The sequence below is a fragment of the Pseudomonas sp. UBA2684 genome (assembly GCA_002354655.1).
Classification (GTDB): Bacteria; Pseudomonadota; Gammaproteobacteria; order Pseudomonadales; family Pseudomonadaceae; genus Aquipseudomonas.
The window spans coordinates 1-55943 of the sequence record DELY01000015.1 but is presented as its reverse complement, the minus strand read 5'-3'; the positions used below and the strand labels follow the sequence as shown (position 1 = coordinate 55943).

General features: G+C 61.1%; 51 protein-coding genes, 3 tRNA genes and 2 pseudogenes (1 of these 56 running past the window's edge). 38 read left to right on the top strand and 18 right to left on the bottom strand.

The features are described from left to right. Positions 1 to 1063, bottom strand: partial view of a M48 family metalloprotease gene (locus B3M58_RS06810; RefSeq protein ID WP_296217829.1) — the 5' portion only. It extends 371 nt beyond the left edge of the window; only the first 1063 of its 1434 coding nucleotides appear in the window; the start codon lies at positions 1061 to 1063; its stop codon lies off the left edge, out of view. Between the two features lie 267 nt (positions 1064 to 1330). Between B3M58_RS06810 and B3M58_RS06805 the strand changes: the two genes are divergently transcribed. Then, the gene (locus tag B3M58_RS06805; RefSeq protein ID WP_296217827.1) at positions 1331 to 1582 is read left to right on the top strand and encodes a sulfurtransferase TusA family protein; all 252 of its coding nucleotides are present in this window, start codon (positions 1331 to 1333) and stop codon (positions 1580 to 1582) included. A gap of 48 nt (positions 1583 to 1630) precedes the next feature. Continuing rightward, the gene (locus B3M58_RS06800; protein ID WP_296217826.1) at positions 1631 to 2698 is read left to right on the top strand and encodes an AI-2E family transporter; all 1068 of its coding nucleotides are present in this window, start codon (positions 1631 to 1633) and stop codon (positions 2696 to 2698) included. A gap of 57 nt (positions 2699 to 2755) precedes the next feature. Here the strand turns inward: B3M58_RS06800 and B3M58_RS06795 are convergent, their stop codons facing one another. Together B3M58_RS06795 and B3M58_RS06790 are read right to left on the bottom strand one after the other, a co-directional pair. Then, positions 2756 to 3229, bottom strand: coding sequence for a peroxiredoxin (locus tag B3M58_RS06795; RefSeq protein ID WP_296217825.1), 474 nt, complete (start codon positions 3227 to 3229; stop codon positions 2756 to 2758). A gap of 10 nt (positions 3230 to 3239) precedes the next feature. Further along, a complete protein-coding gene (locus B3M58_RS06790; protein ID WP_296217824.1) occupies positions 3240 to 3800 on the bottom strand; it encodes a glycine cleavage system protein R in 561 nt (186 codons plus the stop codon). A 226-nt stretch (positions 3801 to 4026) separates the two neighbouring features. Here B3M58_RS06790 and dapA point away from each other — a divergent pair, with 226 nt between their 5' ends. The 4 genes from dapA (at position 4027) to B3M58_RS06770 (ending at position 7467) form a co-directional block, all read left to right on the top strand. Further along, positions 4027 to 4905 carry a 4-hydroxy-tetrahydrodipicolinate synthase gene (dapA, locus tag B3M58_RS06785; RefSeq protein ID WP_296217823.1) on the top strand — a complete coding sequence of 293 codons (879 nt, stop codon included), beginning with the start codon at positions 4027 to 4029 and terminating at the stop codon, positions 4903 to 4905. A gap of 17 nt (positions 4906 to 4922) precedes the next feature. Further along, entirely contained in the window at positions 4923 to 6041 is a 1119-nt protein-coding gene (bamC, locus tag B3M58_RS06780) for an outer membrane protein assembly factor BamC (RefSeq protein ID WP_296217821.1), read from the top strand. A 212-nt stretch (positions 6042 to 6253) separates the two neighbouring features. After that, a complete protein-coding gene (locus tag B3M58_RS06775; RefSeq protein WP_296217819.1) occupies positions 6254 to 7123 on the top strand; it encodes a phosphoribosylaminoimidazolesuccinocarboxamide synthase in 870 nt (289 codons plus the stop codon). Between the two features lie 254 nt (positions 7124 to 7377). Beyond that, positions 7378 to 7467: transfer RNA gene (locus tag B3M58_RS06770), tRNA-Ser, on the top strand. Between the two features lie 250 nt (positions 7468 to 7717). Here B3M58_RS06770 and B3M58_RS06765 read toward each other — a convergent pair. The 3 genes from B3M58_RS06765 to B3M58_RS06755 are packed head-to-tail and all read right to left on the bottom strand — an operon-like array spanning position 7718 to position 10909. Next, the gene (locus tag B3M58_RS06765; protein ID WP_296217818.1) at positions 7718 to 8065 is read right to left on the bottom strand and encodes a YdbL family protein; all 348 of its coding nucleotides are present in this window, start codon (positions 8063 to 8065) and stop codon (positions 7718 to 7720) included. Between the two features lie 11 nt (positions 8066 to 8076). Continuing rightward, positions 8077 to 8268 carry a YnbE family lipoprotein gene (locus B3M58_RS06760; protein WP_296217817.1) on the bottom strand — a complete coding sequence of 64 codons (192 nt, stop codon included), beginning with the start codon at positions 8266 to 8268 and terminating at the stop codon, positions 8077 to 8079. A 28-nt stretch (positions 8269 to 8296) separates the two neighbouring features. Next, positions 8297 to 10909 (bottom strand): YdbH domain-containing protein, encoded by a 2613-nt coding sequence (locus B3M58_RS06755; protein WP_296217815.1) that lies wholly within the window; start codon positions 10907 to 10909, stop codon positions 8297 to 8299. Between the two features lie 143 nt (positions 10910 to 11052). Between B3M58_RS06755 and B3M58_RS06750 the strand changes: the two genes are divergently transcribed. The 4 genes from B3M58_RS06750 (at position 11053) to rmuC (ending at position 14849) form a co-directional block, all read left to right on the top strand. Continuing rightward, positions 11053 to 11421 carry an MbcA/ParS/Xre antitoxin family protein gene (locus tag B3M58_RS06750; protein ID WP_296217813.1) on the top strand — a complete coding sequence of 123 codons (369 nt, stop codon included), beginning with the start codon at positions 11053 to 11055 and terminating at the stop codon, positions 11419 to 11421. 102 nt (positions 11422 to 11523) lie between these two features. Next, a complete protein-coding gene (locus tag B3M58_RS06745) occupies positions 11524 to 12276 on the top strand; it encodes an RES family NAD+ phosphorylase (protein ID WP_296217811.1) in 753 nt (250 codons plus the stop codon). 622 nt (positions 12277 to 12898) lie between these two features. Continuing rightward, a complete protein-coding gene (locus B3M58_RS06740) occupies positions 12899 to 13306 on the top strand; it encodes a tetratricopeptide repeat protein (RefSeq protein ID WP_296217809.1) in 408 nt (135 codons plus the stop codon). Positions 13307 to 13484: 178 nt separating this feature from the next. Further along, the gene (gene rmuC / locus B3M58_RS06735) at positions 13485 to 14849 is read left to right on the top strand and encodes a DNA recombination protein RmuC (protein WP_296217858.1); all 1365 of its coding nucleotides are present in this window, start codon (positions 13485 to 13487) and stop codon (positions 14847 to 14849) included. Between the two features lie 92 nt (positions 14850 to 14941). Here rmuC and B3M58_RS06730 read toward each other — a convergent pair whose 3' ends face one another. Both B3M58_RS06730 and B3M58_RS06725 read right to left on the bottom strand, forming a co-directional pair. Next, the gene (locus B3M58_RS06730) at positions 14942 to 15832 is read right to left on the bottom strand and encodes a metal-dependent hydrolase (protein ID WP_296217807.1); all 891 of its coding nucleotides are present in this window, start codon (positions 15830 to 15832) and stop codon (positions 14942 to 14944) included. A gap of 14 nt (positions 15833 to 15846) precedes the next feature. Continuing rightward, positions 15847 to 16791, bottom strand: a complete 945-nt coding sequence (locus B3M58_RS06725; protein ID WP_296217806.1) for an alpha/beta fold hydrolase — start codon at positions 16789 to 16791, stop codon at positions 15847 to 15849. Positions 16792 to 17578: 787 nt separating this feature from the next. Between B3M58_RS06725 and B3M58_RS06720 the strand changes: the two genes are divergently transcribed. The 6 genes from B3M58_RS06720 (at position 17579) to B3M58_RS06695 (ending at position 23252) form a co-directional block, all read left to right on the top strand. Next, a complete protein-coding gene (locus B3M58_RS06720; protein WP_296217805.1) occupies positions 17579 to 18043 on the top strand; it encodes a hypothetical protein in 465 nt (154 codons plus the stop codon). A 30-nt stretch (positions 18044 to 18073) separates the two neighbouring features. Next, the gene (locus tag B3M58_RS06715) at positions 18074 to 18229 is read left to right on the top strand and encodes a hypothetical protein (RefSeq protein WP_296217803.1); all 156 of its coding nucleotides are present in this window, start codon (positions 18074 to 18076) and stop codon (positions 18227 to 18229) included. A 543-nt stretch (positions 18230 to 18772) separates the two neighbouring features. Beyond that, entirely contained in the window at positions 18773 to 19627 is an 855-nt protein-coding gene (locus tag B3M58_RS06710; protein ID WP_296217802.1) for a DUF6502 family protein, read from the top strand. Positions 19628 to 19845: 218 nt separating this feature from the next. Beyond that, the gene (locus tag B3M58_RS06705) at positions 19846 to 21054 is read left to right on the top strand and encodes a DUF5666 domain-containing protein (RefSeq protein WP_414704057.1); all 1209 of its coding nucleotides are present in this window, start codon (positions 19846 to 19848) and stop codon (positions 21052 to 21054) included. A 169-nt stretch (positions 21055 to 21223) separates the two neighbouring features. Next, complete coding sequence (locus B3M58_RS06700; protein WP_296217800.1) at positions 21224 to 21976, top strand: hypothetical protein; 753 nt, start codon at positions 21224 to 21226, stop codon at positions 21974 to 21976. 460 nt (positions 21977 to 22436) lie between these two features. Continuing rightward, on the top strand, positions 22437 to 23252 hold the full coding sequence (locus B3M58_RS06695; RefSeq protein WP_296217799.1) for a MerR family transcriptional regulator: 816 nt from the start codon (positions 22437 to 22439) through the stop codon (positions 23250 to 23252). An 85-nt stretch (positions 23253 to 23337) separates the two neighbouring features. Here B3M58_RS06695 and B3M58_RS06690 read toward each other — a convergent pair whose 3' ends face one another. After that, positions 23338 to 26814, bottom strand: a complete 3477-nt coding sequence (locus tag B3M58_RS06690) for a hybrid sensor histidine kinase/response regulator (protein ID WP_296217798.1) — start codon at positions 26812 to 26814, stop codon at positions 23338 to 23340. 250 nt (positions 26815 to 27064) lie between these two features. Here B3M58_RS06690 and B3M58_RS06685 point away from each other — a divergent pair, with 250 nt between their 5' ends. The 5 genes and pseudogenes from B3M58_RS06685 to B3M58_RS06665 all read left to right on the top strand — a co-directional run bounded on the left by B3M58_RS06685 (position 27065) and on the right by B3M58_RS06665 (position 31304). Beyond that, positions 27065 to 27634 carry a GNAT family N-acetyltransferase gene (locus tag B3M58_RS06685; protein WP_296217797.1) on the top strand — a complete coding sequence of 190 codons (570 nt, stop codon included), beginning with the start codon at positions 27065 to 27067 and terminating at the stop codon, positions 27632 to 27634. A gap of 3 nt (positions 27635 to 27637) precedes the next feature. Continuing rightward, positions 27638 to 27868: pseudogene (locus tag B3M58_RS06680) on the top strand (AraC family ligand binding domain-containing protein); the annotation flags it as partial. 329 nt (positions 27869 to 28197) lie between these two features. Beyond that, complete coding sequence (locus B3M58_RS06675; RefSeq protein ID WP_296217796.1) at positions 28198 to 28911, top strand: AzlC family ABC transporter permease; 714 nt, start codon at positions 28198 to 28200, stop codon at positions 28909 to 28911. Further along, positions 28911 to 29240: an AzlD domain-containing protein gene (locus tag B3M58_RS06670; RefSeq protein ID WP_296217795.1), complete on the top strand. Its 330-nt coding sequence runs from the start codon at positions 28911 to 28913 to the stop codon at positions 29238 to 29240. The genes B3M58_RS06675 and B3M58_RS06670 overlap by 1 nt, the downstream gene beginning before the upstream one ends. A 189-nt stretch (positions 29241 to 29429) precedes the next feature. After that, the gene (locus B3M58_RS06665; protein ID WP_296217793.1) at positions 29430 to 31304 is read left to right on the top strand and encodes an MFS transporter; all 1875 of its coding nucleotides are present in this window, start codon (positions 29430 to 29432) and stop codon (positions 31302 to 31304) included. 52 nt (positions 31305 to 31356) lie between these two features. On the opposite strand, the gene sugE is transcribed toward B3M58_RS06665, so the two are convergent. The 3 genes from sugE to rdgC all read right to left on the bottom strand — a co-directional run bounded on the left by sugE (position 31357) and on the right by rdgC (position 33764). Further along, the gene (gene sugE / locus B3M58_RS06660) at positions 31357 to 31671 is read right to left on the bottom strand and encodes a quaternary ammonium compound efflux SMR transporter SugE (RefSeq protein ID WP_296217790.1); all 315 of its coding nucleotides are present in this window, start codon (positions 31669 to 31671) and stop codon (positions 31357 to 31359) included. Between the two features lie 146 nt (positions 31672 to 31817). After that, positions 31818 to 32765, bottom strand: a complete 948-nt coding sequence (locus B3M58_RS06655; protein WP_296217789.1) for a bile acid:sodium symporter family protein — start codon at positions 32763 to 32765, stop codon at positions 31818 to 31820. 78 nt (positions 32766 to 32843) lie between these two features. Beyond that, positions 32844 to 33764 (bottom strand): recombination-associated protein RdgC, encoded by a 921-nt coding sequence (gene rdgC / locus B3M58_RS06650; protein WP_296217787.1) that lies wholly within the window; start codon positions 33762 to 33764, stop codon positions 32844 to 32846. A gap of 318 nt (positions 33765 to 34082) precedes the next feature. On the opposite strand from rdgC, the gene B3M58_RS06645 reads away from it, so the two are divergent. The 7 genes from B3M58_RS06645 (at position 34083) to B3M58_RS06615 (ending at position 37891) form a co-directional block, all read left to right on the top strand. Then, positions 34083 to 34158: transfer RNA gene (locus tag B3M58_RS06645), tRNA-Val, on the top strand. A 22-nt stretch (positions 34159 to 34180) separates the two neighbouring features. Continuing rightward, positions 34181 to 34257: transfer RNA gene (locus B3M58_RS06640), tRNA-Asp, on the top strand. 450 nt (positions 34258 to 34707) lie between these two features. Then, positions 34708 to 35433, top strand: a complete 726-nt coding sequence (locus B3M58_RS06635) for an FKBP-type peptidyl-prolyl cis-trans isomerase (RefSeq protein WP_296217786.1) — start codon at positions 34708 to 34710, stop codon at positions 35431 to 35433. Positions 35434 to 35800: 367 nt separating this feature from the next. Next, positions 35801 to 36250, top strand: coding sequence for a YkvA family protein (locus B3M58_RS06630; RefSeq protein ID WP_296217785.1), 450 nt, complete (start codon positions 35801 to 35803; stop codon positions 36248 to 36250). Positions 36251 to 36746: 496 nt separating this feature from the next. Further along, the gene (locus B3M58_RS06625) at positions 36747 to 37061 is read left to right on the top strand and encodes a helix-turn-helix domain-containing protein (protein WP_296217784.1); all 315 of its coding nucleotides are present in this window, start codon (positions 36747 to 36749) and stop codon (positions 37059 to 37061) included. Continuing rightward, positions 37058 to 37423 (top strand): hypothetical protein, encoded by a 366-nt coding sequence (locus B3M58_RS06620; RefSeq protein WP_296217783.1) that lies wholly within the window; start codon positions 37058 to 37060, stop codon positions 37421 to 37423. Before B3M58_RS06625 ends, B3M58_RS06620 begins: the two co-directional genes overlap by 4 nt. Further along, a complete protein-coding gene (locus B3M58_RS06615) occupies positions 37424 to 37891 on the top strand; it encodes a tetratricopeptide repeat protein (RefSeq protein ID WP_296217782.1) in 468 nt (155 codons plus the stop codon). 79 nt (positions 37892 to 37970) lie between these two features. Here B3M58_RS06615 and B3M58_RS06610 read toward each other — a convergent pair whose 3' ends face one another. Then, entirely contained in the window at positions 37971 to 39746 is a 1776-nt protein-coding gene (locus tag B3M58_RS06610; RefSeq protein ID WP_296217781.1) for a bifunctional diguanylate cyclase/phosphodiesterase, read from the bottom strand. Positions 39747 to 39844: 98 nt separating this feature from the next. Then, positions 39845 to 41926 carry a carboxy terminal-processing peptidase gene (locus B3M58_RS06605; RefSeq protein ID WP_296217780.1) on the bottom strand — a complete coding sequence of 694 codons (2082 nt, stop codon included), beginning with the start codon at positions 41924 to 41926 and terminating at the stop codon, positions 39845 to 39847. A gap of 127 nt (positions 41927 to 42053) precedes the next feature. On the opposite strand from B3M58_RS06605, the gene B3M58_RS06600 reads away from it, so the two are divergent. The 4 genes from B3M58_RS06600 (at position 42054) to B3M58_RS06585 (ending at position 46736) form a co-directional block, all read left to right on the top strand. Then, complete coding sequence (locus B3M58_RS06600; RefSeq protein WP_296217779.1) at positions 42054 to 43016, top strand: NAD(P)H-quinone oxidoreductase; 963 nt, start codon at positions 42054 to 42056, stop codon at positions 43014 to 43016. A 292-nt stretch (positions 43017 to 43308) separates the two neighbouring features. Further along, positions 43309 to 43872: an alkyl hydroperoxide reductase subunit C gene (ahpC, locus tag B3M58_RS06595; protein WP_296217778.1), complete on the top strand. Its 564-nt coding sequence runs from the start codon at positions 43309 to 43311 to the stop codon at positions 43870 to 43872. 300 nt (positions 43873 to 44172) lie between these two features. Next, the gene (gene ahpF / locus B3M58_RS06590; protein ID WP_296217777.1) at positions 44173 to 45729 is read left to right on the top strand and encodes an alkyl hydroperoxide reductase subunit F; all 1557 of its coding nucleotides are present in this window, start codon (positions 44173 to 44175) and stop codon (positions 45727 to 45729) included. Between the two features lie 212 nt (positions 45730 to 45941). Further along, positions 45942 to 46736 carry an SDR family NAD(P)-dependent oxidoreductase gene (locus B3M58_RS06585; protein ID WP_296217776.1) on the top strand — a complete coding sequence of 265 codons (795 nt, stop codon included), beginning with the start codon at positions 45942 to 45944 and terminating at the stop codon, positions 46734 to 46736. A gap of 135 nt (positions 46737 to 46871) precedes the next feature. Here B3M58_RS06585 and B3M58_RS06580 read toward each other — a convergent pair whose 3' ends face one another. Together B3M58_RS06580 and B3M58_RS06575 are read right to left on the bottom strand one after the other, a co-directional pair. Continuing rightward, positions 46872 to 47435, bottom strand: coding sequence for a TetR/AcrR family transcriptional regulator (locus B3M58_RS06580; RefSeq protein ID WP_296217775.1), 564 nt, complete (start codon positions 47433 to 47435; stop codon positions 46872 to 46874). A gap of 78 nt (positions 47436 to 47513) precedes the next feature. Continuing rightward, positions 47514 to 48053, bottom strand: coding sequence for a PaaI family thioesterase (locus B3M58_RS06575; RefSeq protein ID WP_296217774.1), 540 nt, complete (start codon positions 48051 to 48053; stop codon positions 47514 to 47516). Positions 48054 to 48184: 131 nt separating this feature from the next. Here B3M58_RS06575 and B3M58_RS06570 point away from each other — a divergent pair, with 131 nt between their 5' ends. Together B3M58_RS06570 and lpdA are read left to right on the top strand one after the other, a co-directional pair. After that, positions 48185 to 49405, top strand: coding sequence for an MFS transporter (locus B3M58_RS06570; RefSeq protein ID WP_296217773.1), 1221 nt, complete (start codon positions 48185 to 48187; stop codon positions 49403 to 49405). 18 nt (positions 49406 to 49423) lie between these two features. Then, the gene (gene lpdA / locus B3M58_RS06565) at positions 49424 to 50824 is read left to right on the top strand and encodes a dihydrolipoyl dehydrogenase (RefSeq protein ID WP_296217772.1); all 1401 of its coding nucleotides are present in this window, start codon (positions 49424 to 49426) and stop codon (positions 50822 to 50824) included. A gap of 42 nt (positions 50825 to 50866) precedes the next feature. Here the strand turns inward: lpdA and B3M58_RS06560 are convergent. Together B3M58_RS06560 and B3M58_RS06555 are read right to left on the bottom strand one after the other, a co-directional pair. After that, positions 50867 to 51034: pseudogene (locus B3M58_RS06560) on the bottom strand (FKBP-type peptidyl-prolyl cis-trans isomerase); the annotation flags it as partial. A gap of 77 nt (positions 51035 to 51111) precedes the next feature. After that, positions 51112 to 51456, bottom strand: a complete 345-nt coding sequence (locus B3M58_RS06555; RefSeq protein ID WP_296217771.1) for a hypothetical protein — start codon at positions 51454 to 51456, stop codon at positions 51112 to 51114. 792 nt (positions 51457 to 52248) lie between these two features. Here B3M58_RS06555 and B3M58_RS06550 point away from each other — a divergent pair. The 4 genes from B3M58_RS06550 to B3M58_RS06535 all read left to right on the top strand — a co-directional run. Beyond that, a complete protein-coding gene (locus B3M58_RS06550; RefSeq protein WP_296217770.1) occupies positions 52249 to 52734 on the top strand; it encodes a hypothetical protein in 486 nt (161 codons plus the stop codon). A gap of 335 nt (positions 52735 to 53069) precedes the next feature. Continuing rightward, on the top strand, positions 53070 to 54383 hold the full coding sequence (locus B3M58_RS06545) for a hypothetical protein (protein WP_296217769.1): 1314 nt from the start codon (positions 53070 to 53072) through the stop codon (positions 54381 to 54383). Between the two features lie 819 nt (positions 54384 to 55202). Then, complete coding sequence (locus B3M58_RS06540; RefSeq protein ID WP_296217768.1) at positions 55203 to 55490, top strand: hypothetical protein; 288 nt, start codon at positions 55203 to 55205, stop codon at positions 55488 to 55490. Between the two features lie 155 nt (positions 55491 to 55645). Beyond that, positions 55646 to 55943, top strand: a 298-nt coding sequence (locus tag B3M58_RS06535; RefSeq protein ID WP_296217767.1) for a recombinase family protein, incomplete at its 3' end; no start/stop codon positions are given.

Here is a 55943-nt window from a genome sequence, read left to right as displayed (position 1 = left end):
GGCTCTGGGCATCCGGCAGGCGGCTTGAGGCCATGTCCAGTTCGACCTGCGCCAGGTTGTAGACGACATCGTCGGGCGCTTTTTCCAGCAAGGGTTGCAGGCTCTCGCGGGCTTGTTTGAGTTGACCGCTTTTGATCTGCGCCAATGCCAGGCCATAGCGTGCAGCCTCAAGCTTGGGGTTTTCATCGAGCATTGAGCGGAAGCGTTTGGCGGCCAAGCCTGGCGTGTCTTCGTAGAGCAACTGCACGCGTGCGCGCATCAATTGGTAGCGTACGCTGTCGGTAATCCCCCCCGCGCTGTATTGCTCGGCGCGGTTGCGCGTATCGGCGATCCGCGACTCGGACACCGGGTGCGTCAGCAGGAACTCCGGTGGCATGCGGTCATAGCGGTATTGGCGCATCAAACGCTCGAACATGCTCGGCATGGCGCGCGGGTCGTAGCCGGCTTTTTCCAGGTTGACCAAGCCAATGCGGTCGGCTTCCTGTTCGTTTTGCCGGGAGAAGCGCCGCTGTTCTTGAATCGCGGCGGCTTGGGTTGTGGCAATCGCGGCGATCCCTGCATCGCCGGCGCCGGCTGCCGCGGCAATGATCCCGGCGAGCATGGCGGCCATCATGGGCAATTGCATGCGCTGTTGGGCTTCCAGGCCGCGGGCGAAGTGGCGTTGTGACAAATGCGCGAGTTCGTGGGCCATTACCGAGGCGTATTCGGCCTCGGTCTGCGCGTAGAGGAATAGGCCGCCGTTGACCCCGATGATCCCGCCGGGTGCGGCAAAGGCGTTGATTTGCGGGCTGTTGAGCAGCACGAACTCCAGGCGCCGGTCTTGTACTTGGCTGGTTTCGCCAAGTCGATACACGCTGGTTTCGACAAAGTCCTTGAGCTGTGGATCGGACAGCTGATCGACCTGGCCGCGTACCAGGCTGAGCCAGGCGCGACCGAGTTGGTGCTCTTGCTGTGGCGAAACGATCGCCGAGCTGGCGTCGCCGAGTGACGGCAGGTCGCTCGCTATGCTGGGCTGGGCGAGCAGGCAGGCGAGCGTCAACAGGGTAGGGCGCAGAACATTCATGCACAGGGCTCTTGGTGTACGAAGCCGTTACTGTAGCCGGGCAAGCGCTTGCCTGGCCAGGGTTGTGGCGCCTTGGGTATCCTAAGGGCCTGTGTGGTTAGTTCAATTAGTCAATTTCGGCGCCCGCGGCCCTGATACGGCGTTGGCGCTCCTCGCCATAGCCCGCTATGACTCGTCGCGCCGCCTTGTCTCAGAACCTCGGCCATCCGAACTTGAGTTAACCAACTAAGCGTACAGGCCACTAGGGGCAGATTCAGGAGAGATTGAATGAGCGATACGCACGAGTGGAGTGGGGCCTGTGATGCCGAGGTGGATGCCTGTGGGTTGAATTGTCCGCTGCCGTTGCTCAAGGCCAAGCTGGAGTTGAACCGTCTGGCCAGCGGCGCGGTGCTGAAGGTTACGGCGACAGATGCGGGCTCGCAGCGTGATTTTCGCGCGTTCGCGACGTTGGCCGGGCATAGTTTGCTGCGTGAAGAGGTGGACGCGGGTGTCTACCGTTATTGGTTGCGCAAAGCCTGAGGTGGTCTCGGGTGGGATTTTGCTGTGGTCCTGAATTAAGGAATGTCGATGCTTAAGGTGCTACGCGAGTGGCTGCACCGTTATTTTTCGGATGAGCAGGCCGTGGTATTGGCGGTGCTGCTAATTGTCGGTTTCGCGGCGGTTCTTACGCTCGGCGGTATGCTGGCGCCGGTGCTAACGGGGCTGGTGCTGGCGTTTCTGATGCAAGGCCTGGTGAATGCGCTGGAGCGCTTGCGGTTACCGCAGATCGCTGCGGTGTGGTTGGTATTTGCCCTGTTCGTCGGGGCGCTGGCGCTGTGCCTGCTGGTGTTGATGCCCTTGCTCTGGCAGCAACTGAGTAACTTGTTCAACGAGTTGCCGCGCATGCTGGGCGAATGGCAATCGGTATTTCTATTGCTGCCGGAGCGCTATCCGAACCTGATCACCGATCAACAGGTGTTGCAGGCTATCGAATCGGCTCGCGGTGAGGCCGGCAAGTTCGGCCAGTGGGCACTGTCCTTCTCGCTGTCCAGCTTGCCGGTGCTGGTCGGCATCATGATCTATCTGGTGCTGGTGCCGATTTTGGTGTTCTTTTTCCTCAAGGATCGCGAACTGATCAGCCAGTGGTTTCGCAGTTATCTACCGCGTGAGCGGGCCCTGATCAGCCAGGTTGCCGAGGAAATGAACCTGCAGATCGCCAACTACATTCGCGGCAAGGTGATCGAGATCATTATCTGCGGGGTGATTACCTATATCGCCTTCGCTGCGCTGGGCCTCAATTATGCGGCGCTGCTGGCCTTGTTGGTGGGCTTGTCCGTGGTAGTGCCTTATATCGGCGCGGTGGTGGTGACCGTGCCAGTGGCGTTGATTGGCCTGTTCCAGTGGGGCTTCAGCGACCAGTTTCTCTATCTGATGGTGGTGTATGGGGTGATCCAGGCATTGGACGGTAACGTGCTGGTGCCGCTGCTGTTCTCCGAGGCGGTGAACTTGCATCCGGTGGCGATCATCTGCGCGGTCTTGCTGTTCGGCGGGCTGTGGGGCTTTTGGGGGGGGGTTTTCGCCATTCCGCTGGCCACCTTGTTCAAGGCGTTGCTGGTTGCCTGGCCGCGCACCGAGCCGCTGCCGCCAAGCGTTTAAGCACTAACAAGGTGGCGATGAGCTGGCGTTACGTGTGGGTGCGTAGCTCAGGCAGTTTTAGGCGTTGTGCAGCGCCTGTGCTGCCGCCAGTACCGCCTCGACATGGCCTGGAACTTTCACGCCGCGCCATTCCTGGCGCAGTACGCCGTTTTTGTCGATGAGGAAGGTGCTGCGGTCTACGCCCAGGTATTCCTTGCCGTAGAGTTTCTTCAGTTTGATCACATCGAACAGTTGGCAGAGCGCCTCGTCCTTGTCGGAGATCAGTTCGAAGGGAAACGCTTGCTTGCACTTGAAGTTCTCGTGCGACTTCAGGCCATCGCGGGATACGCCGAACACCAAGGTATTGGCCGCCTGGAATGCCGGGTAGTGATCGCGAAAACCCTGGCCCTCGGTGGTGCAGCCCGGGGTGCTGTCCTTCGGGTAGAAGTAGACGACCACCTGCTGGCCTTGCAGTGCGGACAGCTGAACCTGCTGGCCGCTGGTCGCCTGGGCCTGGAAATCTGCAACCGGGGTGTCGAGTGCTACGGCCATAAAACGCTCCTTAGGCGGGGGTTTGTGGGCGCCAGGGTTCGATCAGGGCGTCCAGGTTCAGCGCATCGGCGAAGTCGAGGAACTGGTCGCGCAGCCAGCTGATTTGCGTGCCGGCCGGCAGGGTTACGGTGAGGGTGGCGTTGAGCATGGTGCCACCGGTCTGCGGTGCCTGGTAGGTGTCGCAAGTGAGGCTTTCCAGTTCGACATGGTGATCGATGAAGAACTGACACAGCTCGTTAAGGATGTCCGGGCGGTAGACCGAACTGACGTAAGCCACATAGGGCAGCGCTTGTGGACGATTTTCTGCGGCGCCGCTGCGAATCACATTGACCGAGAAGGTATGTTTCTTGGCCAGCGATGGCAGGCTCGACTCAAGGCGGGCCAGGGCATCCCAGCTGCCGGAAATCTGCAGGACCAGCGCGCTGAACTCGCCATGGCGGCTCAGGCGGGTGTTGACTACGGCGCAACGGTTCTCATGACTGGCACGGCACAGTACGTTGGTCAGCTCCATGGCGTTGGGGCCGAGCGCACTGATAACCAGGAATTGTTCGCGAACTTGGGGGGTGGACATGCAGCCTTCCTAAACGATGAACGGTTGGCCCGTAGAAACAGTGCCGAGCAAAGCCGCAAGGGTAGCGAAAACTGCTGCTCAGGGGAATGCTCGCCAGTGGCCAACATCTGCAATGTGCAGGTGTTTGCAGAGAAAAACCGGTTGTTGTCTGGCCTTGCACTTCGCTTGTGCAAGGCTGGTGGCGCCAGTACCATTACCGCTCTCTTTTTCCGGCAGGAGCGGTTGCATGATTGCGGGCAGTATGGTGGCACTGGTCACGCCCATGGATGCGCAAGGTGGTCTTGATTGGGACAGCCTGAGCAAACTGGTGGATTTCCACCTGCAAGAGGGCACCAACGCCATCGTCGCGGTCGGCACCACGGGTGAGTCCGCAACGCTGGAAGTGTCCGAACACATCGAAGTGATCCGTCGTGTGGTCGACCAAGTGGCCGGGCGCATTCCGGTGATCGCTGGCACCGGTGGCAACTCCACCCGTGAGTCGGTCGAGCTGACCCGCGCGGCCAAGGACGTCGGCGCCAACGCCTGCCTGTTGGTGACGCCGTACTACAACAAGCCGACCCAGGAAGGCTTGTACCAGCACTTCCGCCACATTGCCGAAGCCGTGGCGATTCCGCAGATTCTTTACAACGTACCTGGGCGCACCGTTTGCGACATGCTCCCGGAGACCGTCGAGCGTCTGGCGAAAATCGACAACATCATCGGTATCAAGGAAGCCACTGGCGACCTGCAGCGTGGTCAGGATGTGCTGGACCGGGTGAGCAAGGACTTCCTCGTGTATTCCGGCGACGATGCTACCGCCGTCGAGCTGATGTTGATGGGCGGCAAGGGCAATATCTCGGTGACCGCCAACGTCGCGCCACGCGCCATGAGCGATCTGTGTGCCGCCGCCATGCGTGGCGAGGCCGCCATCGCCCGCGCGATCAACGACCGCTTGATGCCGTTGCACAAGGCGCTGTTTATCGAGTCCAACCCGATTCCGGTGAAGTGGGCGCTGCATGAAATGGGCATGATGCCCGACGGTATCCGCTTGCCGCTGACCTGGCTCAGCCCGCGTTGTCATGAACCGCTGCGTCAGGCCCTGCGCCAGTCCGGCGTATTGGTTTAATTGAGGAAATACTACGCATGAAGCGACTGGCCGGACTCTCCGCACTTGCTCTGATCATCACCCACACCAGCGGCTGCGGCTGGATCTATGGTGAAGACGGCTATTTCCGCGATCGTGGTAGCGACTACCTCACCGCCCGGCAGACCGCGCCAATGCAATTGCCGGCCAATGTCGAGTCCAAGCGTCTCGATCCGTTGCTGCCCGTGCCGCAGCAAGTGGCTACGAGCACAGCCGAGGGCGAGTACGAAGTACCGCGTCCACAGCCGTTGGCCGTGCGTGCCGATGCCAGTGAGTTCAGCCTGCAGAAAAGCGGTGAGTCGCGTTGGGTGGTTGCTCAGCGCGTACCGGCCGAAGTCTGGCCGGTGGCGCGTCAGTTCTTTGAGGACAATGGCTTTCGGATTGCCGACGAGCGTCCGCAGACTGGTGAATTCAACACCGCATGGCAGCGTTTCGATGAATTGTCCGCCTCTATGGCGCGCCGTTTGAGCAGCCGTGTATCCGGCGTCGCCCCGGATGCCGAAACCCGCGTGCGGGTGCGCATCGAGCCGGGTGTGCAACGCAACACCAGCGAAATCTTCGTGGTCAGCGCCGAGCGCCCGGCCGGTAGCAGCGCCGACGTGGCATTTACCAGCCGTAGCGGTAACCCAAGCCTGGACGCTGCGTTGCTCGACGAAATGTTGGTAAGCATGGCGCGTAGCGCTGAGCAGGGTGGTTCCGTTTCCTTGCTGGCGGCCCGCGACTTCGATGCGCCTAACCGCGTCAGCCTGTCGGAAGACGGCAACGGCAACCCGGTGCTGAACCTCGGCGCCGATTTCGACCGCGCCTGGTCCGGTATCGGCCGCTCGCTGGAAATGGCCGATGTGCGCATCGACGACCTCAACCGCACCTTGGGCGTCTATTACATCAACTTGGCCGAAGGCGCGCAGACGAAGGACGAAGAGCCCGGTTTCTTCAGTCGTCTGTGGGGCAGCGAACCGACCAAGGAAGAAATCGACGCGCGTGCCGAGCGCTACCAGGTGCGTCTGACGCCGGTCGGCGACAGCGTGCAGGTCACTGTGGAAAAAGACCTCAACACCATTGCGCCGGCGGATGTCGCGCGTCGCGTGTTGGGCCTGATCCAGGAAAACCTGGGCTAACCAGGCTGTACGTCCAGGTGTAATACCAATAGGCGAAACCCGGTGGGTTTCGCCTGTTTTGTTTGTTAACGGGCATGCCACGAATGATGCCCACGCCGTCGTCGTATGCCCGTTGCCCTCATCCGGCGCTACGCGCCACCTTCTTCCTGGGGGAGAAGGGGACCAGGAAGGCCTCGCTGCGCGACTTTCACGCTAAAGGCGGAAATCCCGATATGACCACACCCTCGACCCTGAGCCTGAAGAAAATCTACTCGGGCAAAGTCCGCGACCTTTACGAAATCGACGCCAAGCGCATGTTGATGGTCGCCACCGATCGGCTCTCGGCCTTCGACGTGATCCTCGCCGAGCCGATCCCGGACAAGGGCAAGATCCTCACCGCGATTTCCAACTTCTGGTTCGCCAAGCTGGCTGGCCTGGTGCCTAACCACTTCACCGGCGACAAGGTCGAAGACGTGGTGCCGGCTGCCGAGTTGCCGCTGGTCGAGGGCCGTGCCGTGGTCGCCAAACGCCTCAAGCCGGTCGCGGTGGAAGCCATCGTGCGTGGTTATATCGTTGGTTCCGGCTGGAAGGAGTACCAGAAGAGCGGCACCGTCTGCGGCATTCAACTGCCAGCAGGCCTGCAGGAAGCCTCCAAGCTGGCGCAGCCGATCTTCACTCCGTCGACCAAGGCCGCCGTTGGCGACCACGACGAAAACATCTCCTTCGAGCGCTGTGAGGCGATCATCGGTGCCGAACTGGCAGCCAAGGTGCGCGACACCTCCATCGCCCTGTACAGCGCCGCCGTCGAATACGCTGCCACCCGCGGCATCATCATCGCCGACACCAAATTCGAGTTCGGCCTGGATGAAGACGGCACCCTAACCCTGATGGATGAAGTGCTGACGCCCGACTCCAGCCGTTTCTGGCCGGCGGAAAGCTACGTCGAAGGGAAGAATCCACCGAGCTTTGACAAACAATTCGTCCGTGACTGGCTGGAGTCCACCGGCTGGAACAAAGAGCCGCCAGCCCCGGCAGTACCCGCCGACGTCGCACAGAAAACCGCCGATAAATACCGCGAAGCGTTGATCAAGCTGACTGCCTGATTGGCTGTCGTACGCTGAAAAACGGTGGCGTTCTCGGAGTGGTTGCCTCTGGAGAGGCGCGCTGTTGTAGAAGGAGCCCTGGCCGCGCGCGTGCCCATGTTTGAGTCGCCTGTTGGCCAGTGCTAAACCGCCCCAGGCGCGCCTGTCGGGCACGTTCTATCCGCCTGGTTATCGCAAGCACCTGAAAGCATGCGAAAAAATTACTAATCGGGCTTCGCCAAACGCGCTTCTGCTGCTATCATGCGCGCCGCCACGGGAAGATGCCGGAGTGGCCGAACGGGACGGATTCGAAATCCGTTGTGTTAGCGATAGCACCTAGGGTTCAAATCCCTATCTTCCCGCCATATAGCAATACGTCTAAGCCCTTGAAGTTATTAAATACTTCAGGGGCTTTTTCTTTTTTGGCGGAAAGCTTAGGACTAAATTCGGGCCAAATCACCTGTTTGCAGTCCGTCATTGACCGCCTGAGTTCTCAGTAAACCTCATCATTTCAGACACGATACCGACCATGCTCTTCGTGTTGGTTGGTAGAAAAACCCCTGAAGTTTGCGCTTCAGGGGTTTTTGTTTTTCTGTGTGGCTAACGGTTGCCGGTTTACTTTCGCCGCCACTGCCCTTGCAGTTGGATGTACTGCCCGGGCGGGGTCTTGTCGATGGCTTTTTGCCCGGCGATGGCTTCTACGTCGCTGAGTTGGATGCCGTTCTGGGTCGCTAGCTTCTGGTATTCGGTGCGGCGGGCCTGGTTGATCAGGCGGGCAATCTCGTCGGCCTGGCTGCCGCTTGCACTGACTACGCCGAGGTAGCCGTTGGGCATTTCGCCGAGTTGGCCGCTGGCTTTGGCGTCGCCGAGGGCGGACATGGCTTCGTTGAGGTTCAGGGCGAAGGCCGGCAGGCTCAGGCTGAGCAGCAGTAGCAGGCTGGCGATGGATTTAGTCAGGCTCATGGTCGTGCTCCTCAAAACAGGCCGCTGGATTCGCTGAACATGCTGTCCAGGGCTTTATCCACCTTGATGTAGATTTCGTGCTCGATCTTCACGTTGAGGTTGATATTGATCGGCTCATTGGGCATCGCCAGCTGTACCGTGGGGGTACAGGCCGTGCTCAGCAGGCCCAGCAGTAGGGCGGTGAAACAGCGATGCAAGCGCATGGCGCTCTCCTTGGTTGCGTACAGGCCACTAGGGCTCCTTCGGGGCGGTTGCCGCATTGCGTTCCAGCATGCGTTGCTGCACCCGCCGCTTGATGATCTCGTTGACCTTATCGGTCAGTTGCAGGCTTGCCAACAAGGTGGGGATGTCTTCCTCCAGGTTGATGTTGAAGTGGATCGGTCGGCCCTGTTCGATGGCTGGATTTTGCCCTTCCAGACGCATGCCCAGGCTTAATTTGCCCTGCTGATCATAGTTGACCTGGCTGCTCAGGGTCGTGAAGCGGAAGTCTTCCAGCGATTGCGTGACCAATTGCATGGCCGGGTTGCTGCGGCCCAGTGCGCGGATGCGTTCGGAATGGAACTGCAAACGCCCACCCGGCTGGCGCGCGGTCAATTGCCCCTGTTCGATCACGATGCTGTTGGCGCCGATGCGCAGTGGCAGGTGCCCGTCGATTAGGCCGTTACCTGCCAAGCCCTCCGCTGGGTAGAGGGTGAAAAAGCGCTCGAGTTCCAGACCTTGCAGTTGCAACGGAAAGAGCAGGCTGTCTTGCGCCAGATTCCACTCGCCGGGATTGAGCTGGAGCGTGCCGCCCATCACTGCGCTCTGGGCCTGGTGCAGCTGGAGTCGGCCTTTATCCAGTTGGGCCAGCACGGCGTCGTAACGGCCGCGCAGTTGCAGTGGGCCAATGGGGATGCCGGGGTCGGCCTGTTCCAGGCGTAGCGAGTCAACCACCAGGTGCAGCCGTTGTTGCTCCAGGCTGAGTTGCAGGTGGCCGTCCAGGCCGCTCAGTGCGGTGCGGTCATAGATGCCGGCAAGGCCTGTGCTGCTGAGCTCAAGTTGTATCTCCGGTGAGGTGCGGTTGGCGGCCAGGCGCAGTGTGGCGTTAGCGCTCAGGCGGCCGTTGTTCAGGTCGAGCAACGCCGGCCAGGCGGCCAGGGTCTTGGCCAGCGGATTGCCCGCCCGGAGAAATACTTCCGGCAACTGGGCGGACAGCAGCAGGCCGTCGCCTGGGTTTTGTTGCAGTTGCAGGTTTAGCTGCAGGTCGCCATCCGTGGCCAACTGGCCGTTTAGCGCGATGCGTTCTTCGCTCGCAGTCAACTGCCCGTGCCAGCGCCAGCCTTGTGGGGTGAGGCTGGCATGTTCGATACGTTGCGCCGTCACCCTGGTGGGGCCGTCCAACTGCCAGGTGCGCCAGCGGCCGGCCTGGAGTTGGGCCCGCAGCTGCAGGCCGGTTGTGTTGGCGAGCAGCTGCTGTAGGTGCAGTTCGGCGCTGCTCAACTGGCCCAGGCTGAGTTGCGAGCCTTGTTTCAGGTGCAGATTCAGGTGTTCGCCATCCAGGTAACCATTGAGCTCGAGTCGGGCTTGCAGGTTGCTCAGTGTCCAACTATCGAATGCAAGGTTGGTGCTGTTGGCGGCAAGTTGTGCATCGACCACTTGCAGGGCCCAGGGCGGTGCATTGGCCAGGGCCAGTTTGGCGTGCAGTTCGACGCTGCTCGGACCACTGCTGCTCAGCTGGATTGCCAGTGGCAGGGCGCGCTCGGCCAGATTGCTTGGCAGCTCGCTGAACTGGGCGGTCGGCTGGATGTTCAGGTGCAGTGAGGTCGGGCGCAGCGCCTCGGGTAACTCGCGCAGTTGCGCGGCGGTGAGTTCGTCGAGTTGCAGGTCGGCGCTCAGTTGCTCGGCGAACCATTGTCCATTCAGTGCGCGCGCGGCGAGGGTGAAATTGCCCTGTAGCCGGCCAAGGCCCGGCAGGGTCCACGGTTCAGGCAGGGTGAGGCTGGCATCGAGTTGGCCGGTGGCGGTGCGCAGCCGTTCCAGGTCGAGGGCGCCGGGGGTTAATTGCAGGTGCCAGTTCGCTGCCAGGTGGCTGGCGTTCGGTGCGTTTGGTGCGGGGTACTCAAGGGGCAGCGCCCACTCGCTTAACCAGTCTTGCAGCACGGCGGTCTGGCTGAGGTTGGGGGCGGACAGGTTGCCGCGCCACAGTGGCCCGGTAGGGCTGTTATGTACGCTGCTGTGCAAACCGAGTTGTGCTTGATCGTTGATGGCCAGCGCCAGTTGTAACTCCAGCGCCTCGGCCTCGCCTTGCAGGCGTGCGCTCCAGGCCAGGCGTGCGTCGTCGTGCCGCAGCGTGAGCTGAAGCTGTATGTCCAATGGCGTCTGCGCTTGCTTGAGCAGTTGCAGGTCGCCCTGCAGCGTGCAGCGGCCGCTGGCGCAGGGCAGTTCGGCAGAAAAGTCATCGATACCCAGGCTGCGCGGTACTTGTGTCAGCCAACTGCCGAGTTGCTCGAGATCCACTGGCGTGCTGCTTGGCGCCGCCGCTGGCGAGTCGGCCGCGGGGTGCCAGGCGACCGTGAGCCGGCCGAGCCGAATGTGCTGCCACAACGGCAGCGATGCGCTGAATTGCCGCCAGCTCAGGTGCAGGTGCTCGGCCTGTATGCGCATCTGGCCTGCTGCGGTGTGCTGCAGCAGCGCGAGGTGTGCCAGGTGAATGCCGTCCCGCGATAGGCTCAAGCCCTGCCAGGCAAAATCACGGATGTGTTGGCGCTCCAGCAAGCGCGTCCAGCTGAAGTAGCTGGCGCCACCGAGCAGCATCAGCAGGGTGAGCACGCTGGTGATTCGCAGCCAGTTGCGCCGGCTGATCATGGGCACGCATCCATCGTCGGGCGGTTGGGAGTCAGGACGTTAACCCATGCGTCTCGGGCTGCCAATCATCGCTGTGCGCGATTTGTGTATTTACGTCATTGAGTATTAGACTTGTTGCAGATGAATCACTGAGGGCGAGCGCTATGAGCGCACTTGTTCGACCGGTTGCCGATGCCGATGCGGTATTGGCTAAAGCCTTGCTCAATACCCGCGAGCAGCTTGGACTGACGCAACAGGAGCTGGCCAACATCGTTGGCGTGCACCGCACGGCGATCACGCGCTGGGCCGACAGTGGCCTGCGGCCGCAGAGCAAAACCGGTGAGCTGGCGCTGTTGTTGATTCGTGCCTACCGCGCGCTGTTTGCTTTGTTTGGTGGCAACTTGCAGGACATGCGGCATTTCTTGCGCACTGAGAATCGTCACCTGGCGGGCGTTCCCCTGGCGTTGATGGTGCAAGTGCAGGGGTTGGTGCACGTGGTGGAGTACCTCGACGCGATCCGCGGGAAGGTTTAGGCACACAGCCTGTCGGGTGGATGGCGCGAGGACGCCTTCTGATACGCGCGGATTTCACCCGGCCGACGATTCTGGCGATCACTCGGATAAGGAATAACCGCCATGGACATTTGGCAGGAGTGCCGCGGTAGCGAGCAACTCAAACCGCTGCGGGGGCGTCTGGTGCGGCTGGTCGAGAGTCAGGAGCAGGTCGCCACCCTGCAATTGGTGGGTAACCTGGCCGAGCAGGCACTGCTGGAAGAGTTGCTGGAAACCAGCAAGCCGCCGTTGCCGCGCAGTGCCGAGCCATTGCATTACTTATTGAAAACCCCCTTCCGCTATCCGCCGCTGCGCTGGGGCTCGCGTTTCGGCACGGTGCACGAGCCCAGTCTGTTCTATGCCGCTCTGCGTCTGGATACGGCAATGGCTGAGGCGGCCTATTACCGTTTCGTGCTGTGGGATGGCATGACCAGCGTGCCACCCAGCGGCCGCATTCTTTCCGAGCACTCTTCGTTTGAAGCGCGCTACCAGGTCGCGCGCGGTATTCAATTGCAGCAGGCGCCGTTCAGCGACTTCCAGGCGCAGCTTAGCCACCCGAGCGATTATCGGCCGACCCAGGCGCTGGGCGCGGCGATGCGCGCCGCTGGGGTCGAAGCCTTCGAGTATCGTTCGGCGCGTTGCCCGTTGGGCGGGCTCAACGCTGCCCTGTATATCCCGCAAGCGCTGGCGGAAAAGCGGCCGCGCAACGTGATGGCCTGGTTGTGCGAAACCACGGCCAGTTACGTGGCTTTCAAGAATGCCCAGGCGCCGGACACGCCGCGGGTGTTCCGCTGGGATGATTTCCTGGTGGCGGGGAGTTTGCCGCTGCCGGCGTGATGGACCGTACGTCGGGCATTCGCAGCGATGGTTGCCCTATAGGTGAATCGATGACGGCGCGCGCACCGGCTTGGCGCAGTCGCAGCGAATGTGTCCCTGGCCATTCCACGCTAGGCCGCCGTCGCTTGAACTTGGGCGGTGTCTGTCGAGTGGGTGTTTGTCTGCACAAGCCGTTGCGCCGCTCTCGCTGGCAAGCGCCAGGCTGGCGAGGTGCATTGAGCGGCCTGTGCGCAGGGCCGGGCAACGGCCCTGTCAGGCCCGGCAAATGCCCTGAAAAAGGGCATGCCAGAGGGCCGGCGAATAAACTTGTGCACAATTGCGAAGCGCCTTGTCAAGGATGAGTTTGTGATAGGCGTAAATCCTTGATTCTGCATAAGGATTTTTTAAGTCAATGAAAAATATGAATTTTTTTCGCTGGTGAAAAAATCGTCAGTTTGACCGCAGGCCCCATACCATCAGTGATCAGGGCGCTTGCTCCCATGTTGTCCACTGACTTATCCACAGCTTCTGTGGATTGTCCCAAGCGCTTGCTCTAGGCCGCGGTTAAGGGCGATTTACCGGGCTTTACCTCGGCGAAAAAAGGTGTAGAGTTGCGCGCCTTTCCGGCTACCGCTGTTTCTTTATGCCCCGCGCACTCCCCGCTTTACCTGCTCATGCAGTGTCTTCCCGTTCGCGCCTGCCTTTGCGCGTTGCACTCTGGCTGTTGGATAGCCCGCGTTTCGGCCATGCGCCGAGCGTGAAGCGGTTTGCCGGACGCCTGCTCAAGCAACCCGCACGTCAGGGCGTGGTTGTGGCGCAAAGTCGCCTGGGCCAATTGCTCTGCCGTGATTGCGGGAACACCCGTGATCGGCGTATCGGTTTCGAACTGCTGCGCCAAGCGGCGCGTGCCGGCGATCGTCGCGCGCAGCTGGAGTTGGGCCGGTTCTGTAGCCAGCCGCGTAACCACGAACCTCAGCAAGCCCGTCATTGGCTGGAGTTGGCCGCTGCGCAAGGCTCGCAAGAAGCCACACGCCTGCTGACGCACCTCTGATCCACGCCTGACCGCTCTGCACGGGCCTGGGTATACTGCCCGGCAGTCTTGCGCGGAGCTGCTTATGCCAATTGATCTACCCAGTCTGCTGATCGGCCTTGCGAGCGGTGCCGTGCCCTTGCTGCTGCTGGCGTGGTCGCTGCAACGGCGGGCGGCCAGTGCGCAGTTCGAGTGCAGCCTGTTGCAGGAGCGCCTGGGCAGCGCGCAATTGGCCCAGGCGGGGCTGAGCGCACAGCTCGATGCCAGCCGCCAGGAAATCGCCGAGATTATCGAGATCAAGGCCGATCAGCAGGCCGAGCTGGCGGCACTGCGCCGCGAAAGCGACTTGCTGCAACAGGAGCGCCAGATCGCCCGCGACGCGGCCCTGGCCTGGCATGCCCAGCGTGAGCAGCAGGAAGGCGAAATCCGTCGTCTGGATGCCCAGCGCGCCGGTCTGAGCGCCGAATTGAAAGAACAGCAGGACAACCACCAACAACGCCTGAATGACCTGCAAGGCGCGCGCGATGAACTGCGCGCGCAATTCGCCGAGCTGGCCGGCAAGATCTTCGATGAGCGTGAGCAGCGCTTTGCCGAGACCAGCCAGCAGCAGCTCGGCCAGTTGCTCGACCCGCTCAAGGAACGCATCCAGTCCTTCGAAAAACGCGTGGAAGAAAGCTACCAGCAGGAAGCCCGCGAGCGCTTTTCCCTGGGCAAGGAGCTGGAGCGCCTGCAACAGCTCAATCAGCGCCTGGGTGATGAAGCGACCAACCTGACGCGCGCCCTCAAGGGCCAGAAAACCCAGGGCAACTGGGGCGAGTTGGTACTGGAGCGGGTACTGGAACACGCCGGTCTGGAGAAGGGCCGCGAGTACCAGACCCAGGTCAGCCTGAAGAGCGCCGACGGCGAGCGCTTCCAGCCGGATGTGCTGATCCAGCTGCCGGGCGACAAGCAGGTGGTGGTGGACGCCAAGGTCAGCCTCACCGCTTACCAGCAGTTTATTGCCGCCGAAGACGAGCCGAGCCGGCAACTGGCGCTGAAGCAGCATGTGCTGTCGCTGCGCAGCCATTTGAAGGGCCTGTCGCTGAAGGATTATCAGCGTCTGGAGGGCCTGCACAGCCTGGACTTCGTCTTGCTCTTCGTGCCAATCGAGGCGGCGTTCGCGGCGGCGTTGCAGGCCGATCCGGGGTTGTTTCAGGAGGCCTTTGATCAACATATTGTCATCGTCAGCCCGACTACCTTGCTCGCCACCTTGCGGGTGATCGACAGCTTGTGGCGACAGGAGCGGCAGAGCCAGAACGCCCGTGAAATCGCCGAACGCGCCGGGGCGCTGTACGACAAGTTCGTCGCCTTTATCCAGGACCTGGATGAAGTCGGCGCGCGCCTGCAACAGCTGGACAAGGCCTATGCCGGGGCGCGCAACAAACTCTGCGACGGCCGCGGCAATATCATCAGCCGGGTGGAAAACCTCAAACTGCTCGGTGCCCGTGCCAGCAAGAGCCTGCCCGCCGAGTTGCTCGAGCGGGCCGCCGGGGTGATGGTGCTGGATGATGAGACGGCCGAGTAGGGCGTGCAGCGTGTCAGGAAGGCGTAGGAGCGGGCCATGCCCGCGAACCCGCGTCGATGGGCCATTTCGCGGCCACGGGCCGCTCCTGCGGGTTAGGCGCTGACTGCTCCCTTCTCGGCGGCCGCCCGCTGCGCTGCCGGTGAGTTGGCCAGGTAATCCAGCGCCACGCGGATATCGCCTTCGGTGCGCGGGTGATAGCTGGGGTTGAAGTAACGCAGCACCGAGCGGCCAATGCTGCCCATGCGTGGTAACAGCCCGCGTTGGCCCAGGTGATACCACAGGCGCAGAAAGCCCGGACGGTAACGGGTGACCGGGTCCTGGCGCATCATGGTTTTCATCCCGGCGCTGAACAGCAAGATCAGCGCCGGGGTGGCAATCAACATATAGACCCAGCGCATCAACAGGCTGCCGCCGATATGCACGTGCAGGTCGTGGGCCACGCTGCGGTGTTCGACTTCTTCGGCGCCGTGCCAGCGCAGCAGGTCGAGCATCACCGGGTCGGCATGGTCGAGGCTGCGGGTGGTGATGATCCAGTCGCCCAGTACGCAGGTGAAGTGTTCCACCGCGGCGATCAGCCCGACCCGTTGACGCAGCCACCAGGGTTGCAGGGCGCGGCTGATGGCGTTGTCACCCAGCGGGTAGTCGCACAGCACGCGCTCGAACAGCCAGTGGATCGGCCCGGTAAACGGTGTCGGGTCGATACCGTGGCGCAGCAGGTAGGGCGTCAGCGCGCTGTCGTGGGCGCGGGCGTGTTGCGCTTCCTGCTTGACGAAACCCTGCACGTCGTCGCGCAGCTGCGGGTCGCTGACCAGCGGCAGGGCCTTGTTGTAGACCCGGCAGAACCAGAACTCGCCGGCCGGCAGGATCAGGTGCAGGCTGTTCATGATATGCGAGGCTTCCGGCTCGTTCGGCACCCAGTGCAGCGGGGTATCGGCGAAGTCGAAGCGGACTTTGCGTTGTTCCAGGCGGTGCTCTGCGGTCATCTCGATTCTCCTTATCAGCCCGCCAGGCTCAGGCGCGCCAGCGCGTTGCCGCTTGCGCCACCCTGCACATGCGCGGTGAATTCACGCAGCCAGGTGGCCAGTTGCTGCGGTTCGGCCAGCAGTTGCCAATGCCCGGCATTCACCTCGCGGCGCCACAGCTTGGGGGCCCACTGCGCCAGTTGCTCGAACAGTTGCGGGCGCACGAAGCGGTCACGGGTTGGCACGATCAACTGCACCGGCACCTGAGTGTGGCGTTGGCGCGGCGTGAACAGGCTGCGGATAAAGTTGGCGCGGTACAGCTTGACCCCGTGCACGCCGTCGGAGCGCTGGCTGCTGCTGATGGGCACATTGCGCAGCCCTTCGATCTGGCGCAGCAGCTGCGGCCAGGCGCGGTCCAGGCCCAGGCGCCAGGTCAGCTCCGGCAGCAGCGGGGTATGAAACAGGCCGATATACCAGGAGCTGAGCAGTTGCCCGAGCACTTGCAGCAAGGCCCGTGGGCGTTTTTGCTTGAGCTTGTCGCGCATCCAGTGGCCGACATGGTCCAGGCACGGGCCGGAGATGCTGGTGTAGGAGGCCAGCAGCGGTTGGATGCGTGGCTCGGTCACCGCTTCCCAGGCCTGAATCGAGCCCCAGTCATGGGCCAGCAGATGCACCGGCTGCTCGGGGCTGAGAGCCCTGATCACCGCTTCCAGGTCATTCGCCAGCTTTTCCAGGTGGTAATCCAGGCGCTTGCGCGGAATATCCGATGCGCCAAAACCGCGCACGTCGTAGGCGATGATCTGGTAATCGGCGGCCAGTTCGCGCACCAGCGGCAGCCAGATTTCATGGTTGTCGGGGTAGCCGTGCACCAGCAGCAGGATCGGCCCGCTTGGGTTACCCCAGCGGTACACCGCCAGCTCTACGCCATCGCCCTGCACCCGCAGCGGCTCGGCCTGCCGGAGCACTACTGGCACGTTCATGCGTACACCTGGCGCAGGTCGAGTGGCCGCGAGGGACGAGGGCGCTGGGTGGATAAGGCGAGGCAGATAGGCATGCAGCGTCTCCAGGTCATGGCTGACTGTTACATCATTTGATGTCACGGTTATTGTTGGACGCTCAGGCCGCTTCTGCCTAGTCATTGAGGGGCCTCAATGCAGGCCCTGTTACGGTGTTACTGAGGCGGCTTGAAGCCCTCTTGAATGGGGCTTTGCGCGGGTTTTGCGCGGGCGATCGATAAGCTTGGCAAGGCAAGTCCAGCCCTTGGTTGGGGCGGTTGTTGCCGTGTTGCCGGGGCGGCTACCTGCTTGCATCTGTGGAATGTTCAGCGGTGCCTCGGCCCGAAGCTGTTAGCCGCCTTGGTGGAGGGCATGTGCCATAGACAAGGCGATGCAGGTGCAGCCCGTGTTTCAAATGGCTCACATCTGCCGTGAGTCCTGATATTCGGTCGTTGACACTCGGGCTGGCAGCGCTACTCTCAGCATGTGGGAAAATTTCCCGCGCAACGTACTAACTGGCTCAGAAGGATCGTGCGGAAACCGCAGTTGCCTGTTCATGCTGCAGATAAATGGCCGCGCCGGTTGGCTGGCTGCCCCAATGGGCGGCTGGAAATTCACTGGTTATTGCGCCCGATAGGGACATGACTACGCAACTCCAAGCGGAGGTGGATCATGCTGCTCAAGAAATGTTTGTTAGCTATGGCAATTGGCGGAGTTCTGTCGGCATCGACGGTGCTGCTGCCCGATTACATCAGTAGTTTCTCCAGTGTGTATGCCAAAGATGGTGGTGGTGATGGCGGAGGCGGCCACGGTGGCAGCGGCGGCTCTGGAGGCGGTGGTCACGGTGGTGGTGGCGGAGGCGGCCACGGTGGCAGTGGCGGCTCCGGAGGCGGCGGTCACGGCGGTGACGGCGGAGGCGGTGGTCATGCTGGCGGCGGTCACGGAGGTGATGGCGGCGGTCATGGTCGCGGAGGTGATGGCGAGGGCCATGGTGGTGACGGGCGCGGAGGCGATCATGACGGAGATCATGGCGGTCTTGCCGGAAACAGTGGTCGAGGCAACGATCACGACAATGATGCGGGTGTTGGCGGAGACGCTGCAGATGCAGACAGAGACGCTGCCCGTGATGCGGCAGATGCAGCCAGGGACGCTGCCCGTGATGCGGCAGATGCAGCCAGAGACGCTGCCAGAGACGCTGCAGATGCAGATAGAGACGCTGCCAGGGCGGCTGGCTTAGAGGGCGCAGATGCAGCCAGGGATGCTGCCCGTGATGCTGCAGATGCGGCCAGAGACGCTGCCAGAGACGCTGCAGATGCAGATAGAGACGCTGCCAAAGATGCTGCAGATGCAGCCAGAGACACTGCCAAAATGGGCGATGATGCGCCCGATGCGCCCGATGCGCCCGATGCACCTGATGCCGTAGACGTAGACGCGCCCGACGCGCCTGACGCACCAGATATCGACGTGGTTGAGGTACAGCACTAGGCCCGCGAGTTCGGCATGAACACGCAGGTACACCAGTAGAGACGTCCCGGCAGCTTCGGGGACGAATCAGTTGGGAGTCGCAAACCCTGAAGAGTCGCGGGGTTTGCGGCGCCTATTTTTCATATCGTGCCACTCGGTTCGAGGAGCCGAAACGCTGTGTCGGGCGCCACAGCACATCGCCCAGATTCTTGCGACCAACACCTGGTCAGGAAACGCGAAGTCAGGTTCTTCGCGGAGTTCCCGGTAACCGGGAAAGAACGACCTGGTGCGTTTAAGTTCAAGGCGGTGAACCGGGCGACGGCCGCTCCGGGGGCTGAGCAAGCAATCCCAGTTGTGCATAAAACCCGGCGCTTCTCCAGATTGTGTGGCGCGGGCGCGAGGAGTGGGATGGATGTACTGCTGCGCGGGCTTGCCGAAAGACTCGGGCGAAAAGCCCTCAGGGGCGTTTTAATCTAGCAACGGTTCTTGAAGGAATAGCTTGATGCACTTGCCCAGTTTGCCTCCCTCTCTGCTGCCGGCGCTGAAGCATGTCATGCGCCCATTGGTGAGGCTGATACTCAAAAAGGGGGGCACCTATGCAAGCTTTACCGATCTGCTCAAGGAGGTATTCGTCGATGTAGCCGAGCGCGAATTTCGCCTCGATGACAAGCCGCCGACCGACAGCAGGATAAGCCTGCTGACGGGGGTGCACCGCAAGGATGTCAGGCGTTTGCGGGCCAAGGCTGCCGGACGGGCGGCGATCCTGCCCGAGAATATTTCGTTTGGGGCTCATCTGGTCAGCGTCTGGCTGAACAGTTCGCCGTTCTGCGAGGAGCCCGGCCGGCCGCGGCCGCTGGACCGTCTAGCCAGCATTGGTGGCGACTCTTCGTTCGATGGGCTGGTGGCTCAGGTCAGCAAGGATATTCGTGCCCGCGTTGTGCTGGACGAGTGGCTTCGTCTGGGCATTGTGCGCATCGACGACCAGGACCGCGTCCACCTGGAGACGATGGCGTTCATTCCGCAAAAAGGCTTTGACGAGAAGGCCGCCTATTTCCGGCACAACCTCCACGACCACGCCTGTACCGCCGTGCACAACCTGACCGAAGACGGAGCGCCTTTCTTCGAGCGCAGTGTCCACTACGACAGCTTGTCGTCAACCAGTGTCGAGCAACTGCGCAATGCCGTCAGTGTGGAAGGTATGCAGGTGCTGATCGGTTTCAACCAACTGGCCGCCGAACTGGAGGCGCGGGACGCTCCAGCCCCGGACGCCAGGCAGCGCATCACCATCGGCCTTTACTTCTACACTGAACCTAATCCGCCAGCAGTACCCAACCCGACAACGGTCAGTTCGTCATGAACACTGCCACGCGCTTGTTGTGCGCCTTCGCTTTCATGTGCGGCCCATTGCTGCTGGCTTCGCCCTCGCTGAATGCCGCACCGGCTTGCCTTGAGCCCGGAGGCATGGGCGGAACGGGCGCCGTGGCGACTGGCGGTATCGGCGGTACTGGCGCTCCCGGTGGAATAGGTGGCACCGGCGCACCTGCCGATGAAGGTGGAATTGGGGGTACGGGGATTGTGGGAACCATCACCGGCTTTGGTTCCATCTGCGTCAACGGCGTGGAAGTGCACTTCGATAGCACGGCTTCGCTCAGTGAGAACGGCATGCCTGGCAGCAGCAACCAGCTGGCCATTGGCCAAGTCGTGGCGGTGGAGGCCCGCACATCACCACGAGGGCTTGAGGCGCTGAGCATCGAAATTCTTCATGCCTTTGAAGGTCCGATCACCGATGTGGCAACGGGCGCCGCGCCAATGCGGGTGATGGGGCAGCCCGTTCGCGTTGCCGCTGGGGCCCGTGTGGCAGAAGGCCTGCGCATCGGCGAGCCGGTACGGGTGAGTGGATTACGTAATGCCCAGGGCACTGTTGTCGCCAGCCGCATCGAACGTGCGCCGAAGCTGGCGCAGGTCAGCGCCATCGGTGCGATCGAGCGAGCTGGTGACCTGCAAGGTTTGGCCCTCAGCAAGCCGCTGGCACCCCAGAGCGAGGTCCTGGTGCGCGGGACCTGGAATGGCAGGCAACTGAATGTTATCCAGACGCGTAGCGATCCAGGCATTCCCTTTGCTGGGCGGGTGCGTAACGCGTTGGTGGAAGGCTTGGTGCGAGGGCAGCAGGGAGACCGCATTGAGTTCGGTGGATTCACTGCCTATGTGGATCGCGGTACGGCCTATGCCGGTGGGCAGGCCAGCGATCTTGCGATCGACCAGCGCATCCGGGTGACCGGCGTGTTCGGCCAGGGCCGCGATATCCGGGCCGAGCGCATCGAATTCTCTCGGGAGCAGCCCGCAACCCCCATCCGGGAGGGTTCCGGCCAGCAGGGCTCATCTGCGCAAGAAACCGAGCAACACGGGAATGGCGATTCCGCTCGGGACGGCCTTGAGTCACGCGAGCGCAGCAGCGATGGCGAGACGCGCGAAAGAATCGAACGGAGCGACGACGGCGAGACGCGGGAGAGAGTCGAGCGGAGAGAGACGTCCGCTTCCGGCGACCTGGAGCGTCGCGAACGAGTGGAGATACGTGAATCCGCCGACCGCGTGGAAACCCGGGAGCGGATCGAGGTTTTCGAGAACGGTGTGCGCATCGAGCGGATCGAGCGGGTTGAGAGAATCGAACGGCCGGATAGCGTTGATAAACCGGAACGGGTTGAGCGCGTAGAGCGCGTCGAGCGACCTGAGCATGTTGAACAGGTGGAGCGGGTCGAGAGGGTGGACCGGTCCGGGCCCCACTAGCAGGCCCAATCGAGCTTCGCTGGAGGCAGGCGGGTAGCAGATAGCCGGCTAAGCTAATCAGGGCTAGCGTCCTTGGGGAACAGAGGTAACCGGGTTCCATGAAGCGTCCACCCAGACAAGGCGCTGATCGTAGTGTGAACTTCAATGTCTGGATCGCAACGAGGTAAGCATGAGCGCTGCTCGCCTAATCGTGCCGGGCCTTTTGGTGTCCCTGGCCCTCTCAGCCTTGGCCGAGGATTTCACCGTTTCGACAGGGCTCGATTACTCGCGGGGTAAATACGGGACCCCGACAACCAGCGAAACCTGGTATGTCCCGGTGGTCGCCAAATATGAAACCGGTCCCATGGTCTACCAGTTGACCATCCCGTACCTGCGCATCACCAATCCCGCGGTGGGACCGGATGGCGAACCATTGGCAGGGGACTGCGGCAGCGTTGAACAAGGCCTGGGGGACACGGTGGCGAGTGCGAATTTCGCGCTGTTGGACGGCAGTCGAGGTGATGGCCTGATCGTGGAATTGATCGGCAAGGTAAAGCTGCCGACAGCCGATGAAGAAAGCTGCCTCGGTACCGGCAAGACCGACGCCTCCGCTCAGTTCGACTTTACGCAGGCATTCGGCGCTACCAGCGGTTTTGCTACGTTGGGCTGGAAGAAGTTCGGTGACCCCTCGGAAACTAACCTTCACGATCCGATTTTTGCGGCGCTCGGCTTTGTTACCAGGCTAGCGCCAGCGACCTCTGTGGGCGCGGTCTATGACTGGCGGCAGAAAGTGACCTCCGATGGCGATGAGGTCCAGGAATTCACCCTGTTCCTGACACAAAGGCTCAGCCCATCCTGGAAGGTTCAGCTGTATGCCCTCAAAGGGTTTTCCGATGCCAGCCCCGACGCTGGCGGTGGATTGCTGCTCGGCCACTCGTTCTGAATGGCTTGCGTACCTGGAAGCTAACGCCGCTCCTGGGGGCAGCTAACCGCCGTCGCTTTCAGGCCCACAATGCCTTCGCCGCACTGTAGCGGCTGGCCTGGACGATCTTGTAGCCAAGGCAACGCACTATCCGTCGCCTTCCTCTCTGACATGCGCAGAAATGCGTAGGTCCCGAAGGTATGCCGCAGGCGCTGAGGTGTGCATTTCACTCCAGGCTTGGCCGATGTTCGCTGAACGCTCACATCCAAGCCATCGGTCGATCATTCATCGCCCTCGGGTCAGTAGTTCGGTCGTCTCCTTGCTATGGCGCTTGGCGTACATCCTGGCTAGTCTCGGGCGCTCCCGCACAAGTGGCCAACCAGCTCATACGGCGCCATCCTCCCGCGCTCCTTGGCGCCCTTGGTGGTAGTGTGCCGATTCTAAAAGACATCCCTCAGCAACATATTGATGTTGGTTGAACATGAATACAGCCTCTGCTTTTCTTCGGCGTTTGCTGGATGCCGCTGCCCCGGTGGTGAATGCCGTGGCCGCCGAATACCGGGTCGCCGAACTGGCTCAGGCGGCGCAGACCAGCGTGCGCAATGTGCGCGCCTATCAGGACCAGGGCCTGTTGCCGCCGCCCGAGCGACGTGGGCGGCTGGGCATCTACAGTGGCGAGCACTTGGCGCGGTTAAAGCTGATTGGCCAGTTGCTGGAGCGCGGCTACAGCATCGCCAGCATTCGTGAGCTGTTCGAGGCCTGGGCGCAGGGCCGCGATCTGGCCCATGTGCTGGGCCTGGAGCAGGCGATTCAGGGGCCAGGGCAGCCGGAGCAGGCGGCGACGTTGCCGTTCAGCGAGTTGCAGGGGCTGTTTGGCGACACGCTCGATGACCCGGTGATCGAGCGCGCTCAGGCTTTGGGCTTGCTGGAATTTGCCGGCGACCACCTGCGCGTCCCCAGCCCCACGCTGTTTGCCGCCGGCGTTGAGTTGTACCGCGCCGGCATTCCCCTGTCGGCGCTGCTGGATGAGCTGGCGGCGATCCGCGGCCATGTGCAGCAGGTCTCGGCCGGCATCGTGCAGATGATTGCCAAGCAACTGGTCAATCCGTTGCTGCAAAGCGAGCTGCCGCACGCCGAGGACCTCGAGCGCCTCAGCGCCCAGTTGCTGCAACTGCGGCCCCTGGTTGAGCAGGTGGTGGTGGCCGAGTTGGCCCGCGGCCTGCCGGAAGCGGCCAACCGCGAACTGAGCGAGCGGGTGCACAGGCTGCTGGAAGGTTTTCTGAAAGGTGCCGACTGATACCCGGTGGCGCCTGGTCTTGTGCACGCCATCGGCTTGGCGCAAGCACCTGGTCTGCGCCAAGCCCCGTGGCAATCGGACGGGTTCAGCGCAAGGTCAGGTGCCGGCTGAGCAACGCCCGCAAGGCTGCCGGTTTGACCGGCTTGGCCAGGTAGTCGAGGCCGGCGGCGTGCACTGCGGCGATCAGTTCGGGGCGGCCGTCGGCACTGATCACCACGCCCGGCACCGGTTCGCCCAAGCGGGTGCGCAGCCAGGCCATCAGTTCGGTGCCGGTTTCGCCTTCGTCGAGGTGGTAGTCGACCAGCGCCAGGTGCGGGCGCACGTCTTCGCTGAGCAGGTGTTCGCATTCCAGGCGGTTGCGCGCGGTCCACACCTGGCAGCCCCAGCGCGACAGCAGGCTGTGCATGCCGGTGAGGATGCTGTCTTCGTTGTCGATGCAGATCACTCGCGAGCCGGTCAGTAACTGGCCGTTGAGTTCGCTGCTGGTGCGCTGTGGCAGCGGCACAGGGGTGCGCACCAGCGGCACGCAGACGCTGAACACGCTGCCCTTGCCGGGCCAGGAGCGCACTTCCAGTTTGTGATTGAGCACCCGGCAGAGGCCGTCGGCAATCGCCAAGCCGAGGCCGAGACCTTTCTCGGCGCGGGTCTGGTGGCTGTCCAGGCGTTTGAACTCTTCGAAGATCACCTTGAGCTTGTCGTGCGGGATGCCTGGGCCGCGATCCCAGACTTCCAGGCGCAGTTGCTCGGCTTCATGGCGTACGCCGAGCAGCACGCGGCCCTTGGCGTAGCGGAAGGCGTTGGTCAGGAAGTTTTGCAGCACCCGGCGCAGCAGTTTGATGTCGCTGTCCACGCGCAGGCGGCTGCCGCGCAGGCGGAAGTCGATGCCCTGTTCGGCGGCCAGCACCTTGAATTCGGCCCCCAGGGTGTCGAACAGCGCGCTGAGGGGGAAGGCGTTGCGGTCCGGGGTGATCCGGCCGTTTTCCAGGCGCGAGATATCCAGCAGGTCGCTGATCAGGTCTTCCGCCGAGCGCAGCGAACTGTCGAGGTGGCGCACCAGTTCGCGGGCCTCGCGCGGCAAGGCGTCGTCCTGGTGGGAGAGGGCGGCGGAGAACAGCCGCGCGGCATTCAGCGGTTGCATCAGGTCGTGGCTGACCGCAGCGAGAAAGCGGGTTTTCGATTGGTTGGCGGATTCCGCCACGCCCTTGGCTTCGATCAGCGCCTGGTTCAGTTGCGACAACTCAAAGGTGCGTTCGGCAACCCGTTGTTCCAGGCCCTCGTTGGCTTCTTTGAGCGCGCGCTCGGCTTCGCGGAACTCGGTGATGTCGGTGAAGCTCATGACGAAGCCGCCGCCTGGCATCGGGTTGCCGATCAGCTCGATCACCCGGCCGTTGGGGAAGGTGCGCTCGTAGGTGTGCGCGGTGCCCTGGCGCATCCAGAACAGGCGCTTGTTCACGCTTTCCTCGACATCGGTGTCGCCGAGCATGCCGCGTTCGGCGTTGTAGCGGATGATCTCGGCAATCGGCCGGCCGACATAGATCAGCCCGTCCGGGTAGTCGAACAGCTCAAGGTAGCGGTGATTCCAGGCCACCAGTCGCAGCGACTGATCGACCACGCTGATGCCTTGGGTGATGTTCTCGATCGCCCCTTGCAGCAGGGCGCGGTTGAATTGCAGCACCTCGCTGGCTTCATCGACGATGCGCACCACATCCTCGACCTGCATCTCGCGACCTTCGATGGCGGCCTTGACTACCGCGCGGGTCGACGAGGCGCCGAGCACGCCGGCGAGCAGGCGTTCGGTGTGGGCGATCCACTCGCTGTTGGCCTGCTGGGTCGGGTTGAAGCCTTTGCCCTGGCGGTAGGCGAAGCGGATAAAGCTCTGCCGTGCGCGCTCCTCGCCGACGAAGCGGCTGGCGAGCAGCAGCAGGTCGTCGACCTGTACCGACAGCATGCTGCGGCTGCTCGGTTTGGCGCCAAAATCGTCGCTGATAAACCGCCCAGCCTGCCAGTGTTCCGAGACCCGGGTGCGCGAGAAGTACGACACCCAGGCGAACAGCAGGAAGTTACCGGCCAGCGACAGCACCACGCCGCGGGTCAGCGCATCGACCTCGAAGCCGATTGGCGCATACAGCAGGCCATGCAGGCCGGGAAAGCCGTCCAGCGACCAACTCAGGCTGCGCGCCACCAGCGGCAACACCAGGGTGTAGAACCAGATCAACGCGCCAAAGATCAGCCCGGCAAATACCCCGCGGCGGTTGGCCTGCTTCCACACCAGGGCGCCGAACATCGCCGGAGCCAATTGGCCGATGGCGGCGAACGAGACTTGGCCGATGGTCGCCAGGCTGGCGTTGGAGCCGAGCAGGCGGTAGCACACGTAGGCCAGCAGCAGGATCAGCACGATGCTCACCCGGCGCGCCGTGAGCATCCAGTGGCGGAAGGCTTCGAAGGGGCGCTCGGTGTTCTGGCGGCGCAGCAGCCAGGGCAGCAGCATGTCGTTGGAGATCATGGTCGACAGCGCCACCGAGGCGACGATGACCATGCCGGTGGCCGCCGAGGCGCCGCCGATAAAGGCCAGCATGGCCAGTGCCGGATGGGCCTCGGCGAGCGGCAGGCTGATGACGAAGGAGTCCGGGGTCACGCCCGCAGGCAGCAACATCTGCCCGGCAAGGGCAATCGGCACGACGAACAGCGCGGCCAGCACCAGATAGATTGGAAATACCCAGCGTGCCAGGCGCAGGTCTTTCGGTTCGATATTTTCCACCACGGTGACGTGAAACTGCCGCGGCAGGCAGACAATGGCAATCATCGCCAGACCAGTCTGCACCAGCATCGCCGGCCAGTTCACGGCTTCGGCCCAGAAGGCATTGAGTTCGGGGTTGACCTTGGCCTGGCCCAGCAGGTCGCCGAAACCGTTGTACAGCCCGTAGGTGACGAAGGCGCCGACGGCGAGGAAAGCCAGCAGCTTGACCAGCGATTCGAAGGCAATGGCCAGCACCATGCCGCGGTGGTGCTCGGTGACGTCGAGGTTACGGGTGCCGAACAAGATGGTGAACAGCGCCAGTACCAGCGACACGATCAGCGCGGTGTCCTGGGCGCGGATGCCGGCGGATTCGGCACCCGCGCCGGTGAGCAGGTTGACGCCGAGGACAATGCCTTTCAGTTGCAGGGCGATATAGGGCAGCACGCCCACCAGGCAGATCAGCGCCACCACCACCGCCAGCGATTGCGATTTGCCGTAGCGGGCGGCGATAAAGTCGGCGATTGAGGTGATGTTCTCCTGCTTGCTGATCATCACCATCTTCTGCAGCACCCAGGGCGCGAAGACCAGAATGATGATCGGTCCGAGGTAGATCGGCAGGAACGACCAGAGTTGTTCGGCGGCCTGGCCGACCGCGCCGAAGAAGGTCCAGCTGGTGCAGTAGACGGCCAGCGACAGGCTGTAGACCCAGGCGCGCACGCGCGGCGACAGGGGCGCGCGGCGGCGGTCGCCATAAAACGCGATGGCGAACAGGATGGCCATGTAGATCAAGGCGACCGCGGCGATCAGCCCGCTGGACAAGGACATGCACACTCCGGCAGCAAACTATGTGGTGCTTCTTCTGTCTGAGCAGGATGGGTCGATCAAGGCCCAGCCCCATGACGAGACAATACGCAAATGAACCCCGACAGTGTCGCAGTAAAGTCCCGTGCCGTCAGGCGCGACCAAGGTCGCAAATGCCTGAACTAGGTAGGTTGGTGCAGCATGCCAGGAATTGTGAAGGGGCTCGTGCCCTGTTAGCGTGGCGCGCTTGCGTCTATGTCCGAGGAGGGAGCCTGTGTTCAAGCCGCAATTGATTACCCTGCAGCGCGGTGCGCTGCGCATCGAACCGATGGTCGACGCGGATATTCCGGCCCTGGTGACCTTGGCCGAGGCCAACCGTCAGGAGCTGGTCTACATGAGCGGCACGCAGCGCCTCGACTGGTATCGCCAGGGCCTGATCGACCAGCGCGAGGGCAAGGCGCTGCCGTTCACCATCCGCCTTGGCGAACAGCTGGTCGGCACCACGCGCTTCGGCGATTTTCTGCCGACCTTGCCGGCGGCCGAGATTGGCTGGACCTGGCTCGACCGCAGCCAGCACGGCACCGGCCTGAATAACATGGTGAAGTACCTGATGCTGCGCCATGCCTTCGAGAACTGGCGCATGGTGCGCGTGCAACTGAAAACCGCGGCAAGCAACCTGCGTTCGCAACGCGCCATCGAAAAGCTCGGTGCGCAACGCGAGGGCGTGCTGCGCAACCACCGCCGGCTGGCCGATGGCCGCCTGGACGACAGCGTGCTGTACAGCATCACCGATCAGCAATGGCCGGCGCTCAAGCAGCGATTGGAGGCGCGCTTCGGCGCTTGAAACATGGCGCAGGCCAGCAGAGAACAGACACATTTCTGGCAGTCCCGCGAGCTTGGCGGGGTTGAGCTGCTGCATGCGCACTACATCGAGCAGCGTTTCGCCCCGCATGTGCATGAGGGCTATGTGTTCACCGTGATCCAGCAGGGCGCGCAACGCTTTCGCCACCGTGGCAGCGACCACCTGGCGTCGCTTGGCAGCATGGTGCTGATCAACCCCGACGAGCTGCACACCGGCTAGTGTGCTGTCTCTACATAAAGGTTTTTTACGGATTAGCGCGAAACAAGGCCGTGTTTGGCAGGCAAACGCAGCAATCTCGTAGGCTGGGTTAGCGGCGCAAGCCAGCGAGGTTCAGGCGACACACTTGCCGAACGCCGCGTAACCCAGCACGGCGGCGGCACTCGCGCCACCAATGCTGGGTTACGCCGCACCAGATCCGGCTGCTTGAGCGGATCACCGCGCACGCGTCTAACCCAGCCTACGGAATGGCCGGCCCCTGGCCTGCGCAAGATAGTTCAAGACTATCGAGCAAGCGGGCACTAGGCTGACGGGCTGGAGGAGCGACCATGACTCGTTTGCAGGTTTTTTTACAGGGTATTCGCGACAGCATCCCGATGATTGTCGGCATATTGCCGTTCGGCCTGATCTACGGCGCCTTGGCCAGCCTTGCCGGGCTCAGCCTGTGGCAGGCGCTGGGCATGTCTCTGCTGGTGTACGCCGGTTCGGCGCAATTTATTGCCATCAGCTTGCTGACCGTCGGCAGCGGCGCGGCAGTCATCCTCTTGACCACCTTTATCGTCAACCTGCGCCATGTGCTCTACAGCGCGGCGTTGCAGCCTTATGTCGGGCCGTTGGCGCAACGCTGGCGGCTGCCGCTGGCCTTTGGCCTGACCGACGAAACCTTCGCCGTGGTGCAGCGCCGCTATCTGGCGCGCGGCATGGACGGGCATGGCCAGTGGTATCACGCCGGCGTGGCGCTGGCGCTGTACCTGTCCTGGGTTGGCAGTTCGCTGGTTGGCGTGGTCTTCGGCCAGAGCGTGCCTAACCTGGCTGGTTGGGGGCTGGATTTCGCCATGCTGGCGACCTTTATCGGCATTGTCGTGCCGGCGCTGCGCAGCCAGCCGCAGATCGCCGCGGCGGTGGTGGCCGCAGCGGTGGCGCTGCTCTGCCATGCCTGGCCGTACAAACTCGGGTTGATGGCGGCGGCCTTGAGCGGGATTGTCGTGGGCATCGCACTGGAGCGCCGCCAGGCGCTTGCACCGAACGAGGAGGCCGTGTGATGCAGACCTGGATGCTGATTCTCGGCATGGCGCTGATCACCTTCGCCATCCGCTACAGCCTGTTCGCCTTCCCCGCCCTGCGTTTTCCGCCGCTGATCCGCCAGGGCCTGCATTACGTGCCGACGGCGGTGCTCTCTGCCATCGTGGTGCCGGGCATGCTGTTGCCGGATGGGCAGCACTGGCAGCTCAGCCTGGATAACGCTTACCTGCTGGCGGGCCTGGCGGCGATTGCCATCGCCGCGCTGACCCGCCATCTGTTGGCGACCATTGGCGGTGGTTTGCTGGTGTTTTTCCTGCTGCGCTGGGCGCTGGGGCAGTTGCCCGTCTAGCCGCTGTGAGGAGTCTGGCAGCGCGGGGTGTGAGGTTTTTTTCGCTGAATTGCAGCAAGCGTCATCGACACCTGTGGCTTTGCGGGGCGGTCTTGCAGTCCAATGCTCAACGGCTGCCATTCGCCTGCTCTGTCGATGGTGGCCGCGGCTTTCCCGGCCTACATGGCCTCTATGCCAGGAACACGGACGATGACCCAACACTCGCAATTCGCCTTGCTCGGTAAACAGCGTTTCCTGCCGTTTTTCATCACTCAGCTGCTCGGGGCGTTCAACGACAACATCTTCAAGCAGTCGCTGATCCTCGCCATCCTGTTCAAATTGACCGTCAGCGCCGACCGCGATCTGTTGGTCAACCTCTGCGCGCTGTTATTCATCCTGCCGTTCTTTCTGTTCTCCGCGCTTGGCGGGCAGTTTGGCGAGAAGTTCGCCAAGGATTGGTTGATCCGCAAGATCAAGTTCGCCGAGATCCTGATCATGCTCGTCGGCGCCGCCGGGGTGTTGTTGGATAACCTGCCCTTGATGCTGGCGGTGCTGTTCAGCATGGGCACCCAGTCGGCGCTATTCGGCCCGGTGAAGTACTCGATCCTGCCGCAGCACCTGCAGGAAGAGGAGCTGGTCGGTGGCAACGCCTTGGTCGAGATGGGCACGTTTCTGGCGATCCTGGCCGGCACCATCGGCGCCGGAATCATGATGGCCAGCAGCGAGTACGCCAGTATCGTCGCCAGTTCGGTGGTCGTGGTCGCCGTGCTCGGCTACCTGGCCAGCTGCAAGATCCCCAGTGCGGCGGCGGCCTTGCCGGCGCTGCACCTGGACTGGAATATCTTTCGCCAGTCCTGGCAGATCATGAAACTCGGCCTGGGCCAGCGCCCGTCGGTGTCGCGCTCGCTGGTCGGCAACTCCTGGTTCTGGTTTCTCGGCGCGGTGTACCTGACGCAGATCCCGGCCTACGCCAAGGAATGGCTGTATGGCGACGAGAGCGTGGTGACGCTGATCCTCACCGTATTCTCGGTGGGCATCGCCCTGGGCTCGATGCTCTGCGAGCGCATGAGCGGGCACAAGGTGGAGATCGGTCTGGTGCCGTTCGGCTCGATTGGCCTGACCCTGTTCGGCGTATTGCTCTGGTGGCATTCCGGTGGTTTCCCGCAGGCCGCGCAGGCACACGACTGGCTGGCGGTGCTCGGTCATGCTCAGGCCTGGTGGATTCTCGGTTCGATCCTCGGTATCGGCCTGTTCGGCGGCTTTTATATCGTGCCGCTGTACGCCTTGATTCAGTCGCGCACCGCGGAGCATGAGCGGGCGCGGGTGATTGCCGCCAACAACATCCTCAATGCGCTGTTCATGGTGGTGTCGGCGATTGTCTCGATCCTGTTTCTCAGCGTCGCCGAGCTGTCGATCCCACAGCTGTTTTTGGTCATCTCGCTGATGAACATCGCGGTTAACAGCTACATCTTCAAGATCGTCCCCGAATTCAGCATGCGCTTCCTGATCTGGCTGCTCGGCCACTCCATGTACCGGGTCGAGCATAAAGGCCTGGACGCCATTCCCGATGAAGGCCCGGCGGTGCTGGTGTGTAACCACGTGTCGTTCGTCGATGCGCTGCTGATCGGCGGCGCGGTACGGCGGCCGGTGCGTTTTGTCATGTACTACAAAATCTACAACCTGCCGGTGCTCAATTTCATCTTCCGCACCGCCGGCACCGTGCCGATTGCGGGGCGCAACGAAGACCTGCTGATCTACGACGCGGCGTTCAAGAAAATCGCCGAGTACCTGCGTAACGGCGAACTGGTGTGCATCTTCCCGGAAGGCAAATTGACCAGCGATGGTGAGATCAATGAGTTCAAGAATGGCATCGAGCGCATCCTTCAGGAAAACCCGGTGCCGGTGATTCCCATGGCTTTGCAGGGGCTGTGGGGCAGCTTCTTCAGCCGTGATCCACACAAGGGCGTGTTCAAGCGCCTGTGGTCGCGGATCAAGCTGGTGGCTGGTACGCCGCTGAACCCGGAGGCGGTCGATCGCCAACTGTTGCAGACGCAGGTGGCGGCGTTGCGCGGCGATATGCGCTAAGCCGTCAGGCGTGGCATGGGCTCGGCCGCCCATGCCGCGCTGGCGGGGGCTTTCAGTGGCTGAGTTTGAGGCCGAGCAAGCCGCAGACGATCAGCGCCACGCTGACCAGGCGCATCAGCGCCATGGATTCGCCGAACAGAATGATCCCAGCGATCACCGTGCCGACCGCACCGACGCCAGTCCAGATGGCATAGGCGGTGCCCAGCGGCAATTCCTTCATCGCCAGGCCGAGCAGGCCCAGACTGACGATCATTGCCGCGACGGTGAGCAGGGTGGGGATTGGCCGGGTGAAGCCGTCGGTGTATTTCAGGCCGACGGCCCAGCCGACTTCGAACAGACCGGCGAAAAACAGAATGATCCAGGACATGCGGACCTCCAGCAGGGACGGCAATTGTGGGGGCCGTCCCCCTGATGGGTCACTCGATGAGTGTCGAGGTCGTCCTCGTTTCGTGCACTATTCTGCACGCTTCGGCGGCTTGGGCAAGCCGCAACGGATCAGCGGAAGTGGTTGGTTTATTTGGAAGTTTCAGCGGGATCCTGACCCATTCGACGATAAACCGTGGCCAGCAGCGGGCCGGACAGGTTGTGCCAGACGCTGAACAGCGCGCTGGGCACCGCCGCCAAGGGCGAGAAGTGGGCGCTGGCCAGGGCGGCACCCAGCCCGGAGTTCTGCATGCCGACCTCGATGGACAGGGTCTTGCGCTGCGCCAGCGGCATGCCGAACAGGTGTCCGGCCAAGTAGCCCAGACCTAGGCCGATACCGTTGTGCAGGATCACCACGGCCATGATCAGCAGGCCGGATTCGGCGATCTTCGCCTGGCTGGCCGCCACCACGGCGGCCACGATAGCGACGATGCTCACCACCGAAATCAGCGGCAGCACCTCCACCGCCAGTTTCACCCGCTCACCGAGCAGGCGCTGCACCACCAGGCCGAGGATGATCGGCAGCAGCACCATCTTGAGGATCGACAGGAACATCGCCGAGAACGATACCGGCAGCCATTCCGAGGCCAGCAACCAGATCAGCGCCGGGGTGACCACGGGCGCGAGCAGGGTGGTCACTGCGGTGATCGACACCGACAGCGCGACATCGCCGCGGGCGAACCAGGTCATTACATTGGACGCGGTGCCACCTGGGCAGCAGCCGACCAGAATCACTCCAACCGCGATTTCTGCCGGCAGGCTGAGCAGCTTGCACAGCAGCCAGGCCAGGGCCGGCATGATGATGAACTGCGCCAATACGCCGATTGCCACGCGCAGCGGGCGCCGGGCGACCTCGCGGAAATCCTCGCCCTTGAGCGTCAGGCCCATGCCGAACATGATCAGCCCGAGTAGTGGCACGATCCAGGCGGTCAGCGGCAGGAAGCCACTGGGTAGGAAAAACGCCAGCACGGCGAATAACAGTACCCACAGGGCAAAGGTGTTGCCGACGAAGCGGCTGAGGGCGATAAGGGCGCGCATGGCGGCATTCCTGAACGGGAAGTGGGCTGCTACCACGCGGCGTGCGCTATTGGGGTTCGCGCGCCGCGTGGCTTCGGGTTAGAGACCTTGCGGAGTGTCTTCGCCGCCGAGGGCTTCGAACAGCGCCGGGAGAAACTCGACGAAGGTCATCATCATCAGGGTGAAGCTGGCATCCTGCTGGCCGAGGGCATCGTCGCCGCCGTCCTGCTCGGCCTGATCTTGCAGCAGGTCTTCGAAGCGCAGGCGTTTGATCACCAGTTTGTCGTCGAGCACGAAGGACAGCTTGTCCTGCCAGGCCAGCGACAGTTGCGTGACCTGTTTACCCGAGGTCATGTGCAGCTGGATTTCATCGCCGGTTAGGTCCTGGCGTTTGCAGCGCACCACGCCGCCGTCTTCGTGGGTATCACGCAATTCGCATTCGTCGAGTACGTGGAAGTCGGCCGCGGCTTTCTGGGTCTTGACCCAATCGGTCATGGTTGCGCTCGGGGCGATCTTCACCGTCAACGGACGTACCGGCAGCGAGCCGATGGTTTCGCGCAGGGTCGACAGCAGGTCTTCGGCACGTTTCGGGCTGGACGCATCGACCAGGATCAGGCCCTGAGCTGGGGCAATGGCGGCGAAGGTCGCCGACTTGCGGATAAAGGCACGCGGCAGGAAGGTCTGCACGATCTCGTCTTTCAGCTGGTCGCGCTCTTTCTTGTAGACCTTACGCATCTGCTCGGCCTCGATCTCGTCGACCTTGTCCTTCAGCGCATCGCGCACCACGCTGCCCGGCAGGATGCGTTCTTCCTTGCGTGCGGCAACCAGCAGGAAACCTTGGCTGTTGTGCACCAGCGGCGCATCGGCGCCTTTGCCGAAGGGGGCGATAAAGCCATAGGTGGCGAGTTCCTGGCTGGCGCACGGGCGGGCAGGCTTGGCGGCCAGTGCGGCTTCGAGTGCCTCGGCAGCAAACGGAACGTCTTGGGTAAGGCGGTAGACCAGCAGGTTACGAAACCACATGAGGGGTGACTCTCCATTAACGTGAAAGTCGCGAAGCGATGCCATCCTTATGGCCGACTCTTGGAAGAGGCGGTGGCGCGCAGCGACGGATAGGGAAGCGGGTAGACCGTGAGAGGCTTTTAGGGTTCGTTACCCTGCTCGCGGCACACCGATTAACGCAAAGCGCGCATTATTCTCCCCTTGGCGCTTCAGGCCAAGCCCGAGCTGAGCCCGAGCTGAGCCTGCGCTAAGCCTTTGGCACGCCGATAAAAAATTTTCAAATCAGGACTTGCCAAGGTCGGAATGGCTCTCTAGAATGCGCCCCACTTCGAGAGTGAAGGGTGATTAGCTCAGCTGGGAGAGCATCTGCCTTACAAGCAGAGGGTCGGCGGTTCGATCCCGTCATCACCCACCAAACTCGCTTTTAGAAGTTACGCGCAGCGGTAGTTCAGTCGGTTAGAATACCGGCCTGTCACGCCGGGGGTCGCGGGTTCGAGTCCCGTCCGCTGCGCCATTTTTCTCCTCGCTTCACATCTCCGCTACATCGCCTGTCAGTTTCGCTGTACTCCTTCGAAAATCCTGCTAAACACCTGAACTTATACGCATTTCTTGGTTCGTATCCTGGTAGCCAGTGATCGTGGCGGCCTGCTAAGCTCGCGCCTTCACTCGATTGCCCCAGGGTCTGTTCCCGTTTCATTCACGGCCGCGCCGGAACTTGTTTTAGCGCGAGGCAAGGCATGAGACACGAAGTTTGGTGTTCCAAATGAGTGTCGAGGAACGCAGCATCGCGCTAAAACAAGCCCGGCCCTCCGGGTTGCGCGAAAAATCTCGCCATGCGTCGTTGTGGGACTTGGCAAGGGAATACCATTCCCGGCGTCCCACGCCTAACCTGGCGAGATTTTGCGCTGCAACGTGGCTCGCGAATGAAACGGGAACAGACCCGCTTACCGAACAAGGAATAAGCATGAAACAGCATCGTTTAGCGGCGGCGGTCGCCCTGGTTGGCTTGGTTCTCGCGGGTTGTGATTCGCAAACCAGCGTCAAGCTGGAAACCCCGGCGCAAAAAGCCTCCTACGGCATCGGCCTGAACATGGGCAAGAGCCTGGCTCAGGAAGGTATGGATGATCTGGACTCGGACGCCGTTGCCCAGGGCATCGAAGACGCCATTGGGAAAAAGGAACAGCGCCTGAAAGACGAAGAGCTGATCGAAGCATTCGCCTTCCTGCAAAAGCGTGCCGAAGAGCGCATGGTGGCGATGAATGAAGAGTCGGCCAAAGCCGGCAAGACCTTCCTCGAAGAAAACGCCAAGCGCGAAGGCGTGACCACCACCGCTTCGGGTCTGCAATACGAAGTGCTGAAGAAAGCCGAAGGCGCGCAGCCGAAGGCCACCGATGTGGTGACCGTGCACTATGAAGGCAAGCTGACCGATGGCAGCGTGTTCGATAGTTCGGTCGAACGCGGCAGCCCGATCGACCTGCCGGTTAACGGGGTGATCCCGGGTTGGGTCGAAGGCCTGCAATTGATGCACGTTGGCGAGAAGTACAAGCTCTTCATCCCAAGCGAGTTGGCTTATGGCGAGCAGAGCCCGAGCCCGGCCATTCCGGCCAACTCGGTGTTGGTCTTCGAGCTGGAACTGTTGAGCATCAAAGACGCCGCCCAAGACCCCGAAGCGGCTGCCGAACAGCAGTAATCGTCGCCGGTCCTGACAACGCCCCGTTTCGACGGGGCGTTGTCGTTTCTGTCGGTCACAAAACGAACCAGTCGCTGACTCGCGAGTCTGAAAGAGGGTGGTGTGCAAAGCAGGTGTTACGGTTATGCACATTTCTGCAGTCTTTCGCATTAGCGTCTGACGGCGACCGGCCAGAAACCCTTTGCTATTTTTAAGTGATTGATTTAACTAGCTTTTATTGGCTGAGTAAAAAACGCCCGATCTGTAGCAAGGCCGCATGGGCCGGGCGTTTGGCACGCTCATCCAGAATCTGTTCACAAGGTTATCCACAGCTTTAGTGGATAACCCAGGCCGGCCCAGCAAGCATGCGGGCTGACGAGGAGCGACCATGAAAGCGCCGTGGAATTTTGTGCGTTACCTGCCTTTGGCGCAGCGTTTTCTGCGACGAGGGCGGTTACCTGCACTGCTGTTGGCGGTGGCCCGCAAGAGCAGCAGACAGGGCCTGCGTTTTGCGGGTTTGAAGGACGATCTGCGGTTATTGCAAGGCCTGTGTCTGGCCTGGTTGCGTGGTGAGTACCGCGGGATCAGTTCGCAAGCGTTACTGGCCGTGGTAGCAGCGTTACTGTATTTCGTAACGCCGCTCGATGCGCTGCCGGATTGGCTGCTTGGGGTCGGCCTGATCGATGACCTGGCTGTGCTGGCTTGGGTGCTGCGCACCTGGAACGATGAGTTGACGGCGTTTCGCGCCTGGCGCGAGGCGCAGGCGCCGGAGGTTCTGCAGATCATCGAGCGCTTGCCGGACCCGCAATCCTTGGCGTTGGACAAACCTGCTCCCTGAAGCCGTTGCTTGGGGCCGTTCTAGGTCAGCGCGCCCTTATCGGTCGCAAAGGTTCTCATCAGTCACCGCGAGGCACTCTACGACCGGTCCAGGTTGTGGCTGCCTGCCCTCTGCCAGAAGGTGATTGGGACTTGCTGTCGCGCTCTTCTTGATTGATCAACGCGCCGTTGCAGCCGCGGGCCAAGTGGATACCCCGCGCCTGGATGCGGGGTTCGGCGTTTTGACGAACCGCAAAGCCATTCTCGGGTGCCAACCGACCGGAGTGCCGAGCTGCCATGCAGCTAGCGGTTGTGCGTGAGCATCGACATCGTGTATGCCATCGATTCCGTGGCGCCGCCTGCGATCTTTTAGCCACCCAGCAATGCGCTCGCCTGAACATCAGGCGATTGACGCCAGGGCAGCATAGATCACGCCCTTTGCGATACCGGGCTGTTAAGATAGCCGCTCAAGGAAGGTGCTGAGGCTGTCGGTACTGCTTCCCACGGAGAGTCGAATAATGAATGTGCAAGTGATCAAGCGTGATGGCGACGCCGAGTATGCGGTGTTGCCCTGGGCGGATTACCAGGCGTTGTTGTTGGCTGCAGGCCAGGCTGCACCGACCGCTGAGCCGACCACCGCGATGCCGGCGCTGAGCCAACTGACGCGTCTGCGTGAAGCCAAGGGACTGTCGCTGGACGCGTTGGCACGTACCGTGGGCATCAGCCCGCATTATCTCGGCATGATCGAAAGCGGCGAACGCCAGCCGGATGATGCCATCCGACGCGCCCTGGCCTGGCATCTCGATGTGGCCGGCTGGGAGTCGGCGTCTTGAGCGTGCGTATCAGCCGTCAGCATTGGCAAGCGTTGCTCACCGAACTGGAAGACGCACGCCGTCAGCGCCACCTGCTGACCTATCGCGCGCTGATTGAGCGCCTGGCTTTGCCGAGCCCGGCGATGCAAACCCTGACGGCGGCACTGGAGCACCTGGCGGCGTTGGATGCGCGAGCCGAGCGGCCGCTGCGCAGCGCTTTGGTGATCAGCCAGGGCGCCAGCCGTTTGCCGCGTACCGGCTTCTTCGATTGCGTGATCCGTCTGGGGCGCTTCAACGGTGCCTCCGATGGCGTGGCGGCCGCCTCCTGGCATGCCGCCGAGGTGGTGCGGGTATTCGAGTTCAGTTATCCCGAGGAGGTCTAGGTGCTGTGGCATCTGCGCGCACGTTTGAGTTATGTGCTGGCCCGGCGATTGTTTCACTGGGCCTGGTTGGTCAAGCAGCCGCGCGGATGGCAGTGGCTCGAAGGACAGTTCGCGCGCATGGCCAACCTGGGCGATGTCTGCGCCCAAAGCTTCTACGGGCATATCCTGCTGTTTCGCGGCCAGGGCTTTGGCGCGCGCGAGGAGGGGATTCGCCTGTTGCGCCTGGCCGCCCAGGGCGGTGATGGCAAGGCGGCTTATCAATTAGGGCGATTGAGCCTGGCGGGCGACACCCGGCAAGCACCGGATGGCCAAGAGGCTGCGCGCTGGTGGTCGCTGGCGGCGGCTGCGGGTCATCCGCTGGCCAGTCGCCGTTTGGCCGACCTGTACCGTGATGGCGCCGAAGGCCTTGAGGTCGACGCCGAGCGGGCCGCGTACTTTGCTGCGCAGGCCCGTCAACACGGGCTCTAGTGCCGCGATACCGGCACAATTGCTGCCAAGGTGCAGCCATTGCCCAATATGCTGACGGCCGCCCTGGCCATTAGCTACGTCAGGCAGTTTCGCGGGTGCTGTGCAGCTGCCGTGTATCGATGATGTGCAGGCTGTAACCCGGCACCGCTTTGGCGTGGCGTTTGGCTTCCGAGGCCAGGCCCGCCAGTTGGCCGGCATCTAATTGCCCGCACTGCTCCGAGTGCAAATGTACGACCCCGAGTGACAGCGACAGCAGTGGAAATTCCTCGCGTTGACCCTGGCGGTTGTGCGCGACGAAGCAGCCAGCGTGCAGGTGCTCGTCGCGGTAGAAGCGGCGGCACTGGCTTTGAAAGTCTTCCAGTAGTCGGTTGAGACGCGCGCGCCAGTCTTCTGAGCCCAGCACCAGCAAAAAGTCATCGCCGCCGATATGGCCGACGAAATCGCGCGCCGGGTCGACCCGCTCGTTGAGGCATTGCGCCAGGCACAGCAGCACTTCATCGCCCTTGGCGTAGCCGTAGAGGTCGTTGAACGGCTTGAAGCTGTCGATATCCACATAACAAATCACCGCCTCACGCGCTTGCTGCAGTAGGCGCGTGAGGCATTGCTGAATCGGCACGTTGCCCGGCAGCAAGGTTAGTGGGTTGGCGTAGCGGGCTTGCTGGATCTTCAGCTCGGTAATCAGCTTGAGCACGTCGATCACTCGACCCAATCCCTGGTAGCGGCCGTCGAGGGTGATGATGAAATCCTCTTCGATGCGCTGTCGAGCGCGGCTGGTAAGCAGGCGGCTGACTTTCTGCAGCGATTGGCCCAGTTCGACGCAGAGGAAGTCATCGCTCATCAGCCGGCTGATCGGTTTGCGCGCGAACAGCTCGGTGGCGAAGGGCTTCAGAAGCGCTTCCGACAGCGAGTGGCGATGAACGATGCCGACCGGCTGCTGTTGCTCGTTGAGCACGGCCAGCGAGTTGAGATTGGCCTGCGCGCGGAAAGCTTCCAGCACGTCAGCGGTGGCGGTGTTCATCGCCACGGCCGGCTGCTCGTTGAGCAAGGCGGAGAGGTCGCGGCCTTCCTCCGTCAGGGCGGTGGGCGTGGTGTCGAGTTTCGGCAGCAGGTTGCGTGCATCGCGCGGCGGTTGTTCCTGCGGGCGACAGAGCAAATAGCCTTGCAGCAGATCGACGCCCATCTCCGAGAGTACAGCCAGCTCTTCTGCCAGCTCGATGCCTTCGGCAATCACTTGTGCACGCGAGGCTTTGGCCATTTGCAGAATCGAGCCGACGAACTCACGTTTGACCGCATCCTGATGGATGCCGTCGATGAAATGACGGTCGATCTTCACGTAGTCCGGGCGCAGTTCCGACCACAGGCGCAGGCTTGAATAACCGGCACCGAGGTCGTCCAGGGCAATCGAGAAACCCATGGCGCGGTAATGGTGCAGGGCGGTGTCGAGCAGGGCGAAATCGTCGGTGGGCGATTGCTCGGTCAGCTCGATCACCACATGGCTCGGCGGAATGCCAAAGGCCTGGAGCAATTGCAGGGTGCGGCCTGGCTGGTGATTGGCCTCCAGCAGCGAGTCCGGGGAGACGTTGAGAAACAGCTTGCCGCTGAGTTTCAGCTCGCTGAAGCGCTTGCATGCGCTTTTCCGACAGGCCAGCTCCAGTTCGCTCAGCCGACCGGCATGACGGGCCACCGCGAATAGGTTGATGGGCGAGTGCAGCGGGCTGTTGGACGGGCCGCGGGTCAGGGCTTCGTAGCCGAGAATGCGCCGTTCGGAAAGAGAGACGATGGGCTGAAACAGGCTATGTAAGTCGCCGTGAGCGAGGATGTTGTCCAGGGCGCTCAACTGCTCGGTGACGGTCATGAGGGTCTCGATATCCAGAAAAAGCGAAGGGGCTGATAGTGCTATCAGCCCCCTGCATTTCACGACAGATTAGTGACCCTTTGATGACAGCTGCGCGATTACTGTTTCGCCAGCGTTGCGTTCAGGCCGAGGAAGTCGAGCAGGATGTGCCCGGTCTCCGAGAGGAAGGCATCGTCTTCGGGTTTGGTTTTTTCGTCCTCAACCGGCAGCGCGTCTTCATCTTCCTTTTTCAGCTCGCTCAGCAGCGCTTCACCCTTGGCCTTGCGCCGGCTGTTCTCGATGGCCAATTGTTGGGCATCGATGTCGGCATGTTGCGCGCGGCGTTTGGCTTCATTGAGGCTGACGGTGGTCTCGTCCATCAGCTTTTGCGCCAAGGCCAGGCGTTCACGGGCGAAGGTGAAGTCCGGGTTTTTCGCCGTACGGCTGTCGTAGCGGTTTTGCAGCTCGCTCAGGAACGGCTTGATCGGGTCCAGCTCAGGTGTGATCGCCGGACGGATACTGTCCCATGGCAGGGCCTCGGGCAGGGCGCTTTCGCCGATTTCCTTGGTGTCCATCACGTCGGGGTACTGGATGTCCGGAATCACCCCTTGGTGCTGGGTGCTTTGCCCGGAAACCCGGTAGAACTTGGCCAGGGTCAGCTTCAATTCACCGTGGTTGAGCGGTTGAATGGTCTGCACGGTGCCTTTGCCGAAGGTCTGGCCGCCGAGGATCAGTGCGCGGTGGTAGTCCTGCATGGCGCCGGCGAAAATCTCCGAAGCCGAGGCGGATAGACGGTTGACCAGCACGGCCATCGGGCCTTTGTAGTAGATGCCGGTATTTTCGTCCGCCAGTACATCGACCCGGCCATCGCTGTTACGCACCAGCACGGTCGGGCCCTGGTCGATGAACAGACCGGTCAGCTCGGTGGCTTCCTGCAACGAGCCGCCACCGTTGTTGCGCAGGTCGATGACCACGCCGTCGACTTTTTCCTGCTCCAGTTCGGTGAGCAGGCGTTTGACGTCGCGGGTAGTGCTCTTGTAGTCCGGATCGCCGGCACGGAAGGCTTTGAAATCCAGGTAGAAGGCCGGGATTTCAATAACGCCGAGTTTATAGTCGCGGCCTTCGTGGTTGAGTTTCAGTACCGATTTCTTCGCGGCCTGCTCTTCCAGCTTCACCGCTTCGCGGATGATGCTGACGACCTTGCTGGTTTGATCGTTCGGCGCATTGTTTGCCGGAATCACTTCCAGGCGCACCAACGAGCCTTTCGGGCCGCGGATCAGCTTGACCACTTCGTCCAGGCGCCAGCCGATCACGTCGACCATCTCGCCGTCGCCTTGGGCGACGCCGACGATCTTGTCCGCCGGGGCGATTTGCTTGCTCTTCTCGGCTGGGCCGGCCGGCACCAGGCGCACCACCTTGACGTGTTCGTTGTCGCTTTGCAGCACCGCGCCGATACCTTCCAGCGACAGGCTCATATTGATGTCGAAGTTCTCCGCGTTATCCGGCGAGAGGTAGGTGGTGTGCGGGTCATAGGACATGGCAAAGGCGTTGATGTAGGCCTGGAAGATGTCCTCGCCGCGGGTTTGCTGCAGACGTGCCAGTTGGCTCTTGTAGCGCTTGGTCAGCAGTTCCTCAATCGCCTTTGGCTCTTTGCCGGCGATTTTCAGGCGCAGCACTTCGTCTTTCACCCGCTTGCGCCAGAGTTCGTCGAGTTCGCCGAGATCTTTGGCCCACGGTGCATTTTCACGGTCGATCAACAGGCTTTCGTCGACGCTGAAATCGATGTTGCCGACGCCGTTGTCGAGCATGTTCAGGGCGAACTGCAAGCGGCCTTGCAGGCGTTCCAGGTGACGTTTATAGATGGCAAAGCCCGGCTCCAGATCGCCGTTCTTCAACAGGTCGTCGAACCGGGTGCGCCATTGGTCGAATTCCGCGATATCACCGGCGGTGAAGTAGCTGCGCGCCGGGTCGAGCAGTTTCAGGTAGCCCTGGTAAATCTTTACCGAGCGCTCATCGTTGAGCGGCGGCTTGTTGTAGTGGTGGCGTTTCAGCAATTCCACGACGTTGAGGCTGGCGATCACCTGCTCGCGATCCGGCTGCAAGTATTCCCAGGGATCGGCGTTGGTGGTCTTCGCGGCCAGTGGCAGCGCACTTAAACCGAGGGCAAAGGCGAGGGTGGCGCTAAGCAGTGAACGCTTCATGCTGATTCGACGTAGGGGCAGTTGATAACGCATATTAGGCCGTCTTTAAGGGCGCCAGGTTCCATCGGCGCAATGCAAAGCCCGGCGGTTAGCGCCGGGCTCGGTTCAAATGCACTATGGAGGCAGCGTGAAGGCATTGCAAGGCGTTGAAGGGCGCGTGGAATGGGCAGAGCAGCCCATCCCGGCCTGTGATGTAGGGGAAATTCGCATCCGTGTAGCGGCCGCAGGACTGAATCGCGCCGACCTGTTGCAGTGTGCCGGTCTCTACCCGCCACCGCCTGGCGTTAGCGAGATTCTTGGCCTGGAATGCGCCGGGGTGGTCAGTGAGGTCGGCGCGGGTTGCGACTGGAAAGTCGGTGACCGGGTCTGCGCCTTGCTGGCCGGCGGCGGGATGGCCGAAGAGGTGGTGATCGATGCCCGGCATGCCTTGCCGGTGCCGGACGGCGTGTCGTTGCACGAGGCGGCTGCGCTGCCGGAGGTGTATGCCACGGCATGGCTCAACCTGTTCCAGTTGGCTGGGTTGAAACCGGGGGAGAAGGTGCTGCTGCATGCCGGCGCCAGCGGTGTAGGCTCGGCGGCAATTCAGTTGTGCAAGGCTTTTGGCAATCCCTGCTGGGTCAGTGTCGGTTCGGCCGAGCGCCTGGCCTATTGTGAGGCCTTGGGTGCTCAGGGCGGCGTGCTGCGCGATGATGATCTGCAAGCCCTGCGCGATTTTGCACCCTTCGATGTGATTCTCGACCCGGTTGGTGGCAATTATGCCGCGCTCAATCTCGAGCTTTTGGCGCGCGATGGCCGCTGGGTGAATATCGGTCTGATGGGCGGGCGCAAAGCCGAGTTGGATCTGGCGCTGCTGTTGGGCAAGCGCATTCAACTGATCGGCTCGACCCTGCGTAGCCGCGATGAGCAGTTCAAGGCCGATCTGCTGCGCGACATGCAGCAACAGGTCTGGCCGCTGTTTGCCGAGGGCCGTCTCAAGCCGCAGCTGGAGCGCAGCTTCCCGATCAAGGATGCGCAAGCGGCCTTCGCCGCACTGGCGAGCAATCAGGTCAATGGCAAGCTGGTGCTGGTGATCGACGAGAGCTTGAGCTGATCGGTAGACGCGTTATGCACTATTCATAGGAGCGGCGGGGCGCCTAGCCCGTGCCCGCGATATTTTCAACGCAGAGTATCGCGGGTATGGCCCGCTTTTACGCTGGAATATGCGGGCATGGAGAATATTTTTTCTATCATCTAGCTGTTTGTTTTATAAAGCTTTTCGTCGGGCTCGATTGAGTCTGCATATCAAACCCATGGTTTCAATCAATAAGGACTTTAGATCGTCTCGGTCTAAGATGCGTCCTGTAAATTTCCTAACCCTCAGTTAACCCTCAAAGGAATCAGAGATGTCCCTCATCAACACTCACGTTCAACCGTTCACCGCCAATGCATTCCACAACGGCGAGTTCATCCAGGTTACCGAGCAGTCCCTGAAGGGCAAATGGTCGGTGCTGATCTTCATGCCGGCTGCCTTCACCTTCAACTGCCCGACCGAAATCGAAGACGCCGCCAACAACTACGGCGAGTTCCAGAAGGCCGGTGCCGAGGTCTACATCGTCACCACCGACACCCACTTCTCGCACAAGGTCTGGCACGAAACTTCGCCGGCCGTTGGCAAGGCTCAGTTCCCGCTGATCGGTGATCCGACCCACCAGCTGACCAACGCTTTCGGCGTGCACATCGCTGAAGAAGGTCTGGCTCTGCGTGGCACCTTCGTGATCAACCCGGAAGGCGTGATCAAGACCCTGGAAATCCACTCCAACGAAATCGCTCGCGACGTCTCCGAGACTCTGCGCAAGCTGAAAGCGGCTCAGTACACCGCTGCTAACCCAGGTCAGGTTTGCCCGGCCAAGTGGAAAGAAGGCGAAGCCACTCTGGCTCCTTCGCTGGACCTGGTTGGCAAGATCTAAAAACGGTCTGGAAACCACTGCGCGTCGCTGATGCGGCGTTGAAATCAGGCTCGGGCTGCTCATTTACAGCTCGTAAACTCCGCGCCCTCGCCTGATTTACTCGCTGGCACTCGCCCTTCGGGCCAGCCTTTGGCTGTTACTCCCGCTGGTCGTTGCGCCTTGCCTCAGCAACGCTCGCTACGTTTCCCGCTCCGTTTTACGCGCTGACAGGTCATACCCGATCTTGTAAGCGCGCCCGAACGCCCGGGCGCGATCCGTCCGGGCGTTTGTTTGTCCGAAATTCGTTAAAGGAACCCCGTCATGTTGGATGCCACGCTTAAAACCCAGTTGAAGGCTTACCTCGAGAAGGTCACCCAGCCGTTCGAGATCGTCGCTTCCCTCGATGACGGCGAAAAATCCAAGGAACTGCTCGGACTGCTGCAAGACATCGTCGGCTTGACCGACAAGATCACTCTGAAGACCGACGGCAACGACGCCCGCCGTCCGTCTTTCTCCCTGGTTCGTCCAGGCGCGGATATCGGCCTGACCTTCGCCGGCATCCCCATGGGCCATGAGTTCACCTCGCTGGTGCTGGCCCTGCTGCAAGTCGGTGGCCACCCGTCCAAGCTTGACGTGGAGACCATCGAGCAGATCAAGGCCATTGAAGGCACCTTCGAGTTCGAGACGTACTTCTCGCTGTCCTGCCAGAACTGCCCGGACGTGGTCCAGGCGCTGAACCTGATGGCCGTGCTCAACCCCAATATCCGCAACGTGTCGATCGACGGCGCGCTGTTCCAGGAAGAAGTCGAGCGCCGCCAGATCATGGCCGTGCCGAGCATCTACCTGAACGGTGAAGTGTTCGCCTCGGGGCGTATGGAAGTGAAGGAAATCCTCGCCAAGATCGACACCGGCGCCGCCAGCCGTGATGCCGAAAAGCTCAATGGCAAAGAAGCGTTCGACGTACTGGTGGTCGGTGGTGGCCCAGCCGGCGCGGCAGCGGCTATCTATGCCGCGCGCAAAGGCATTCGCACTGGTGTCGCTGCCGAACGCTTCGGCGGTCAGGTGCTCGACACCATGGCCATCGAGAACTTCATCTCCGTGCAGGAGACCGAAGGACCGAAGCTGGCGCGCGCCCTGGAAGAGCACGTTAAGCAATACGATGTCGACATCATGAACCTGCAACGCGCCAGCGCGATTATTCCGGCCAAGGAAGCGGGCGGTCTGCATGAGGTCAAATTCGACAGCGGTGCTTCGCTGAAAGCTAAAACGCTGATTCTTGCCACCGGCGCCCGCTGGAGAGAGATGAATGTGCCGGGCGAGCAGCAATATCGCGGCAAAGGTGTGGCCTACTGCCCGCACTGCGACGGTCCGCTGTTCAAGGGCAAGCGCGTGGCGGTGATCGGCGGCGGCAACTCCGGCGTGGAAGCGGCCATCGACCTGGCTGGTATCGTCGCCCATGTCACCCTGATCGAGTTCGACAGCCAGTTGCGTGCCGACGCCGTGCTGCAGAAAAAGCTGCACAGTCTGGCGAACGTCAAGGTGATCACCAGCGCCCTGACCACCGAAGTCAAAGGCGATGGGCAGAAGGTCAATGGCCTGGTGTACAAGGACCGCAACAGCGACGAACTGCACACCGTTGAGCTGGAAGGCATCTTCGTGCAGATCGGTTTGCTGCCGAACAGCGACTGGCTGAAAGGCACCATCGAGCTGTCGCCGCGTGGCGAAATCATCGTCGATGCCAAAGGCGGCACCAATGTCCCCGGCATCTTTGCCGCTGGCGACGTGACCACGGTGCCTTACAAGCAGATCGTCATCGCCGTGGGCGAGGGCGCCAAGGCTTCGTTGAGCGCCTTCGATCATCTGATCCGCAGCAACTGATGCACTAAGCGCTCTGCGCGTGAGCCAAGCGGACAACCTTCCCGGGTTGTCCGCTTTTTTATTGCCTGGTTTTTTGCCCGAGTGGTTCGTTATGAGGTGTTGCTGATTTTTATTATGGTCGACATATAATATTTATATTATGTGTGTAATATGATTTGGCGCACTATACCAACAGACACGTTCAACCCACCGTACATCCCAGGAGACACCGCATGAGCACGCAAAACATTAAAGGCACCGCGCTGATCACTGGCGCTTCATCCGGCATCGGTGCCACCTACGCCGAGCGCCTGGCCCGTCGCGGTTATGACCTGCTGCTGGTGGCGCGCGATCTGGCCCGTCTCGACGCCCTGGCTGCACGCCTGACTCGGGAGTATGCAGTGAAGGTCGAGACGCTGAAGGCCGACCTGACCGACAAGGCCGATCTGCACGCCGTCGAACAGCGCCTGCGCAGCGACCGGGCGATCAGTCTGCTGGTCAACAATGCCGGCATGGCGATGAACGGCAAGCTGGCCGAGGCGGATCTGGATACCGTCGATCGCCTGATCCTGCTCAACATCGTTTCGCTGAGCCACCTGTCTGCTGCTGCCGCTGCCAATTTCGCGACGGCGGGGCGTGGCGCGATCATCAACATCGCCTCGGTGGTGGCCCTGGCGCCGGAGATGTTCAACGCCGTGTACAGCGCCAGCAAAGCCTATGTGCTGAGCCTGAGCCAGACCGTGCAAGGCGAAGTCGGCGCCCTTGGCGTGCAGGTGCAAGCGGTACTGCCGGGCATCACCCGCACCGAGATCTGGGAGCGCAGCGGCATGGACGAGTCGGCGTTGCCGCCGAGCATGATCATGGAGGTCGGCGAAATGGTCGACGCCGCGCTGGCGGGTTTCGATCAGGGCGAACTGGTCACTATCCCCTCGCTGCCTGAGGCGGCCGACTGGCAGGCGCTCGTCGACGCTCGCGGCAAGCTCGGGCCGAACCTGTCGCACAGCCGTGCGGCGGCGCGTTACAAATAAGCGAATGTGTTGGCAGAACGCCCTGGTCGGAAACGCCCAGGGCGTTTTTTGTGGGGTTACCTTGGCCGCGACAACGCTCGCGGCTAAAGCCCCCTCTCACAAGGCGCTGGTGGGACGATGATCGTGTGACGCAGATCAGTCTGCGCTGGTTTGCTCGATCAGCAGGCGCCGGGTGGTTTGCAGCAGGCGGTCGGCCAGGTCGGGGTCGCTGACACTCCGCGAGAGCAGCAGGGCGCCGACCATGGCGCTGAGCACCAGCACGCTCTGTTCGGCGGCATCCGGGCCGGGCAGGCCGGCTTCGAGCATGGCCAGGCGGTTATTGATCACCTCGTCGGTGATCGGACTGGCTTCGCCGCGCTGACCCAGTTCGGCGCAGATGGTTGGCAACGGGCAGCCTTCCTCCGGGCTGGCGCGGTGCGCCGAAGACAGGTAGCGGCGGATCAGTTCGGCCAACGGCGCTTCGCCAGCGGCGATCTCGGCGGTGGCTGCATCCAGTTGCTGGGCGCTATGGCGCAGCGCGGTTTCCACCAGTTCGCCCTTGGATTTGAAGTGTGCGTAGAAACCGCCATGGGTCAGACCCAGGGTTTTCATCAAGGGTTGCAGGCCGGTGGCACCCACCCCGTCGCGGCGGAACAGGCGCGACGCTTCCTCAATGATGCGCTGGTGGGTCTGGGCTTTGTGGTCTTCCGAATAACGCATGGCGCTTCAATTCCCGTGGGGTTTTAGATGCCGTTCGTCATCTTACACGGATGGAACCATCCCTGGCGGCGGCAGAGTTCAGTCGTGCATGCTGAGAATCAGGCAGGTGGTCGAGCCGACGGCATACAGGCGGTCGTCGATGTCGTAGATGCGTCCCTCGGCCAGCGCAGTGCTGCGGCCGACATGCACGATGCGGCCTTCGGCGCGGATCGGCCCGACCGTGCTGCTCAGCGCCCGCACATAGCTGATGCGCAGGTCGGTGGTGGTGTAGCCCTGGCCACGCTGGAGTTGGGTGTGGATGGCGCAGCCCATGCACGAGTCGAGCAGAGTCGCCGCGTAGCCGCCATGGATGCTGCCCAGCGGGTTGTAGTGGCGCGCATCGGGGGTGCCCTGGAACACGAAGCGACCGGCTTCCCATTCCAGCGGGATAAAGTCGAGCAAATGGCCGAAGGGCGGGCTGGGCAGCTCGCCATTGCCGATGCCGTCGAAGAACGCCTGCGGTTGCAGTTCGCTGACCTGGGCCAGGCTCATGGTGCCGGGGGCGGCCAGCTTGGCGCGCATGGCTTGTTCCGCAGCCAGCCAGGTGGCCAGTTTTTCGTCGCGTGATGGGCTGTGCATGGGGTGCCTCCTGGGTGCGAGTGATGGACCAGTCATTTGAATTATAGACATCATTTGATCACTTATATTATGGTTGAAATATAAATACGTGGACAACGTCCTCGTCGGCCTGAACCTGGAGGAGGCGCATCATGCATCGCTATCCATTGCCCTCGCGGGCCCTGCTGCTGATCCTCGTCGCCCTCACGGCGCTGGGGGAGATCTCGACCCAGTTGATCATCCCCAGCCTGGGCGCCATCGAACGGGTGATGGGCGCGCAGTCGGGCACTAGCGTGCTGGCGTTGTCTGCCTTCGTTGCGGCGTTTGGCGGCGGGCAGTTGCTGCTCGGGCCGCTGTCCGACCGCATCGGCCGGCGCCCGGTGCTGATTGCCGGCCTGCTGGTCTACCTGCTGGCCACGTTATGGATGCTCACGGCCAGCAGCATGAGCGAGTTCATCGGCGCGCGGGTGTTGCAGGGCCTCGGTGCCTGCGCGGCGCTGGTGCTGGCGCGCGCCATCGTGCGTGACGTGTGGCAGGCCCAGGCGGCACCGGCCCTGGCCCTGACGGTGATCGGCATGCTCTGTGCGATTGTCGTGTCGCCGATGATCGGCGGCCTGCTGACTGTCTTTTTCGGCTGGCAGGCACCGATCCTGCTGGCCTTGCTGGTTGGCAGCGCTGCCGTGCTCGCGGTGCTGGCGTTGTACCGCGAGAGCAATCGCAGCCTCGACCCGCAGGCCGGCAAACTGCGCAGCCTGGTCGGCAACTACGCCGATCTGCTGCGCGCACGGCCATTCAAGATGTTCGCCCTGACCCTGGCCGGCACCTATGGCGCGATGTTCGCGGTGATCGCCGGTTCGTCGGCCACCTATATCGGCCTGCTCAAGCTGAGTTCCGCCGAGTACGGCATAACCTTCGGCGCCATCGTTTCCGGGCTGATCGCCGGTGCTGTGTTCACCCAGCGCACGATCATGCGCCTGGGACCGCAGCGGATCGTCGGCATCGGTGTGGCCCTGGTTTTTACCGGCGCGCTCGCCACTGTGGCGATTTACTTGGCGTTCGGCCTCTCCGTGCTCGGCTTGTCGCTGCCGCAAGTGCTGGTGACCCTGGGCGGCGGCATGCTGCTGCCGGCCGCCGTAGCTGGCGCGGTGATGCCCAATGCCCAGCGTGCCGGCCTGGCGGCAGGGTTTATGGGCTTTGCGCAGATGGCCGGAGCGACCTGTAGCGGTGTGTTGCTCAGCCTTCTGCAAGATGGCACGGCGTGGCCTATGGTCATTCTGCATGGCCTGTTCGCCGCTGCCGCGTTCAGCGCCTTCTACCTGCTGCGTCCGCGCCCCGTACTGGCGGCGCTGGCCCCGCAGAAACTTCCTTCTTGAAAGCACTGGAGCGTTGCCATGAGCAGCTATGACGTTGTAATCATCGGTGGTGGCCCTGGCGGCTACAACGCCGCCATCCGTGCCGGTCAACTGGGCTTGAAAGTGGCCTGCATCGAGGGCCGGGAAACCCTCGGCGGCACCTGCCTGAATGTCGGCTGCATGCCTTCGAAGGCGCTGCTGCATGCCTCGGAGCTGTATCAGGCGGCGACCAGCGGTGAGCTCAACAACCTCGGTATCGAGGTCACGCCGACGCTCAACCTGGCGCAGATGATGAAGCAGAAGGATGAGAGCGTTACGGCCCTGACCAAGGGCATCGAGTTTTTGTTTCGCAAGAATAAAGTCGAATGGATCAAGGGCTGGGGCCGTCTGAATGGCGTGGGCAAGGTCAGCGTGAGTCATGCCGACGGCAGCCAGACGCAGTTGCAGGCCAAGGACATCGTCATCGCCAGCGGCTCCGAGCCGACGCCGCTGCTTGGGGTGAGCATCGACAACCAGCGCATTCTCGACTCCACCGGCGCGCTGTCCTTGCCTGAGGTGCCCAAGCATCTGGTGGTGATCGGCGCCGGAGTGATCGGTCTGGAGTTGGGCTCGGTGTGGCGCCGCCTCGGCAGCCAAGTGACGGTGGTGGAGTACCTGGATCGCATCTGCCCGGGCCTCGACGACGAAACCGCCAAGACCCTGCAACGCACCCTGGCCAAGCAGGGCATGCGCTTCAAGCTGGCGACCAAGGTCACTGCGGCCAGCGCCGACGCCAAGGGCGTTACGCTTAGCCTGCAGCCCGCCGCCGGCGGCGCGGCCGAGCAATTGCAGGCCGATTACGTGCTGGTTGCCATCGGCCGCCGCGCCTATACCGCAGGCCTCGGCCTGGAAACCGTCGGCATCACCGCGGACCAGCGCGGCATGCTGGAAAACCAGCAGCACCGCAGCGGCGTACCGGGCATCTGGATTATCGGTGACGTGACCTCCGGGCCGATGCTCGCGCACAAGGCCGAAGACGAAGCCATCGCCTGCATCGAACGCATCGCCGGGCATGCCGCCGAGGTCAACTACGGGGCGATTCCCAGCGTCATCTACACCAAGCCGGAAGTGGCGAGCGTCGGCAAAACCGAAGAGCAGCTAAAAGCCGAGGGCCGCGCCTATAAAGTGGGCAAGTTTCCCTTCACTGCCAACAGCCGGGCGAAGATCAACCACGAGGCCGAAGGCTTCGTCAAAGTGCTGGCCGATGAGCGCAGCGACCAGATACTCGGCGTGCACATCATTGGCCCCAGCGCCGGCGAACTGATCGGCGAATACTGCGTGGCTCTGGAGTTCAGCGCTTCGGCCGAAGACATCGCGCTGATCTGCCACCCGCACCCAACGCGTTCCGAAGCCCTGCGTCAGGCGGCGATGAATGTGCATGGCTGGGCGATGCAGGCGTAAGGCGTTGGCGGTCTATCCGGGCGTGGGATCGATGAGGGCGCTTCAGTCGTCTCGGGTCAGCACTTCGAGCAACTCGATCTCGAAGAGCAGGTTCGAGTTTGCTTTGATGTGCTCGCCGATCTGCCTGTCGCCGTAGGCGAGGTGGGCGGGTACGAAGAGCTTGCGCTTGCCGCCGACTTTCATGCCCATCAGGCCTTGATCCCAGCTTTTTTGTTTGTGACAACAATATGTAGGCCCCCAATGAAAAAGCCCGCTCATTGGCGGGCCTTAGGTCATCAACGCACAGGTCAGAGTTTGGTTAGTGCCTGATCGATGTTTTCCATCTCAGCCTTAACCGCATCGATCTTCTGTTGCAGACCAGCAACCTCCTTTTCCAACTGAGCCTTGCGAGCATTCAGCTTGCCCTTGGCCTCTGCCAAAACCTGTGAAATCGATTGCTGCTTTTCAGCTGGGGCGTTGCTGGTTCCAGACTTCCCCAGCCAACTTACGAAGGTTGCCCGTGCTGGTTGCTTGAGTTCCGGCCATGCTTTTTTGTACTCATTGAGGAAGCCGGCAATGTTCTCTTTGCCATAAACCTTGTACTGATCTAGCACATGCTCCATCTCTTCCAACGACCATTCGCGACTAGCCATGCTGCACACCTCGTAAGATTTGGTTGAGCGATGATCGTACATCTTACACATCAGCGAGGCAAAATCTATTTCATTCAAGTGATAGATTTATGTGTCACACTGCTTGACAAAATCAAGATCATCTCTTACAATAGTAGAGACTAGAGAAGACTTTATTCTCTCGTCAGGTAGGGCGGTTTTTCTCTTGGGCCGCAGCTTCAACCCCGCTGATGGGTTTCTACCGAATCAGAAGGTGCGTCCTGCACCCCGGCGCTTAACGCCTGCTAGCTTGGCCGTGGGCTGGTAACCACCGACTAGGCTGAACCTCCGTAAGGTCTTCTATCGACATTGCTACTTACTGTGGTTTTGCGTTTGATCGTCCGCAGCAAAAGACGATCACTAATTCCTCCGTGTACGGAAACCACCATTCAATAAATTTGTGGCGAATGGGTTGTGGTGGTTTCCTGCTTTATTAAGGCCCTGTCGGGCCTTTCTTTTACCTGCTGGCTCTTCCGTGACGTTCCGTCACTCCAAGTCACGTAACACCAAACCAAAATCTTATTACACCTTACTTAAAGGAGGCTGTGCCATGCCTACACCTGATACATCGCTAGATCACCTACTTGATTTCACCACGCACAAACTGAAGCTTAATCACGCTAAGGAGTGCCCGGTTTGCGGCGCTCGATTTAGTTTCGTCTACCGCAACAAATACACATGCTCGGCCTCGTGTCGTCAAACGCTTTGCCGCTACAGGAAGAAGTTGAGAGCCGAACTACAACAAACACCAACAAACACACAGGAGAAAACTAAATGAGCGCCCACAAGATAACGCACAACTATGTACAAGCTGACCTCGACCTACTGATTAGTCAAGCCGTTCACAGATACCAGAACGCGGACACTTTCGGGAATGTAGTCGGGGCTGTAGAAAGCCTATTTGCAGATTACCCGAGCCAGTTCCTAGATGCTTACACAGCCAAACTTGCAGAAGGTTATACACGCCACGGAAAGTTGCCTGTTGAGTTTCTACAACGCAACGGGACGCAGTTCTATAGATGTTACCTTGTCAAACCGCAACATATCCAAGATGCGGATATTGCTGTGATCACCGAACAAGTGACAGCAGCGTACAAAGCAGAACTGAAAGCCCGTTATGACACCCACTTACAACTACTTGTAGAAGAGTCGGTTGCAATGGCCGAACGTGCTGAAGCGAAAAAGGCCGCTGAAGCACGGACCAAGTTAGTAGAAGCTGCTACTGCTGCAGCCAAAAAAGCACTTGGTGAGTTTGTATGAGCAGGCAGCACGCTAACAAAGAGTACATGTTTATCACTCGCCCAGGAATTCTAAGTTGGCATGCCCGCCAAGAGCATGACGACACCTTGAGCGAGTGTAAAAACTGTGGCGAGCTGACGAAAGGACAAGTTCCATTTTGCTCGCTATTTTGCCGTGTCGAGCACCAGCAAAAAGCGGCGTAACTGCCGCTCTATCAGAGGACACAACAATGAAATCCATAATTTGCACATGCCGCCAATGCCACAAGCAGATTGTTGTACATCGCCCTCAAGCATTCTGCTGTGGCCAGTGCCGCAGAAAATACAACTCAATTCATGATCCAGAAGGAATGATATATGCAAGACCTAACCCAGAAAACCAAACTGTGTAAGCAATGCCTTTCCCCGTTCGCGTATAAAAGCAAGAAAGCTGAATATTGCTCTGAAGCCCACAAGAAGGCGTGGCAGCGTGCTCGCTCCAATAGACTCGACAAGCAACGAAAGTACAGATTTAGTACCAGCGCATTTGTCTTTTATCTTGCTGACTCCTGCCGCAGAAGTGGAACAGTGCAGGTGCTGCCAAAGACTCTCAGTGAACTAGAAAAACTCCACAAGCTTTATAAATACTCACTCGCAAGTAATGAATATGGCGAATACGACCAGTTCAATCTATGCCACATTTTTCCCACAAAAAATACTTTCTATGTAGGCACCATGTATGCCGAAAATCTATGCGTGAGTTACCGCGACTTAAATTCCAAGCATAGCAATTCATTCGTACAGGGTGCTGGCCACAAAATAAGCCGATTAGATTTATCTGCAAAGTGGTGGGTAGATGCTGAAGCCTCGAAAAGCTCTGTAGTTGCCAAGATCATTGAATACCTTGGGGAAGACTTTACAGCAACAATCGCCGTTAAGCTCAAGTTGCAACCCGCCAAGCGTCAAGCCTCTCTCGATTGGTTATTGCAGTGTGGTGATGCGCGTGTGCCAGCACGAGCCGTACTAGATGATATGTCCACCGCCGCACTTTCAAAGTTGAAGTCTGAAATCAGCGGGAAGAGTAGCGGATACTTGCCATCCAGCGGCATCAATTCAAATGAAGTATTTCTATCTGAACTAAAGCGACTGTCGCAACACCGCCCAGAGCTTCAGCAAATAATCGAACCTTGGTTAGAGGTTATGCCGCTAATCTTGGGGGACATCCTAGCCCTAGATTGGTCACGTCCAAAGTTTGGTGGTTCTGAATCTGCATACAGGGAAGCACTCGCCCCACTGGCACCGCTACGCCAAGCACAGTTTGATTTGTTGCATGGTGGTCGTGTCGAAGACTTCTTAGTTGTTTTGAATACGTATTCAACAACACCCGCCACCTCTGAAAGCCTAGTGCTGCCTATTGCTCCTGAAAGTGTCCCGATTCTTGAAGAGGAAAACTTGCTTCTTCAGTGTAATTTCACCAGGAGCGAGAAAAAGCAACTGTCCCCAGTTATCCACCATGCGGAACGCATACCACATTGGCTAGATGATATTGAACAGGATGTAGAAGATGATGTTGAACACATCTTGTTCACTGTTAAGTCTACCCAGCCAGAAGTTGAACCGGCTGTAAATGTACTAACACGCTTCTTGGCTTCCCAACCTAAAAATCAAACATACTCACGGAGAACGATATGACAACTCAAACCGCAGACTACACACGTCTTTTGCTGTTGCAACGCCACGGCTCTGACGCCATGCAACAGGCAGCTACAACAGCCCTACAGGCCCTTGCAGTCAGGCCCCAAGCATCGAATGAAGCCACCCACAAGACAAGCGTGAGCAAGGCCACTACAGAGGCCAAGGGCCTCCCCTTGCCACATGGCAGTACATACGAAACCCTTGCTCAACTAGTTGCTGATGTTACATCGCGGTGTCGAGAAGCAAAATTTGGCAGTGCAATGATTTCCAAACTAATCGTGCACGTAAGTCAGCAATACCACGGAGCTGTAGCATGAGCAGTACACAGACAATAGAAGAAGTGCTTCAAGCACACGATGCATGGCTAATGGCGCACTATGCGGCCCACCCGCCAATCAGGCTGGCTGACCCCGTAGGGTACGAAGGCGAACCAACATACGTTGATCAAGTCTTTGCTGGAGCTGCCCACATCCGTGGAATCTGGGCACCAGTAGTGAAGAGAGGCCCTGGCCGTCCACGTAAGGATGCCAAGCCTCAATAGTCCCGAGAGAAACCCTTGAAGAATTGGTTAAAAAATAGCCAGCCCTCCAAGGGTTTTCTTGTTTTACAAGACACTCCAGTGTCGCAGTGCCCAGCATTTCCGCAGGGGATGCAGCTTGTCTGCCAAACTAAACAGATTCTCCCGCGCTCTTTTTCATTCCAGCCGCACCAATACCTCACTTACGAGGTATTACGCCCCGATAGCTGTCGGCTATGGCAAAAGGTCAGTTTTCCAAGTGTGGTAAAATAATGCTTGCCAAAAATGCTAGGATATGCATGTACGGCAACCACACCCTTACCCCACCCAGCAAGGAAATACCCCTGATGCCCTTAGATTTATTGCAAGCAGAACAACTGGCTTTCCTTAAGAAGGTCTCCAGCGACAGCCCAGGGCAGATAGACGGCCCAGATGGCATTCAGTCCCGAGCGCTTGAGTCGCTGTACAAGCAGCGGCTTATAACTGGCGTCGACGGCTCAGAAGGGAGCGAATTCAGCGTACTTGAACCGGCTCTCACGCAAGCGGGCTACAACTATATGGAGGTGCTGGAGCAGCGAAGCGCTTAAGCCTTCACCTTGCGTAAGGTTCCAGAGCAGGGAGGTGCTTGCGCCTCCCGATGTTTCAATCGAGCCACCAATGCGCGTGTAACATAGCTTAAACGTTCGTTGTAGAAATGAAACACTGCTGATAAACTGCACTCATACAAGACGAGGTGCAGCAAATGAACGTAGTCGCCTATTACCGAGTGAGCACATCAGCCCAAGGGGATTCTGGCCTAGGTCTGGAAGCTCAGCGTGAGTACGTCACTACGACAGCCAAGGCCCAAGGCTGGAACATCATTGCTGAGTACACCGATATTAATGTCAGCGGCTCCGTGCATCCCCTGGAGCGCCCCGAAGGCTCCAAAGCCTTCTCCCACGGTTTGCCTGTAGTAGTGGCTAAGCTGGATCGTCTCAGTCGTGATGTTGAACACATCGCAGGACTAATCAAGCGTGCTGACTGCGGATTCCACGCCATTC

What these genes read in the sequence shown, in the direction of transcription:
- B3M58_RS06800 (WP_296217826.1), top strand. Translation starts at nt 1,631, where the DNA reads ATGCTTAAGGTGCTACGCGAGTGGCTGCACCGTTATTTTTCGGATGAG.
- B3M58_RS06710 (WP_296217802.1), top strand. Translation starts at nt 18,773, where the DNA reads ATGCACTTGCCCAGTTTGCCTCCCTCTCTGCTGCCGGCGCTGAAGCAT.
- B3M58_RS06790 (WP_296217824.1), bottom strand. Translation starts at nt 3,800, where the DNA reads ATGTCCACCCCCCAAGTTCGCGAACAATTCCTGGTTATCAGTGCGCTC.
- B3M58_RS06675 (WP_296217796.1), top strand. Translation starts at nt 28,198, where the DNA reads ATGACTCGTTTGCAGGTTTTTTTACAGGGTATTCGCGACAGCATCCCG.
- B3M58_RS06665 (WP_296217793.1), top strand. Translation starts at nt 29,430, where the DNA reads ATGACCCAACACTCGCAATTCGCCTTGCTCGGTAAACAGCGTTTCCTG.
- B3M58_RS06760 (WP_296217817.1), bottom strand. Translation starts at nt 8,268, where the DNA reads ATGCGCTTGCATCGCTGTTTCACCGCCCTACTGCTGGGCCTGCTGAGC.
- B3M58_RS06540 (WP_296217768.1), top strand. Translation starts at nt 55,203, where the DNA reads ATGTACGGCAACCACACCCTTACCCCACCCAGCAAGGAAATACCCCTG.
- B3M58_RS06740 (WP_296217809.1), top strand. Translation starts at nt 12,899, where the DNA reads ATGCCCCGCGCACTCCCCGCTTTACCTGCTCATGCAGTGTCTTCCCGT.
- B3M58_RS06580 (WP_296217775.1), bottom strand. Translation starts at nt 47,435, where the DNA reads ATGCGTTATTCGGAAGACCACAAAGCCCAGACCCACCAGCGCATCATT.
- B3M58_RS06550 (WP_296217770.1), top strand. Translation starts at nt 52,249, where the DNA reads ATGAGCGCCCACAAGATAACGCACAACTATGTACAAGCTGACCTCGAC.
- B3M58_RS06585 (WP_296217776.1), top strand. Translation starts at nt 45,942, where the DNA reads ATGAGCACGCAAAACATTAAAGGCACCGCGCTGATCACTGGCGCTTCA.
- B3M58_RS06725 (WP_296217806.1), bottom strand. Translation starts at nt 16,791, where the DNA reads ATGAACGTGCCAGTAGTGCTCCGGCAGGCCGAGCCGCTGCGGGTGCAG.
- lpdA (WP_296217772.1), top strand. Translation starts at nt 49,424, where the DNA reads ATGAGCAGCTATGACGTTGTAATCATCGGTGGTGGCCCTGGCGGCTAC.
- dapA (WP_296217823.1), top strand. Translation starts at nt 4,027, where the DNA reads ATGATTGCGGGCAGTATGGTGGCACTGGTCACGCCCATGGATGCGCAA.
- B3M58_RS06765 (WP_296217818.1), bottom strand. Translation starts at nt 8,065, where the DNA reads ATGAGCCTGACTAAATCCATCGCCAGCCTGCTACTGCTGCTCAGCCTG.
- B3M58_RS06630 (WP_296217785.1), top strand. Translation starts at nt 35,801, where the DNA reads ATGAAAGCGCCGTGGAATTTTGTGCGTTACCTGCCTTTGGCGCAGCGT.
- B3M58_RS06795 (WP_296217825.1), bottom strand. Translation starts at nt 3,229, where the DNA reads ATGGCCGTAGCACTCGACACCCCGGTTGCAGATTTCCAGGCCCAGGCG.
- B3M58_RS06700 (WP_296217800.1), top strand. Translation starts at nt 21,224, where the DNA reads ATGAGCGCTGCTCGCCTAATCGTGCCGGGCCTTTTGGTGTCCCTGGCC.
- B3M58_RS06610 (WP_296217781.1), bottom strand. Translation starts at nt 39,746, where the DNA reads ATGACCGTCACCGAGCAGTTGAGCGCCCTGGACAACATCCTCGCTCAC.
- B3M58_RS06670 (WP_296217795.1), top strand. Translation starts at nt 28,911, where the DNA reads ATGCAGACCTGGATGCTGATTCTCGGCATGGCGCTGATCACCTTCGCC.
- B3M58_RS06605 (WP_296217780.1), bottom strand. Translation starts at nt 41,926, where the DNA reads ATGAAGCGTTCACTGCTTAGCGCCACCCTCGCCTTTGCCCTCGGTTTA.
- ahpF (WP_296217777.1), top strand. Translation starts at nt 44,173, where the DNA reads ATGTTGGATGCCACGCTTAAAACCCAGTTGAAGGCTTACCTCGAGAAG.
- B3M58_RS06805 (WP_296217827.1), top strand. Translation starts at nt 1,331, where the DNA reads ATGAGCGATACGCACGAGTGGAGTGGGGCCTGTGATGCCGAGGTGGAT.
- ahpC (WP_296217778.1), top strand. Translation starts at nt 43,309, where the DNA reads ATGTCCCTCATCAACACTCACGTTCAACCGTTCACCGCCAATGCATTC.
- B3M58_RS06570 (WP_296217773.1), top strand. Translation starts at nt 48,185, where the DNA reads ATGCATCGCTATCCATTGCCCTCGCGGGCCCTGCTGCTGATCCTCGTC.
- B3M58_RS06750 (WP_296217813.1), top strand. Translation starts at nt 11,053, where the DNA reads ATGAGCGCACTTGTTCGACCGGTTGCCGATGCCGATGCGGTATTGGCT.
- B3M58_RS06625 (WP_296217784.1), top strand. Translation starts at nt 36,747, where the DNA reads ATGAATGTGCAAGTGATCAAGCGTGATGGCGACGCCGAGTATGCGGTG.
- B3M58_RS06755 (WP_296217815.1), bottom strand. Translation starts at nt 10,909, where the DNA reads ATGATCAGCCGGCGCAACTGGCTGCGAATCACCAGCGTGCTCACCCTG.
- B3M58_RS06555 (WP_296217771.1), bottom strand. Translation starts at nt 51,456, where the DNA reads ATGGCTAGTCGCGAATGGTCGTTGGAAGAGATGGAGCATGTGCTAGAT.
- bamC (WP_296217821.1), top strand. Translation starts at nt 4,923, where the DNA reads ATGAAGCGACTGGCCGGACTCTCCGCACTTGCTCTGATCATCACCCAC.
- B3M58_RS06730 (WP_296217807.1), bottom strand. Translation starts at nt 15,832, where the DNA reads ATGACCGCAGAGCACCGCCTGGAACAACGCAAAGTCCGCTTCGACTTC.
- sugE (WP_296217790.1), bottom strand. Translation starts at nt 31,671, where the DNA reads ATGTCCTGGATCATTCTGTTTTTCGCCGGTCTGTTCGAAGTCGGCTGG.
- B3M58_RS06720 (WP_296217805.1), top strand. Translation starts at nt 17,579, where the DNA reads ATGCCAAAGATGGTGGTGGTGATGGCGGAGGCGGCCACGGTGGCAGCG.
- B3M58_RS06545 (WP_296217769.1), top strand. Translation starts at nt 53,070, where the DNA reads ATGCAAGACCTAACCCAGAAAACCAAACTGTGTAAGCAATGCCTTTCC.
- B3M58_RS06775 (WP_296217819.1), top strand. Translation starts at nt 6,254, where the DNA reads ATGACCACACCCTCGACCCTGAGCCTGAAGAAAATCTACTCGGGCAAA.
- rdgC (WP_296217787.1), bottom strand. Translation starts at nt 33,764, where the DNA reads ATGTGGTTTCGTAACCTGCTGGTCTACCGCCTTACCCAAGACGTTCCG.
- B3M58_RS06575 (WP_296217774.1), bottom strand. Translation starts at nt 48,053, where the DNA reads ATGCACAGCCCATCACGCGACGAAAAACTGGCCACCTGGCTGGCTGCG.
- B3M58_RS06635 (WP_296217786.1), top strand. Translation starts at nt 34,708, where the DNA reads ATGAAACAGCATCGTTTAGCGGCGGCGGTCGCCCTGGTTGGCTTGGTT.
- B3M58_RS06745 (WP_296217811.1), top strand. Translation starts at nt 11,524, where the DNA reads ATGGACATTTGGCAGGAGTGCCGCGGTAGCGAGCAACTCAAACCGCTG.
- B3M58_RS06655 (WP_296217789.1), bottom strand. Translation starts at nt 32,765, where the DNA reads ATGCGCGCCCTTATCGCCCTCAGCCGCTTCGTCGGCAACACCTTTGCC.
- B3M58_RS06695 (WP_296217799.1), top strand. Translation starts at nt 22,437, where the DNA reads ATGAATACAGCCTCTGCTTTTCTTCGGCGTTTGCTGGATGCCGCTGCC.
- B3M58_RS06690 (WP_296217798.1), bottom strand. Translation starts at nt 26,814, where the DNA reads ATGTCCTTGTCCAGCGGGCTGATCGCCGCGGTCGCCTTGATCTACATG.